General features: G+C 60.7%; 50 protein-coding genes and 1 riboswitch. Of the genes, 40 read left to right on the forward strand and 10 right to left on the reverse strand.

The window, feature by feature from the left end; genetic code table 11:
• Positions 1–368: 368 nt before the first annotated feature.
• Positions 369–1,025 carry a helix-turn-helix transcriptional regulator gene (locus I2E45_RS06700; RefSeq protein WP_271742268.1) on the reverse strand — a complete coding sequence of 219 codons (657 nt, stop codon included), beginning with the start codon at positions 1,023–1,025 and terminating at the stop codon, positions 369–371.
• A 351-nt stretch (positions 1,026–1,376) separates the two neighbouring features.
• Between I2E45_RS06700 and I2E45_RS06705 the strand changes: the two genes are divergently transcribed.
• The 5 genes from I2E45_RS06705 (at position 1,377) to xdh (ending at position 10,751) form a co-directional block, all read left to right on the forward strand.
• Positions 1,377–2,771 carry a uracil-xanthine permease family protein gene (locus I2E45_RS06705; protein WP_035137475.1) on the forward strand — a complete coding sequence of 465 codons (1,395 nt, stop codon included), beginning with the start codon at positions 1,377–1,379 and terminating at the stop codon, positions 2,769–2,771.
• Between the two features lie 195 nt (positions 2,772–2,966).
• Entirely contained in the window at positions 2,967–4,322 is a 1,356-nt protein-coding gene (gene ssnA / locus I2E45_RS06710) for a putative aminohydrolase SsnA (RefSeq protein WP_195445178.1), read from the forward strand.
• Positions 4,323–4,470: 148 nt separating this feature from the next.
• Positions 4,471–7,470, forward strand: coding sequence for a putative selenate reductase subunit YgfK (gene ygfK, locus I2E45_RS06715; RefSeq protein WP_195445180.1), 3,000 nt, complete (start codon positions 4,471–4,473; stop codon positions 7,468–7,470).
• Positions 7,471–7,481: 11 nt separating this feature from the next.
• Positions 7,482–7,961 (forward strand): 4Fe-4S binding protein, encoded by a 480-nt coding sequence (locus tag I2E45_RS06720; RefSeq protein WP_195247110.1) that lies wholly within the window; start codon positions 7,482–7,484, stop codon positions 7,959–7,961.
• Positions 7,962–7,973: 12 nt separating this feature from the next.
• A complete protein-coding gene (gene xdh / locus I2E45_RS06725) occupies positions 7,974–10,751 on the forward strand; it encodes a selenium-dependent xanthine dehydrogenase (RefSeq protein ID WP_195445183.1) in 2,778 nt (925 codons plus the stop codon).
• 488 nt (positions 10,752–11,239) lie between these two features.
• Here the strand turns inward: xdh and I2E45_RS06730 are convergent, their stop codons facing one another.
• Positions 11,240–12,238, reverse strand: coding sequence for a hypothetical protein (locus tag I2E45_RS06730; protein ID WP_195445185.1), 999 nt, complete (start codon positions 12,236–12,238; stop codon positions 11,240–11,242).
• Positions 12,239–12,891: 653 nt separating this feature from the next.
• Between I2E45_RS06730 and I2E45_RS06735 the strand changes: the two genes are divergently transcribed.
• The 4 genes from I2E45_RS06735 to I2E45_RS06750 all read left to right on the forward strand — a co-directional run bounded on the left by I2E45_RS06735 (position 12,892) and on the right by I2E45_RS06750 (position 15,891).
• Positions 12,892–14,283 (forward strand): ATP-binding protein, encoded by a 1,392-nt coding sequence (locus tag I2E45_RS06735; protein ID WP_195445186.1) that lies wholly within the window; start codon positions 12,892–12,894, stop codon positions 14,281–14,283.
• Positions 14,284–14,466: 183 nt separating this feature from the next.
• The gene (locus I2E45_RS06740) at positions 14,467–14,628 is read left to right on the forward strand and encodes a hypothetical protein (protein WP_161144910.1); all 162 of its coding nucleotides are present in this window, start codon (positions 14,467–14,469) and stop codon (positions 14,626–14,628) included.
• Entirely contained in the window at positions 14,604–14,810 is a 207-nt protein-coding gene (locus tag I2E45_RS06745; protein ID WP_117734342.1) for a hypothetical protein, read from the forward strand. The genes I2E45_RS06740 and I2E45_RS06745 overlap by 25 nt, the downstream gene beginning before the upstream one ends.
• A 439-nt stretch (positions 14,811–15,249) precedes the next feature.
• Positions 15,250–15,891, forward strand: coding sequence for an SIMPL domain-containing protein (locus I2E45_RS06750; RefSeq protein ID WP_117747059.1), 642 nt, complete (start codon positions 15,250–15,252; stop codon positions 15,889–15,891).
• Positions 15,892–16,041: 150 nt separating this feature from the next.
• Here the strand turns inward: I2E45_RS06750 and I2E45_RS10500 are convergent, their stop codons facing one another.
• Entirely contained in the window at positions 16,042–16,167 is a 126-nt protein-coding gene (locus tag I2E45_RS10500) for a hypothetical protein (RefSeq protein WP_255412934.1), read from the reverse strand.
• A gap of 461 nt (positions 16,168–16,628) precedes the next feature.
• Here I2E45_RS10500 and I2E45_RS06755 point away from each other — a divergent pair, with 461 nt between their 5' ends.
• The gene (locus I2E45_RS06755; RefSeq protein WP_158554645.1) at positions 16,629–17,363 is read left to right on the forward strand and encodes a 3'-5' exonuclease; all 735 of its coding nucleotides are present in this window, start codon (positions 16,629–16,631) and stop codon (positions 17,361–17,363) included.
• 41 nt (positions 17,364–17,404) lie between these two features.
• On the opposite strand, the gene I2E45_RS06760 is transcribed toward I2E45_RS06755, so the two are convergent.
• The 5 genes from I2E45_RS06760 to I2E45_RS06780 form a co-directional block, all read right to left on the reverse strand.
• Positions 17,405–18,640 carry a hypothetical protein gene (locus I2E45_RS06760; RefSeq protein ID WP_195445187.1) on the reverse strand — a complete coding sequence of 412 codons (1,236 nt, stop codon included), beginning with the start codon at positions 18,638–18,640 and terminating at the stop codon, positions 17,405–17,407.
• A 182-nt stretch (positions 18,641–18,822) separates the two neighbouring features.
• Positions 18,823–20,637 carry a hypothetical protein gene (locus I2E45_RS06765; RefSeq protein ID WP_195445188.1) on the reverse strand — a complete coding sequence of 605 codons (1,815 nt, stop codon included), beginning with the start codon at positions 20,635–20,637 and terminating at the stop codon, positions 18,823–18,825.
• A 307-nt stretch (positions 20,638–20,944) separates the two neighbouring features.
• A complete protein-coding gene (locus I2E45_RS06770; protein WP_195445189.1) occupies positions 20,945–21,385 on the reverse strand; it encodes a hypothetical protein in 441 nt (146 codons plus the stop codon).
• Between the two features lie 8 nt (positions 21,386–21,393).
• A riboswitch (SAM riboswitch) is annotated at positions 21,394–21,484 on the reverse strand.
• 281 nt (positions 21,485–21,765) lie between these two features.
• A complete protein-coding gene (locus I2E45_RS10505; protein WP_195445191.1) occupies positions 21,766–22,755 on the reverse strand; it encodes a hypothetical protein in 990 nt (329 codons plus the stop codon).
• A 123-nt stretch (positions 22,756–22,878) separates the two neighbouring features.
• Positions 22,879–23,532, reverse strand: coding sequence for a helix-turn-helix transcriptional regulator (locus tag I2E45_RS06780; protein ID WP_089573552.1), 654 nt, complete (start codon positions 23,530–23,532; stop codon positions 22,879–22,881).
• Between the two features lie 277 nt (positions 23,533–23,809).
• Between I2E45_RS06780 and dpaL the strand changes: the two genes are divergently transcribed.
• The 5 genes from dpaL (at position 23,810) to hydA (ending at position 30,029) form a co-directional block, all read left to right on the forward strand.
• Complete coding sequence (dpaL, locus tag I2E45_RS06785; protein WP_118065760.1) at positions 23,810–25,024, forward strand: diaminopropionate ammonia-lyase; 1,215 nt, start codon at positions 23,810–23,812, stop codon at positions 25,022–25,024.
• A gap of 74 nt (positions 25,025–25,098) precedes the next feature.
• Positions 25,099–26,484 carry a YgeY family selenium metabolism-linked hydrolase gene (locus I2E45_RS06790; RefSeq protein ID WP_055252228.1) on the forward strand — a complete coding sequence of 462 codons (1,386 nt, stop codon included), beginning with the start codon at positions 25,099–25,101 and terminating at the stop codon, positions 26,482–26,484.
• A gap of 201 nt (positions 26,485–26,685) precedes the next feature.
• Complete coding sequence (gene ygeW / locus I2E45_RS06795) at positions 26,686–27,888, forward strand: knotted carbamoyltransferase YgeW (RefSeq protein WP_055287465.1); 1,203 nt, start codon at positions 26,686–26,688, stop codon at positions 27,886–27,888.
• Between the two features lie 150 nt (positions 27,889–28,038).
• Entirely contained in the window at positions 28,039–28,653 is a 615-nt protein-coding gene (locus I2E45_RS06800) for a nucleotidyltransferase family protein (RefSeq protein WP_195445193.1), read from the forward strand.
• Between the two features lie 8 nt (positions 28,654–28,661).
• Entirely contained in the window at positions 28,662–30,029 is a 1,368-nt protein-coding gene (gene hydA, locus I2E45_RS06805; protein ID WP_195445195.1) for a dihydropyrimidinase, read from the forward strand.
• A 109-nt stretch (positions 30,030–30,138) separates the two neighbouring features.
• Here hydA and yqeC read toward each other — a convergent pair whose 3' ends face one another.
• Positions 30,139–30,873, reverse strand: coding sequence for a selenium cofactor biosynthesis protein YqeC (yqeC, locus tag I2E45_RS06810; protein WP_195445197.1), 735 nt, complete (start codon positions 30,871–30,873; stop codon positions 30,139–30,141).
• Positions 30,874–30,975: 102 nt separating this feature from the next.
• Here yqeC and yqeB point away from each other — a divergent pair, with 102 nt between their 5' ends.
• The 23 genes from yqeB (at position 30,976) to I2E45_RS06925 (ending at position 45,548) form a co-directional block, all read left to right on the forward strand.
• The gene (gene yqeB, locus I2E45_RS06815) at positions 30,976–31,770 is read left to right on the forward strand and encodes a selenium-dependent molybdenum cofactor biosynthesis protein YqeB (RefSeq protein ID WP_195445199.1); all 795 of its coding nucleotides are present in this window, start codon (positions 30,976–30,978) and stop codon (positions 31,768–31,770) included.
• Between the two features lie 9 nt (positions 31,771–31,779).
• On the forward strand, positions 31,780–32,823 hold the full coding sequence (locus tag I2E45_RS06820) for an XdhC family protein (RefSeq protein WP_195445201.1): 1,044 nt from the start codon (positions 31,780–31,782) through the stop codon (positions 32,821–32,823).
• A gap of 311 nt (positions 32,824–33,134) precedes the next feature.
• Positions 33,135–33,692, forward strand: a complete 558-nt coding sequence (gene rplE / locus I2E45_RS06825; protein ID WP_006235260.1) for a 50S ribosomal protein L5 — start codon at positions 33,135–33,137, stop codon at positions 33,690–33,692.
• A 79-nt stretch (positions 33,693–33,771) separates the two neighbouring features.
• Positions 33,772–33,957: a type Z 30S ribosomal protein S14 gene (locus I2E45_RS06830; protein ID WP_022094280.1), complete on the forward strand. Its 186-nt coding sequence runs from the start codon at positions 33,772–33,774 to the stop codon at positions 33,955–33,957.
• A gap of 119 nt (positions 33,958–34,076) precedes the next feature.
• Positions 34,077–34,475 (forward strand): 30S ribosomal protein S8, encoded by a 399-nt coding sequence (rpsH, locus tag I2E45_RS06835; protein WP_006235262.1) that lies wholly within the window; start codon positions 34,077–34,079, stop codon positions 34,473–34,475.
• Positions 34,476–34,508: 33 nt separating this feature from the next.
• Positions 34,509–35,045, forward strand: coding sequence for a 50S ribosomal protein L6 (gene rplF, locus I2E45_RS06840; RefSeq protein WP_006235263.1), 537 nt, complete (start codon positions 34,509–34,511; stop codon positions 35,043–35,045).
• A 75-nt stretch (positions 35,046–35,120) separates the two neighbouring features.
• Entirely contained in the window at positions 35,121–35,489 is a 369-nt protein-coding gene (rplR, locus tag I2E45_RS06845) for a 50S ribosomal protein L18 (RefSeq protein ID WP_006235264.1), read from the forward strand.
• 14 nt (positions 35,490–35,503) lie between these two features.
• Positions 35,504–36,028 carry a 30S ribosomal protein S5 gene (gene rpsE, locus I2E45_RS06850; protein ID WP_006235265.1) on the forward strand — a complete coding sequence of 175 codons (525 nt, stop codon included), beginning with the start codon at positions 35,504–35,506 and terminating at the stop codon, positions 36,026–36,028.
• 2 nt (positions 36,029–36,030) lie between these two features.
• Positions 36,031–36,213, forward strand: a complete 183-nt coding sequence (rpmD, locus tag I2E45_RS06855; RefSeq protein ID WP_006235266.1) for a 50S ribosomal protein L30 — start codon at positions 36,031–36,033, stop codon at positions 36,211–36,213.
• Between the two features lie 3 nt (positions 36,214–36,216).
• Positions 36,217–36,666, forward strand: coding sequence for a 50S ribosomal protein L15 (gene rplO, locus I2E45_RS06860; protein ID WP_195445203.1), 450 nt, complete (start codon positions 36,217–36,219; stop codon positions 36,664–36,666).
• Positions 36,660–37,946, forward strand: coding sequence for a preprotein translocase subunit SecY (secY, locus tag I2E45_RS06865; RefSeq protein WP_035137447.1), 1,287 nt, complete (start codon positions 36,660–36,662; stop codon positions 37,944–37,946). Before rplO ends, secY begins: the two co-directional genes overlap by 7 nt.
• An 18-nt stretch (positions 37,947–37,964) precedes the next feature.
• Positions 37,965–38,591, forward strand: coding sequence for an adenylate kinase (locus I2E45_RS06870; RefSeq protein WP_055252238.1), 627 nt, complete (start codon positions 37,965–37,967; stop codon positions 38,589–38,591).
• On the forward strand, positions 38,588–39,376 hold the full coding sequence (gene map / locus I2E45_RS06875; protein WP_195445205.1) for a type I methionyl aminopeptidase: 789 nt from the start codon (positions 38,588–38,590) through the stop codon (positions 39,374–39,376). Before I2E45_RS06870 ends, map begins: the two co-directional genes overlap by 4 nt.
• Positions 39,377–39,480: 104 nt before the next feature.
• Complete coding sequence (gene infA, locus I2E45_RS06880) at positions 39,481–39,699, forward strand: translation initiation factor IF-1 (protein WP_035137443.1); 219 nt, start codon at positions 39,481–39,483, stop codon at positions 39,697–39,699.
• Positions 39,700–39,849: 150 nt separating this feature from the next.
• Positions 39,850–39,963, forward strand: a complete 114-nt coding sequence (gene rpmJ / locus I2E45_RS06885) for a 50S ribosomal protein L36 (protein WP_006363204.1) — start codon at positions 39,850–39,852, stop codon at positions 39,961–39,963.
• Positions 39,964–39,977: 14 nt separating this feature from the next.
• Complete coding sequence (rpsM, locus tag I2E45_RS06890) at positions 39,978–40,352, forward strand: 30S ribosomal protein S13 (protein WP_022094275.1); 375 nt, start codon at positions 39,978–39,980, stop codon at positions 40,350–40,352.
• Between the two features lie 14 nt (positions 40,353–40,366).
• On the forward strand, positions 40,367–40,771 hold the full coding sequence (gene rpsK, locus I2E45_RS06895) for a 30S ribosomal protein S11 (protein WP_006235274.1): 405 nt from the start codon (positions 40,367–40,369) through the stop codon (positions 40,769–40,771).
• Between the two features lie 19 nt (positions 40,772–40,790).
• Positions 40,791–41,387, forward strand: coding sequence for a 30S ribosomal protein S4 (gene rpsD / locus I2E45_RS06900; RefSeq protein WP_006235275.1), 597 nt, complete (start codon positions 40,791–40,793; stop codon positions 41,385–41,387).
• 32 nt (positions 41,388–41,419) lie between these two features.
• Positions 41,420–42,361: a DNA-directed RNA polymerase subunit alpha gene (locus I2E45_RS06905; protein WP_006235276.1), complete on the forward strand. Its 942-nt coding sequence runs from the start codon at positions 41,420–41,422 to the stop codon at positions 42,359–42,361.
• Between the two features lie 30 nt (positions 42,362–42,391).
• Entirely contained in the window at positions 42,392–42,859 is a 468-nt protein-coding gene (gene rplQ, locus I2E45_RS06910) for a 50S ribosomal protein L17 (protein ID WP_055252240.1), read from the forward strand.
• Between the two features lie 92 nt (positions 42,860–42,951).
• Positions 42,952–43,776, forward strand: a complete 825-nt coding sequence (gene truA / locus I2E45_RS06915) for a tRNA pseudouridine(38-40) synthase TruA (protein WP_195445207.1) — start codon at positions 42,952–42,954, stop codon at positions 43,774–43,776.
• A gap of 161 nt (positions 43,777–43,937) precedes the next feature.
• Positions 43,938–44,978: a glycosyltransferase family 2 protein gene (locus tag I2E45_RS06920; protein ID WP_195445209.1), complete on the forward strand. Its 1,041-nt coding sequence runs from the start codon at positions 43,938–43,940 to the stop codon at positions 44,976–44,978.
• A gap of 132 nt (positions 44,979–45,110) precedes the next feature.
• Positions 45,111–45,548, forward strand: coding sequence for an arginine repressor (locus I2E45_RS06925; protein ID WP_195445211.1), 438 nt, complete (start codon positions 45,111–45,113; stop codon positions 45,546–45,548).
• 188 nt (positions 45,549–45,736) lie between these two features.
• On the opposite strand, the gene I2E45_RS06930 is transcribed toward I2E45_RS06925, so the two are convergent.
• Positions 45,737–47,938, reverse strand: coding sequence for a transglycosylase domain-containing protein (locus I2E45_RS06930; RefSeq protein WP_195445213.1), 2,202 nt, complete (start codon positions 47,936–47,938; stop codon positions 45,737–45,739).
• A gap of 162 nt (positions 47,939–48,100) precedes the next feature.
• Between I2E45_RS06930 and I2E45_RS06935 the strand changes: the two genes are divergently transcribed.
• Both I2E45_RS06935 and tyrS read left to right on the forward strand, forming a co-directional pair.
• Positions 48,101–50,059 carry a U32 family peptidase gene (locus I2E45_RS06935; RefSeq protein WP_195445216.1) on the forward strand — a complete coding sequence of 653 codons (1,959 nt, stop codon included), beginning with the start codon at positions 48,101–48,103 and terminating at the stop codon, positions 50,057–50,059.
• Positions 50,060–50,155: 96 nt separating this feature from the next.
• On the forward strand, positions 50,156–51,367 hold the full coding sequence (gene tyrS / locus I2E45_RS06940) for a tyrosine--tRNA ligase (RefSeq protein ID WP_195445218.1): 1,212 nt from the start codon (positions 50,156–50,158) through the stop codon (positions 51,365–51,367).
• The last annotated feature ends 149 nt before the right edge of the window (positions 51,368–51,516 follow it).

Below are 51,516 nucleotides of genomic sequence, written 5' to 3' on the forward strand. Positions count from 1 at the left end.
GCCGGCCGTAAGCCGCGGAAGCGACACCCACATTACCCGGCCGTGGCCCGGTCCGGGCCCGGCACATCTCTATCAGTCGTTCCCCGCGGCCCCTCCCGCCCCGGCGGCAACACGTCCCGGGCCCTCTACGGGGCAGGGGCTGACGGCCGTCCGGGGCGGTCGGCCAGCGACCACCGGTACGGCTCAATCGTATAACCATGCAACGGAAAAGAGCCGCCCTTTCGGACGACTCAAACTGTAATGGGGCTATTTTAGCTACCCCAATATGCAGGATTGATTTTACTTGCGGCTCATCGAAGTCGCGGGCAGGGGGAGGGTGGCTAAAATAGCCTCGTCCCAAAAAGACTGCCTGCGCTTCATTTTGCTCGTTAGCCTTCCTTCCGAACTTTTTGCAGGTAGCGGTAGACGCTGGGCTCCGAGATGCCCAGCGCGGTGGCGGCGCAGGCCACGGCGCCCTTGAGCATAAACACCCCGTTGCCGTTGAGGTGGCGAATGACGTCCACGCGGTCGCTCTGACCAAGCGAAGCTACATCCAGCCCGCGCGCGCTCAGCAGCTCGGCAATACTGCGGTCGATGAGCTCCTGCGTAGACTCCGAAAGACTTTCGACCTCGATAGACGCGGGCTCCGACTGCCTTGGCACAGCGTCGAAGCAGGCCATGAGCTGCTGAGCCATGGCGTTGATGGAGCGTATCGTGGAAAGGTCGGTGTTGACGCAAAGCATGCCGACGATCTTGTTGTCCTCACGGATAAAGAACGTCGCCGACTCCAACGTCTTGCCACCGGCACCGCGCCCCTCGTAGCCCGTAATAAACGGCAGGTCGCGATACTTGGCGTCGTGCATGATCTTGAGCGCCAGATCGGTGGCGGGACCGCCGACCTTGCGGCCGCTCACGATGCCGTTGCGAATATCGACGATGGCGTGGTCGGGATCCGAGAAATCGTGCAGCACGATTTCGCTGTTTTTGCCGAGTATCTGCTCCAGGAAATCGACCATCGGCAAAAAACGACGTACGGTCTCGTTCACGGGCAACTCCTTTGGGTTCTATCGAAGTGTTCATAACAATTTTTTATCATGGTAACACGCTGCTCATCATCTCGTATATCCGCAGGTACATTGCGTAATACAGACGAACGGTAGGAATTTGGCGGTAAACGGTTGACCAAAAGAAAAGTTAGATGTTATTTTGACCAGACACTTTCCTGACCTGCGGAAATGCGTTATCTCAGCTGAAGAATAGTCTGATAACAAAAAATTATTATTGAGAATGAGAATCATCTTTAATACGATAAGCAACGAAGGCACAACCTCAACCCCGCACTGCGTCACAATAGAGCGTTAGATGCGAAAACAACTACTTCGAGGATTGGTGGTCAAATGACCCAGGAGACGGTTACGAACGGCACTGAAGCCCTGTTCACTCGCGAAGGCATGCCGCCCGTTAAGGAAATGATCCCGTGTGCCCTTCAGCACGTACTGGCATCGTTTGCCGGCATCATTACACCGGCGGTCATCATGGCCGGCGTCTACGGCTTTAATAGCCAGCAGAGCACCGACATCATTCAGGTTGCGCTCATTCTTTCGGCAATCGACACGGCCCTTCAGGCCTTCGCTCCCTTCCGTCGTATCGGCGGCGGCCTGCCCATCGTCATGGGCGTTTCGTTCGCGTTTCTGCCGGCCCTGCAGGCCATGGGCGCCTCGGGCTTTAGTTTTGGCGCGCTGCTGGGCGGCGAGATTGTCGGCGGTGCCGTCGCGGTCCTCTTTGGTCTGGCCTACAGCAAGATCAAGTGGCTGTTCCCGCCCGTCGTGACCGGTACGGTCATCTTCTCCATTGGCGTCTCTCTCTATCCCACGGCCGTTAAGTACATGGCCGGCGGTATGGGTACGCCGCTGTGGGGCACCCCTCAGGCATGGTGCGTCGCTCTTATCACCTTCGCCGTCGTCTTTGCGCTCGCCAACTTTGGCAAGGGCACGCTCAAGCTGGGCTCCGTATTCTTTGGCATGATCGTTGGCATGATCGTCTCCATCCCCTTTGGCATGATCGACTTCTCCAGCGTCGCCACCGCCCAGGTCTTCGCCCTTCCCAAGCTCATGCCCTACGCGCTCGAGTTTGATCCCGAGGTCTGCATTACCCTCGCCGTCGTGTTCCCCATGGTCGCCATCCAGGTTATCGGCGACGTCTCCGCTGCCTGCCTTGGTTCCATCGACCGTATGCCCACCGAGCGCGAGCTCTCCGGCGCTATCGTGTCTCAGGGCCTCACCTCTATGGTCGGCGGCCTGCTGGGCGGTCTTCCCACCAGCGCCCTTGGCCAGAACGTGGGCATCATCTGCTCCAACAAGGTCGTCAACAAGTGGGTCTTTGTGATCATCGCGGCCGTCTTTGCCATCGCCGGTCTGTTCCCGCAGCTCTCTGCCGTCCTTTCCGCTATCCCGCAGCCCGTCATCGGCGGCGCGACCGTCGGCGTCTTTGGCACCATCACCATGAACGGTGTGCGCATGTTCACCCGCGAGGGCCTCACGCAGCGCACCACCACCATCGTCGGCACCTCTGTTGTCTTTGGCCTGGGTATCTGGATGGCCAGCGGTTGCCTTGCCGGCGAGGGCATGCCCACCTGGGTGTCCACCGTCATCGGCTCCAACGCCGTGACCCCCACCGCCATCATGGCCATTGTCCTTAACCTGATCCTTCCGCAGACGCCGGTCGTGGCTCAGCACATCGATGCTGCCAAGGACGCTGCCGTGGATCTGGTCTTGCCCGAGAGCAAGAAGTAACCAATTCGGTGCTATTCGTCGGCGGGCGCATCGCCTCGTCCGCCGACGTCATGCGGTGCCAAGCCGCACTTCAAAGGGTTTGTCCCTTTGGTGAAGCGTTGACGGGAGAGGGCCCGTTTCCGGTGTAGGCCGGCGCTTCGCACTCCGCCATGTCAGAGGTGTCAAACCCCGCCCCTGATGTTGAAGGGAGCATTTATGCTTCTGGTCGCTAACGGTTCCGTCTTTACCCGCAATGCTCAGGCCCCGTTCATTCCAAACGGTGCGGTCGCCATTGACGGAGATACGATCGTCGAAGTAGGTCCCGAGTGCGAGCTCAAGGCCAAGTACCCGGATGCCGAGTACGTCGATGCCCGGGGCAACCTCATCATGCCCGGACTCATCAACTGCCACACCCACATCTACTCGGGTCTGGCCCGCGGCCTCGCCATTAAGGGCTGCAACCCCACCAACTTCCTGGAGAATCTTGAGCAGCAGTGGTGGAAGATCGACGACAACCTGACGCTCGACGGCACCAAGGCCAGCGCCTATGCCACGATTCTGGATTCCATCCGCGATGGCGTTACCACGATCTTCGATCACCACGCGAGCTTCTGCGAGATTCCGGGCAGCCTCTTTACCATTAAGGACGCCGCTCAGGAGCTTGGCATGCGTTCGTGCCTGTGCTACGAGGTCTCCGACCGCCGCGGTCAGGAAAAATGTGACCAGGCCATTGCCGAGAACGCCGAGTTTGCCCAGTGGGCCGCCAAGGAGCGTCGCGATAACGACAACCACATGATCGCCGCAATGTTTGGCGGTCACGCCACCTTTACGCTGTCGGACGAGACCATGGATAAGATGGCCGAGGCCAACAACGGCCTGACCGGTTTCCACATCCACGTGTGCGAGGGCATGAATGACGTGTGGGACTCCCGCCTCAACCGCGGCGGCATCAGCCCCGTCGAGCGCCTGCTGCAGCACAACCTGCTCGGTCCCGACACCATGCTGGGTCACTGCATCCACGTGACGCCTGCCGAGATGGATATCGTCAAGGAGTCCGGCACCTGGCTGGTTAACAACCCCGAATCCAATATGGGCAACGCCGTGGGCTGCGCCCCCGTGCTCGAGTTCTTCCGCCGCGGCATCCCCGTGTGCATGGGCACCGACGCCTACACCCACGATATGCTCGAGAGCCTTAAGGTCTTCCTGATCATTCAGCGCCACAACGCCGCCATGCCCAACGTGGGCTGGTGCGAGGCCATGACGATGCTGTTTGAGAACAACGCCAAGATGGCGAGCAAGTACTTCGATCGCAAGCTCGGTGTGCTTGAGCCCGGCGCTGCCGCCGACGTCATCGTCATGGACTACAAGCCCTTTACGCCGCTGAGCGAGGAGAACATCGACGGCCACATGCTCTTTGGCATGATGGGCAAAAACTGCCGTACCACCATCATCAACGGCCGCGTCTTGTACAAGGATCGCGAGTTTGTCGGTATCGATGAGGACAAGATCAACGCGTGGACCATGGCCGAGTCCAAGAAGCTCTGGAGCACGCTCAACGATCGCGCCTACTAATTACAAGTAGATTCGCGCGCGTCGGATGTTTCGCCGCATCCGACGCGCGTATAGGCGACCTCCGCGGGGTCGCCGGCGCTGTGCTAGCGCTACACCGTATTTGCGCCCGCCGCGCGGTCTCGCCGGGCGTTACAGAGAGGAGCTCATTATGAGCGACATCATGAGGCCGATCCCGTTTTCGCAGCTGATGAACTGGATCATCGAGGAGCACAAGACCCAGGGCGCCGTCTTTGGCGTGCGCAAGATGGTCACGACCAACCAGGAGGGCGCGCTTCCCATTTTTGACGAGCGCATCGAGACTCCGTTTGGCCCGGCCGCCGGCCCCAACACGCAGCTGGCCCAGAACATCGTGGCATCCTACGTGGCCGGTTCCCGCTTCTTTGAGCTCAAGACCGTTCAGGTTATGGACGGCGAGGAGCTCTCCAAGTGTGTGAACAAGCCCTGCATCGTGGCGCAGGACGAGTGCTACAACTGCGAGTGGTCGACCGAGCTCGAGGTTCCGCAGGCCTTTGCCGAGTACGTGAAGGCATGGTTTGCCTGCCACCTGATCGCTCGCGAGTACGGCCTGGGCAGCCCGGATGGTTTTGTCTTCAACATGTCCGTGGGTTATGACCTCGAGGGCATCAAGAGCCCCAAGGTCGATGCGTACATTGAGGGCATGAAGGACGCTAGCGGCTCCGAGGTTTGGAACGAGTGCCGCACGTGGGCGCTCGCTAACCTGGACAAGTTTGAGCATGTCGACGCCGCGTTTGTCGAGTCCATCCCGGCACGCGTTTCCAACTCCATCACCGAGTCCACCCTGCATGGCTGCCCGCCGGCGGAGATCGAGCGCATCGCGACCTATCTGATTACCGAGAAGGGTCTCAACACCTACATCAAGTGCAACCCCACGCTGCTGGGCTATGAGTTTGCCCGCCAGCGCCTCAACGAGCTGGGCTTTGACTACATCGTCTTCGATGACACGCACTTCCGCGAGGACCTGCAGTGGGCCGATGCCGTGCCTATGTTCGAGCGCCTGATTGCCCTGTGCGCCGAGCGCGGCCTGGAGTTTGGCGTCAAGCTGACCAACACGTTCCCCGTCGACGTGACGAGGAACGAGCTGCCCTCCACCGAGATGTACATGTCCGGCCGTTCGCTGTTCTCGCTGACCATCGAGGCTGCCCGCCGCATTACCGAGCAGTTTGACGGCAAGCTGCGCATAAGCTACTCCGGCGGTGCCACGGTCTACAACATCCGCGCCCTGTACGATGCCGGCATTTGGCCCGTCACCCTGGCGACCGACGTGCTCAAGCCCGGTGGCTACGAGCGCTTTAGCCAGATGGCCGGCGAGTTTACCGACCTGGATGGCAAGCCGTTCGCGGGCGTCTCGCTCGAGGCTGTGACCGCGATCCAGACCGACTCGCTCACCAACCCGCTCTACAAGAAGCCGCTGCGCCCGCTACCCGACCGCAAGGTTGCCGGCAAGAGCCCGCTTTCCGACTGCTTTACCACGCCGTGCCGCACGAGCTGCCCCATCCAGCAGGATATTCCCGCCTACTTGGCGGCTGTTGACGAGGGCCGCTACGAGGACGCGCTCAACATCATCATCGAGCGCAACGCCCTGCCGTTCATTACCGGCACTATCTGCCCGCATCCCTGCGGCCGTGCCTGCGAGCGTGCGTTCTACGAGCCCGAGGGCGCCCAGATCCGCGCCAGCAAGCTCAAGGCCGCCCGCGAGGCCATGACCGCCGTGCTGCCCAAGCTGCGCGCCCAGGCCATCGCCAACGACGGCGAGCGCAACGTTGCCGTTATCGGCGGCGGCCCGGCCGGCCTGGCGACGGCGTTCTTCCTGACGCGCGCTGGCGTGCCCGTCACCATCTTCGAGGCCCGCGATTCGCTCGGCGGCGTGGTCCGTCACGTCATCCCCGAGTTCCGCATTGCGAGCGATGACATCTCCCACGATGCCGAGCTCTGCCTGGCCTTTGGTGCCAAGGTGCAGCTCAATGCCCGCGTGGAGTCCATTGACGAGCTCAAGGCCCAGGGCTTTACCGACGTGGTCGTGGCCACCGGCGCCTGGATGCCCGGCTCTGCGGGCCTGGGCGAGGATGCCGAGCTCGACGTGCTGGAGTTCCTCGAGGCCGCCAAGAGGGGCGAGAAGCTCGAGCTGGGCGAGGACGTCGTGGTCATTGGCGCCGGCAACACCGCCATGGATGCGGCTCGCGTGGCCAAGCGCCTGGCTGGCGTGAAGAACGTGCACCTGGTGTATCGCCGCACCAAGAAGCAGATGCCCGCCGACGAGGAAGAGCTTGATCTTGCTCTTGCCGATGGTGTTGAGTTCTGCGAGCTGCTGACCCCCAAGGCGCTTAACGGCGCCGTGCTGACCTGCGACGTCATGGAGCTTGGCGAGCCGGATGCAAGCGGCCGTCGCAGCCCCGTCGCCACGGGCGAGACCGTCGAGCTTTCCGCCACCACGGTGATCTGCGCCGTGGGCGAGGGCATCGATGCCAGCCTGTACGATGCCGCGGGCGTTGAGCACGACCGTCGCGGCCGCCTTGCCGCCACCTCCACTGGCGTCGAGGGCGTCTGGGCTGCCGGCGACTGCCGTCGCGGTCCTGCCACCGTGGTCGAGGCTATCGCCGATGCTGCCGAGGTCGCCCGTGCCATCGCCGGTGTGGACTTTAACAAGTACGCCGACCAGAATGCTCAGGCCGGTCGCGAGGACACCTGCTACGAGCGCAAGGGGTCGCTGTGCCGCGACAAGCGCAACTGCACCAAAACCCGCTGCCTGGGCTGCGGCTCGGTGTGCGAGGTCTGCTGCGATGTGTGCCCCAACCGCGCCAACGTTGCCATTAAGGTGCCGGGTCTCGCCAAGCATCAGGTCGTCCACGTCGACGGCATGTGCAACGAGTGCGGCAACTGCGCTGTGTTCTGCCCCTACCAGGAGGGCCGTCCCTACAAGGACAAGCTCACCCTGTTCTGGAGCGAGCAGGACATGGAGAACTCCGAGAACGAGGGCTTCCTGGCTGTGGACGAGGACCACTTTAAGGTCCGCGTCGCCGGCACGGTCCGCACCGTCTCGGTCGATGCCGTCAACACCGGCCTTCCCGAGGCCGTCCGCCTGACCATCAGGGCTGTGCGCGACAACTATCCGTATCTCCTTAAGAAATAGGCGAGTCTCTTATGGCCAAATCCATTCAACATAACGTGGCCTACGTTGCCTGCGGAAGCGGTTGCGCCTCCGCAGGCGGCGACGCCCGCTGCAGCGAAGGCTGCATTGGCTGTGGCGCCTGCGTCACGGCCTGCCCCCACGGCGCCATTGCGCTGGTCGATGGCATCGCCCGCGTGGACCGCTCCAAGTGCACGGGCTGTGGCCTGTGCGGCGTGGCGTGCCCGCAGCGCGTGATTGCCTTCGTCCCCGGCTACCAGAACATTCTGGTGCGCTGCAACAACACCGATAAGGGTGCCATTGCGCGCAAGGTCTGCGACACGAGCTGTATCGGTTGCGGTATGTGCGCCAAAAAGTGCCCTGCCGGCGCTATCCGCATCGAGGACAACTGCGCCCATATCGACGGCGTGGACTGCCTGTCGTGCGGCATGTGCGCCGTCGTCTGCCCGCATGGCGCCATCCACGACCGCACCGGCATCGCCGCCGGCGTGTAGAAGGGAATCACCATGGCACAGGAATTCACTTTTACCGTTAACGGTGTCGAGCACACGACGACGGAGAATAAACCACTGCTGCGCTATCTGCGCGACGACCTGCACATTCACTCCGCCAAGGACGGCTGCTCCGAGGGCGCCTGCGGCACCTGCACCATCCATGTGGACGGTGCGGCCGTCAAGGCGTGCGTACTGACCACTGCTCTTGCCGCCGGCCGTAACATCGTGACCGTCGAGGGCCTGCCCGAGGACGTGCGCGAGGCCTTTGTGTACGCCTTTGGCGCCGTGGGCGCCGTGCAGTGCGGTTTTTGCATCCCCGGCATGGTCATGGCGGGTGCAGCGCTGATCGCCGAGGACCCCGAGCCCACCGAGGAGCAGATCAAGTACGCCATCCGTGGCAATGTCTGCCGCTGCACCGGCTACAAAAAGATTATCGAGGGCATTTCGCTGGCGGCTGCGGTGCTCCGTGGCGAAAAGCAGATCGACGAGGATTTGGAGTGCGGCGACGACTACGGCGTGGGCAAGCGCGCCTTCCGCATCGACGTGCGCAAGAAGGTGCTCGGCGAGGGCAAGTATCCCGACGACATCGACGAGCTCGATCAGCCGGGTCTGACCTATGCCAGCGCCGTGCGCTCCAAGTACCCGCGCGCCCGTGTGCTCTCCATCGATACTTCCAAGGCCGAGGCCCTGCCCGGCGTGGTGGGCATCCTGCGCGCCGAGGACGTGCCGGTCAACCAGGTCGGCCACCTTATCCAGGACTGGGACGTCATGATCGCCCAGGGCGATATCACCCGCTGCGTGGGTGACGCTATCGTGCTGGTGGTTGCCGAGGACGAAGCGACGCTCGAAAAGGCCAAGAAGCTCGTAAAGATCGATTACGAGCCGCTGGAGCCCGTGCGCAACATTGTCGAGGCCAGGGCTGCCGACGCCCCACGCCTGCACGACAGCTTCTTTGCCTTTGGCAACACGGTGGAGCTCAAGGACAATGTGTGTCAGAGCCGTCACGTGACGCGCGGCGACGCCGCCAAGGCGCTGGCGGAGAGCGCATTCACCGTGACGCAGCGCTTTACCACGCCCTTTACCGAGCATGCCTTCTTGGAGCCCGAGTGCGCCGTGGCGTTCCCGTATAAGAACGGCGTCAAGGTGCAGTCGACCGACCAGGGCGCCTACGACACGCGCAAAGAGTGCGCTCACATGTTTGGCTGGGATAGCGAGCCCGAGCGCGTGGTCGTCGAGACCATGCTCGTGGGTGGCGGCTTTGGCGGCAAGGAGGACGTGTCCATCCAGCACTTGGCCGCGCTCGCCGCATATAAGTTCCAGCGTCCTGTGAAGTGTAAGCTCACGCGTGCCGAGTCGCTCGCTTTCCATCCCAAGCGTCACGCCATGGACGGCACCTTTACACTGGGCTGCGACGCCGAGGGCAACTTTACCGGCCTGGATTGCGAGATCAACTTTGATACCGGCGCCTACGCGTCGCTGTGCGGCCCGGTGCTCGAGCGCGCCTGTACGCATGCCGTCGGCCCCTACAAGTACCAGAACACCGACATTCGCGGCTTTGGCTACTACACCAACAACCCGCCCGCCGGTGCGTACCGCGGCTTTGGCGTTTGCCAGTCCGAGTTTGCGCTCGAGAGCCTGATCGACCTGCTGGCCGAGAAGGTCGGCCTGGATCCGTGGGAGATCCGCTACCGTAACGCCATCGAGCCGGGCGAGGTTTTGCCCAACGGCCAGATTGCCGATTGCTCCACGGCACTGAAGGAGACGCTGCTCGAGGTCAAGGATGCCTACTACGCGCATCCCGGACACGCCGGTATCGCCTGCGCCATGAAGAACGCCGGCGTGGGCGTTGGCCTGCCCGATGCCGGCCGCTGCAAGATTCGCATCGAGGACGGCGTGGCTGTGGTCTATGCCGCTACGTCCGACATCGGCCAGGGCTGCAACACGGTCTTTTTGCAGGACGTTGCCGAGGCCTGCGGTCTGCCGCTGAGCTGCATTGCCAATGGCGAGTGCTCCACCGAGAACGCTCCCGACTCCGGCACCACGTCTGGCTCGCGTCAGACGGTCGTGACCGGCGAGGCCGTGCGCGGTGCCGCCTTCCTGCTGCGCGATGCCATGCTTGGCATCGAGGCCGGCAAGCCTGCGCCCACCGCTCCCGTGAGTGCGCATGGCGACGGCGTCAAGATCGAGTACGACGACGGCCGCGCCTACCAGCTTCGAACGCAGGAGCTCGTCGCCGGCCAAGGTATGCATCCTCAGGATCCCACGGCCGCCATCAAGGCGCTCGAGGGATGCGAGTTTGGCTACGTGTACCTGGAGCCGACCGACAAGCTGGGCGCCGACGTTCCCAACCCCAAGAGCCACATCTGCTACGGCTTTGCCACGCATGTGGTCATTTTGGATGATGACGGCCGCGTGAGCGAGGTCTATGCCGCGCACGATTCCGGCAAGGTGGTCAACCCCATCTCCATTCAGGGTCAGATCGAAGGCGGAGTGCTCATGGGTATGGGCTATGCGCTTACCGAGGACTGGCCGCTCAAGGACTGTGTGCCCCAGGCAAGGTACGGTACGCTCGGGTTGTTCCGTGCGCCCGAGATTCCGGATATCCATGCCATCTACGTGGAGAAGGACGAGCTGCTGCCCGTGGCATACGGCGGCAAGGGCATTGGCGAGATCGCAACGATCCCCACGGCGCCCGCCGTGCAGAACGCCTATCGCGCATTCGACGGCAAGCTGCGTCCCGATCTGCCCATGGTGGATACGCCATACAGCCGCGTCCGTCGCCGCGGGTAGGGTAGGGTGCGGACAGCCATTGCTGACGAGCTGTTCGCGCTCAACATCAACTGTATATGCTGCGCCTTTGGCCCCAGCTCCATCGCGAGCCGGGGCCTTTTGTTTGGAGCGCCTCCGCATACGGAAACTGTGTCCCGGAATCCAGCTTCGGAACGGGATGAACTTTCCCAACGGGGCCGCATGCGGAAACTGCGTCCCGGAATCGTGCCTCAGAATGGGATGTGTTTTCCGCTGGCCGGCCGTTTGGAAACCGCATCCCAGTTTGAGCGTTTATTCCGGGATGCGGTTTCCGCTGAAGGACTCAACCGGAAAGCCTGTCCCGTTCCGAGGCTGGATTCCGGGACACGCTTTCCGCCAGGCCCGCCATCCGGAAAGCGCATCCCGTTTTGAGTGTCCAGGCTGGGACGCGCTTTCCGTTGGCGTGGCCGTTGGGAAAACGCGGCCCAGATAGGGGGGATGCGATTCGGCGATGCGTGGCCTAGCAGCTCCTACAGGTCCACCTCGTTGAGCCATGTCGGCAGCGCGGTCTGCCGGATGCCTGCCGTCTGTAGCTTTTTGGCGAGCACTCCTGCCGAGCGGACCTCGCTGATGGTAAAGCGCAGCAGAGGGTGACCGTAGAGCGATAGATGCGCCTCGCGCTGTCGTTCGGCAACGAGCGCCTCGGCGGTGGTGCGTCCGGCCAGCATAGTCTGGTCGGTATATTTGATGAGCCCGTCGAGCTCGCCCAGCGTGAGTTCCCGCGCCTGGCGCTCCCAGGCAAAGTCCGTTCGTATGGGCTTGGCCGAATCGAAGGGGTCCGTCAGCTCGTATTGAAGCCAGTCGGGCGCAAAGCCCGTCTCGATCATGATGGCTCGGGCGACCGATTCCCCGCCGCTCTCGGCGCGGGCGTCGGCATATCGAAGCGTTGTGAGGGCGGTGCGAATCGCGCGACCATTGCGGGCAGTCGCTCGTTGCTCAACGGCCTCCATCAGCTGTTCCGGCGCAAGGCCGAGCTTTGAGATCGCCGAATCGGCAATGGGCATGCCGTCGGCAAAACCAGTTTGCAGCAGGCAATCTGTGGCCGTTTGGATGGGCGGCGTTACCGATATGCCGGCTCTGCGTATTGCTCCGGCCGGCTCAATCTGGTGTCGCTGAATATGTGCGCCCGGACGAGCCGACGGCTTTGTCGAGCTGCAAACATGCACGACGTTCAGGTGTCGCCACGAGACCTCGAGCCCCAGCAGACAGGCGGCCGAAAACGAGCAGAACGTCCAATCGGGATGGATGATCGCAAGGGCGCGGATAATCTCGCAATGGCGTTGCGCTCGGTTGAGTTCATCCCAGCGCGTTTTTCGCGCAAACAACCCCGGCATGGGCGAGACAACCGTGCCGCCGGCGCGCCGAAGGAGCGCTTTTCGGATCGCCGTGCTCGGGGGAATCAGGCAGCGCCCCTCTTGTTCGGCTTGAGTGAGCAGTTGGTCGATGAGCTGGTCATTGCAATGGGTCATGAGCTACCGCCTCCTTTTGGGTAGCAAAAACGTATCAGCTGGAACTTGCCGCTCAGCTGACCAAAAGCTGACCAAAATCTAACCATGCAGGTAGATGACCTGCTTTTGGCGACATATTTCTTGTTTGAATCGGTGGGCGGTAATCGGCGACCGTGAACGGTAACTGGATATGAAGTCTTGGTAAGTTTCGGGACGTGTACTTTTTGAAAAAGAGCATTCTATCTGCTGTTTTGTGTTTCTGGATCGCATATTTGAAGGCATGTGATAAGGGCGGCGGACTGTCGCCTTGTATCTGCGGAAACTGTGACCCGGAATTGCCGCTCGGAACGGGACAAGCTTTCCGGAACAGCCCTCAACCGGAAACTGCGTCCCGGATTCGACGCTCAGAATGGGATTCGCTTTCCGGTAGAAGTTTCAGCGGAAACCGCATCCCAGAATTCAGGCTCAGAACGGGACACGCTTTCCGGATGGCATGCTTGGCGGAAACTACGGCCCAGTTTTTGGCTCCAGAACGGGATACATTTTTCGGAACGGTCCACGTGCGGGGGTGTACCGCCCCTTTTGCGTGCGCCGCTTGTCGAATTGCGTTATAGCTAGCTATATTATAGGAAGGTATAATATAGCTAGCTATAACGCAAAGGAAGGATGGCCCTATGTTTATCGGAAGAACAGTGGAAATGTCCGAGCTCAATCGACTGTATGGCACGGGCTCCTTTGAAATGCCTGTGATTTACGGCCGCCGTCGCGTGGGTAAAACGCGTCTTATCACAGAGTTTATCCAAGGCAAGAAGGCTATTTACTTTCAAGCTCGTCGTACCAATGCAGTGGCAAACCTGCACGGCTTTAGCCAGGCGATACTTGCGGGTTCGGTTGGTGCTGCAGGTGTGTCGTTTCGTAGTTTTGACGAGGCGTTCGATGCGTTGGCCACCATGGCTCGCACGGAACGTTTGATTGTCGTGATTGACGAGTATCCCTATCTCGCCCAATCGAATCCCGAGATCAGCTCGTTGCTGCAAGACAAGATCGATCACTTGTACAAAGAGACCAAGCTCATGCTTATCCTGTGCGGGTCGTCGCTTTCGTTCATGGAAGAGCAGGTGCTGGGCTACGAGAGTCCGCTATACGGTAGGCGTACGGCCCAGTTTAAGATCATGCCGCTGGATTTTACGACGACCCTCGGCTTGTGGCAGAGCATGGGTCGCGAAGACGCTGCGGTTTGCTATGGCATGACGGGCGGCATTCCTGCATATATCGAGAAAGTCGATCCTACCGTATCGCTCGAGGACAACATCAAACGTCTTTTTCTTACTCCTACGGGCTATCTCTTTGAGGAGCCGAGTAACCTGCTATTGCAAGAGTGCCGCAATCCCGAGCAATATGATGCGATCGTGCAAGCAATTGCCCAGGGGCGCTCGAAGATCTCAGAGATTGCGAGCTCTATGGGAATCCCTGCGAGCAACGTAAAGAGCTATGTGGATAAGCTGGCGTCGCTTGGGATTGTCGAGCGCGAGCTGCCCCTAAACGAGACGAGCAATAAGCGAGCCGTGTATCTGCTGAGCGACCAGATGTTTAGGTTCTGGTACAAGTTTGTGCCGCAGAACATTGGGCTGATTCAAAACGATATGGCCGAGATGGCGTATAGGCGCATTGAGCCGCACGTATCGGATTACATGGGTACGGTCTTTGAGCTTATATGCAGACAATACGTGTACGAACTCGCACGCGCGGGCGAACTTGGTGTGGTGCCGGCAACAGTTGGCCGTTGGTGGGGAACGGACAATCGGATGCGTACGCAGGAAGAGATCGATTTGATTGTCGACGACGGAGAGGGCGCGGCGCTCTTTGCGGAGTGCAAATGGCGTAACGAACCGGCAGGCGAGGATGTTCTGGAAAAGCTCGTGTACCGAAGCGAGCTCTTTAGGCGTCAGCATAAAAGCTACGTGATCTTCTCGAAGCGTGGCTTTACGCAAGGATGTCAGGAAGCTGCGGCGAGCAGGGGAGATACCAAGCTGATTTCGTTTGCCGAGATGTGCGAGCGGAGATAACCAAGCGCGCTCTGATGTGATTGCTCGGAATGGGTCGCGCTAAGGATGCCAAGCGTAAAACCTACAATGAAAATGGCGTAAAAACTACATTGAGAACGGCGTAAAAACAGCATTGAGAATGGCGTAATTTCGTATATCGCATGATCGCCCGAGCTTGCACACGGCCTTTTGCGAGCTCTTGCCATGAACGAGAGCCAGGCTGTCACGTACAAGACGCTCATAAAGGACGCCTCGTACGGTGAGACGGGCCCCGACGAGAGGACCATCGCTGCGCACCTGGATCTCTTCAACAGGCTCAAGCTGACCGAGGACCTGTGCGGATGGGAGCCATCGAGGTCAAGCTGAGTGATGCGAAAGCAGACGATGGAGCGAGAAATCTCAAGGCGCTGGAGAGGAAAGTGCTCTCCAATCCTGCCGCCCAGAATGCCGCGCCGGCGTTTTTGGCGGTCGTGGTTGGAAAGGGGAGCATTGCCTACACACGCGACGACGGCGTGGCGGTGATCCCCATGGCGGCACTTGGGGCGTAGTGGTTTTGCGGGCGTGCCGTGCTTCCTTTACCGAAAATCCATTTGGTAAACCAGATGCTCGCGGATAGAATAAAGTTGACGGCAGCCCAAGTTCTGGAGAGCTGGGAAACGCCGTTGCTTGGTCAAGAGGTCGGTGCCTTAATGGCAGCGACTTGTTATGCTTCGAATGCTGCTTGAGTGCCTCGGAAAGTTCGATAAGCGCCGTGAAGAGCGAGACCAAAGCAACCAAGAGCTCTACGAGCTCTGATGGGCCCGGGATGACCTCTGATTCAAGTCACCGGGCCTCAATCTTTTTCATCCATTTGAATAGAGCGGGCGACTCTCTTGGGGCCATCTGCATGGCGCGTGCCTGGCGCGCGTGGCACAGCATCCCATTTTTGTGTCCGCACGGGTGGCTACGCTTACCGCAACGTAGCCATTCGTGGAAAGGACGGATGTCATGGCAACGGATAAGACCGGTTATGTGAGCGTTGGCGCCGAGATAGAGGACGAGGTTATGCCCGACCGCGTGATCTTTAGCATTGGCTTTGGTGGTCGCCGCACCACCAAGGAATCGTGCCTGGAGGATTACAACACCGATCGCGCCCGCGTAGCCGCCGCGCTGGCGCCCTTTGGTTTGGATAGCGAATTAACATGCTGTCGGTACACTTGTTATGCGCAGATGACGCGCAAGAAGGCGACGATTGTGGGCTACAACTACTATGCGTACGGTACGGTTGCCGCGCCTGTCGATTCGACTGACTTTGCTGCTGTGTGGACCGCACTCAATACCTGCGAGTCACATGCCGACATGAGCATTCGATTTGAGTTGGCGGATCAGCGCGCGGCGGAAGACGCCCTGATTGCCCGTGCGGTTGAACGTGCTCGCGGCAACGCGCAGGCACTTGCCGTTGCGGCGGGGTCTATGCTGGGCGGCGTCAAGCATATCTCGTATAACAGTCGGGCGGCGGGCTATGGTCGAACATACTGTGTTGCCGCGTGTGCTCCCGATGGGGCGTCCGGAGGCTCCGAGGAGACGGTGCTGGAGCCAGAGCCTATCGAGGTCGAGTGCTCCGTGGATATGGAATGGTGGCTGGAGTAGGAAGCAGGTGCTGAGCGGCTGAGGGACCGAGGCTTCGCTACCGAAAAAACCATTTGTTAAACTCAATGTCCGTGGGTAGAATAAGGTCGACGGCAGCCCAAGTTGTGGATAGCTGGGCAGCGCCGTTACTTCGATTAAGGGGTCAATGCCTTAACGGCGTCGACCCCTCTTCTTTTGCTTCGTACGCTGCTTAAGTGCCTCGGAAAGTCCGATAAGCGCCGTGAGGAGCGAGACCAAAGCGGTCAGGAGCTTCACGAAATCAATCAGATCGGTCATGGGCATCACCTCCCGTCGCATGGAGGGCGCTGCCCGGCACATGGAACTGCCGTCAACAACTGCCATTCAATCAAAGCGCGGTCATAAATACGAATATATGTTCGATAATAACAGCAACGTGATTCCCTCGAATAGCAGCCTTTCGTAAGGGCGGCAGAAGACGGCGCTGGGCGATTGGGGCTAGACGCGCAGGTCTTCGTCACCGAAAGCCCGTTTGATTAACCAGCCCTCTGTAGGTACACTGCATATTGATGGGCCCGGGATGACCGCTGATTCAAGTCACCGGGCCTAAATCTTTTCATCCATTTGAATAGAGCGGGCGACTCTCTTGGGGCCGTCTGCATGGCGTGTGATTAGCGCGTGGTATTGCGCCCAGCTTTCATGTCCGCGCGGCCACCTATCCTTACGGCAATGTAGCCGCTTATGTAACAAGCGGCAAGCAACGGAGAAAGGCCCTAACCGTGTCAGCTGAAAAGACGCCGTGTATCTCGGCTATCGATACGACGAACTTTGCGCGCCAGATTGTGCTGGACTTTGAGTTTGCGCCGGTGCCAAAGCAGCGCCAGCGCCGTGGGCTGCGCAATGAGATTATCGAGGTCGGCGCCGTTAAGCTCGATTACCACGGCAACGTTATGGGCGAGTTCTCGCAGTTTGTGCAGACGGAATTTACCGAAGGCGTTGCGTATCCCGTCCGCGAGCTCACGGGGATATCGGCCGTGGACACCGCGATGGCCGATCTGCTCTACATGGTGATAAAAAGGCTCAGCGATTGGATCGGTCGCTACTCCGCCCAGGTGGTCTGTTGGAGCGGTGCGGACCGTCGGCAGCTTTTGACCGAGTGCCAGGCAAAGCACATCGACCTTTCCACATTTCCTACGGACTGGGCCGACCTGCAGGCGTTTTACACCTCGATCATGGACGTTGGCAGCCACGGGCGCGTCTCGTTGGGCGACGCGGCAACGTGGTTCGGCATCGAGTTTGACGAGTCGACGGGCCATGCCCACAGCGCCCTAGCCGATGCGCGCGTGACCGCCAAGCTGCTCAAGCAGGTGATGGACGGGGACTATCACGTGAGTCCGCGCGCCCAAGAAGTCCGCCAACGTTGGGGGATGGGCGAGCGGGCCCAGACACGCCTCTCTAGCAAGTGCCCCGAGCTGGGCGACCTGCTGCTGAAGCTGAAGGCGGCGGGAAGGTAGGGGCGTTAGCTGTCTGCATGGCGCGTGCCTGTCGCGTATCGTTACTCTTCCTGCTGCTTGGCAGGCAAGATGTAGACGTTCTCGGCGTCCACGGCGATCTGCGCGGGGCGGTTGTAGAGGGTGTCGATCTCCTTTACGCTCTGCTTGAACGGCGTGACGTCGGGCGTCTTTGCCTGATGGAGCTTTTCGAGGAGTTTCTCGGATTGCTTGTCGTTGAACTTTCCGATGCTCTCTCCTGCGCCTTCGAGCGCCTCGTCGATGAGTGTATGGTCGCCCACGGGGGTCTTTGCGATGGCGTGACCGAGCAATTTGCCCGCGGACGCGATACCGCCCAGCAGTGCCGCATCGACGGTGTCGACAGCCCCCGCTTCGAGTGCGTTGTAGCAGTCGGTGTAGAGCTCGCGGTACGCGATCGAATCAGCCTCGATCTTCGCAGTGGCGTCCGCGAGCTTTGCGGGCTCGAAGTTCTGGGCGAGCATGGGTTCGAGGAACAGCGAGAACGCGTGGATGTAGGTGGCGAGCTGGCAGTCTTTGAGGTAGTCGAGCACCTTGTCGAGGCGTCTACCCAAGCCGTCTCGCACCTCGATGAACCCTTTCTTTTTCAGATCCGCCTGTGCCTGCGAGCGGAAGAGTTCCATGTCCTGCGCGGACGACTGCTTGATGTCGAGCACCTTCATATGGGCGTTTGCCATGTAGGTGGCGTTGCCGTAGTTGAGGCCGTAACCGTTGAGGATGTCTGCGAGCGTCTTGAGGTTGCCACGCATGTTGGCCTTGTCGCGCTGACGCATGTACTCGAACATTTCGTCGACGGACTCCTGGATGGAGTCGAGCTTTTGGTTTATCTGCGCGATTGCGGCTGCCATGAATAGCGATGTTGGATCGTAAGGCACCTGCGTGACGCTCGTGGCGATGTCGCCCTCGACTACGTGGAAGCGCGCCTGCCCAAGGCCCTTGGCGGCGTCGCGGTAGCCCCCTGTGAGACCGCTGCCGTCCTTGAACGTGTTGAGTTTCGACGGATCGAGCGGGTTACCATATTTGTCAGTCGCCTGGAGCAGCGTGGGCACGCTCACCGTGTTGGTGACGGTGCGAAACATCGAGGGGAGCGAGGCGAACGCCACGCCGAGTTGGGGAATTCGCTCGAGCGGTAGCTTGATGGCGCCGGAGACGTCCACCCGCTTCTGAGTGAGCGCGAGGTGGATTTTGGTCGATGCGAGCTGTTTTGCCACGAGCTCCTCTCGGCCGTCGTTCGCCGAGGGTTTGGTCTCGTTGTCTGCCATAGCGCGCTCCTTGCTTACGTTGATAGTCGTGGGCATTATCTCATCGCCTGGTGGCTTGCTAGAGCGGGGTAGAGGCCGAGCGTCTGGCGAAACTCGTTAACTGATTGCATTTCAGCGGATTGGGTTGATTATAAGAGAAGGACGGCTATCCATCTGCCCTTCCCAGTTGAGTTCGCTTTGAGCTACTGTTCGTGCCTATGCTGCTTGGGCTCAAGCCTTCTCGCTGCCGTGAAGCAGGCCGTGGCCGCCATGGCCAATGCGATGCTGGCCATCCAAGTGGAGTCGCCGGTTGCAGCGAGCTTTGGTTCATCGGCTGTCGTGCGTCCCGACTTTTTTGTAGCCGCCTCGTCGGCGTCCTTTTCAGGAGTGGCAGGATCACTTTTGTTGTCGCCGGGTGAATCTACGTCGGTCTTTCCGCCCGCCTGCTCCCCTTGGGCCTTCCCCTCCACGGTGAAGGACGCATCGGTCGCCGTCCCGTCCTTCCAGACGGCCGTGACGGTGTGTCCGCCGCCGGCGAGCGTGTCCAGGTAGGACGGCCTGAGCTCGATAATCGTGCTGCCCCTGGTTGCGGTGTAGTTCTCGGCGGAGACCTCAGTTCCGTCCACGAGGAGACGCGTGAACTCATCGAGAGGACCGCTGAAGCGGAAGGTCAGACCGGCCTCGCCGTCCTTTGCATACGCCTGCCCGTCGCCCTTGGTGGCGGCATACAGCGGAGCGGTCACGTCGAAGGTGACGTCCCCCGCGTCGTCGACATCAAAGGTCTGAACGCCGGTCTTGCCGTTACGCTCGGCGTAGGCGGAGCTGTAGACGAAGGTCTCGTGGCCCGTCTTGTCGAGGACCGCGAGGGCTTGGATTTCAAACGAGCCCATCGAGAGCGACGTGGGGAACTCGATTTCGATATAGCCCCTTGCCGCATCGTAGCTGCAGCTCAACGTTTTGCGGGTCTTTAAAGAGTTCGGGTCCTCGACATAGCCGGGGTCGCCGAGGATCGGGGAGACAGACTTTACGCCGTCCGCGTCGCCTACATTGCAATAGATACGGAGGATCCCGCCGACGGGGACCCTCTTCGCGGAGATGGAAACGTTCGAGACCGTGGGCGGGTTCCGGTCGATCGCGCTGCCGGTCACCTCGAAGCACAGCTCGCTCGGGTCGCCAACCGAGAAAGTCGCGCCCGAAATGCCGTTGGCCCTGGCGTAGGAACTCTCGTACACATCGGTCTCGAACCCTAGGCCATCGGTGACCGAAAGGCCGATCAGCCTGTGCCTTCCGATCCTATTGCTGTCGAATGTGAGGTCAAACCCGTCGATAGACGAGCCTCCGTGATAATAGGCTGACGAAACAGAGCAGCCGTCGTCCGAATTCTCCCAGCCCTGCCGCAGTATGGGGGAAACGGAGCGAACGCCGTCGGCATCGGAGACGGTCCAAGAGATGTGGAGGTCGGCACCGGTTGCGACCTCCCTGCTCGAGAGCGACACGGAGGACACGGTCGGCGGGTTTTGGTCTTCGGGTCCCTCGGTCACCTCATACTCGAGGGGGTCGGTGGTGAAGGTCGGACAGTCGAGCCCCTTCTCCTCGGCATACGTCGTGTCGTAGACATCGGTAACCCATCCAAGACTATCGGTCACGCCGAGGCCGATGATCCGGTACCTGCAGGGCCGGTCGCTCGGGGAGGTGGAGATATCGAAGCCCGCGGTCGTGTTGCCGGTCGACGAGAAGGCGAGACGGGAACTGATTCCATGGTCTCCGGTATCGTTTTCGACAAGGACTTCGACTATGGGCGTGACGGACCGTACCCCGTCAGGATCATCGACGCTATAGCCGACATGCAGCGTGGAGCCGGCCGTGACTGTCGTCGCGGATATCGTCACGTTGGAGATGCTGGGCGGGTTCGGGTCCGACGCGGCTAGGGCGGTTGAGGGCAAAGCAAGCGCTACGGTGGCGGACAGCGAGGCGAGCAGGCTAAGCGCGAAGCGCCTGGAGAATTTCAAGGAGGTCATTGGTGGTGCCGATCTTCCATAATTGTTGCAGCGATACCAGTATATCTTTGGCCCATGCTAGCCAGATGTTCTTTCCGCGAACGGCTCGTTAGTTTAGAGACGGCATATGGACGCCTGTCTCGTCCACGTTTCTCGTAAGGGCGATTATAAGGACATGAAGAGACTTTCTCGGAACAATCAATTGGGGATATCAAAGAAATGCTGGACGCCTCCTGATCGCTCAATGCCTTTGAGGTGAAATGCGGCGCATCGGCTACGTTGTTGAGATCATTTATCGAGCGATACGTCATTCCAGCTGAGGCCACCGTCATGAGGCTTCTGTTCCTACACCCCCCGCAATCCCGCGCGCGGCACCCAACAGCTCGTACTCCCTCTCGCTCCACTGGCACAGCTCGGCAGTCTCGACGGCGTCGCGACACAGGTCCAGAAACACCTCAGCTCCCTCGCAGAAGCACTCGCGGGCAAAGTCACCCGAACCGCTTGCGACGCACGTGCCGTCGGCAAACAGCTTCCAGCTAGACAGCTCGCGCGAGTCGTCTCCAAGCAGCTTGATCTGCAGTACGTGCGGGTCGTCGGCGGCGCAGAGCTCTTCCTCGAACACCTGCACGGTAAAGCGCATCTGGTGGGAGAGGCTGCTCTTGACCATGGCCGAGGCGTAGCCGTTCTGCTTGTCCAGAAGATGCATTCGTTTTGGCTTGGCTGCCAGGTTGTGGAAGTTGCGCTCGCTGCGCACAGAGAAATTGTCCATACGGACTCCTTTCATCGATGTTGGCAGGGCCACCGTGCCTTTTGGCCGGTTGGCGTCGGGATCGTGGAGCCAACTCTCTACCCCGACTCTGGATAAAACGTGCCCGCTCCTTGCGGGCAAGAGGAAGTCTATCAACGTGTACGGACTCAACGTGTACGGACAGAAATCAAGCGCCATCCGCGAAATGACGCGCGGATGGCGTTGGTTTCCCAAGTGATTATTCGGCTTTCATCCGGAAAAGTGTCGAAATCAGCCGTGTAAAAGTACGGAAAAGTGTCGAAATAGGCACCTTAAAACTTCGGAAAAGTGTGGCTGGATGACAAAACAGCACTTAGAAGCCGGCGCTGGATGCGGGATCCTGCGGCCGCCTTCAGCTCCCGCTACTCATCGTCTCCGTCGTTGGGGTCGCCCTTGAGGGTGTTGATGTCCAGGTACTGGTTATCGTCCTCTTTTTGCTGGGTCTCCGACTCCGCTTGGGTGGGGCCGCGGAACAGCTGGAATCCCTCAAACGCAATGACGCCGAACAGGGCAATGACAATGGCGAGAAAGGCAATCTTGACTGCCTGCGGAAATTCCGAGAAACGCAGTGCCTTTTCCTCGGCGTAATAATCGGCGAAGCGTTCTTCGCCCGTGCTTTTGGTGTACGCCGGTGCGGACGCGGCCTCCGGGTCATATTCCGGTGCACGCGTGGCAGCGTACGGATCGTTGAGATAATCGCTCGGTGCGGTGCCATAATCCTCGGTCTCGATGCGACTGGTGCCAGCATAGCCATCGGAATAATCGGAATATGCCGCACCGCCCTCATAGTCCGCGGCGCTCGTGTTGGCGGCAAAAAGCGGATTAACTGGAACGTCGAGCGCCGGCATGCCGGTAGAGGTCTCATCCAGATCGGCTGCAGCCCAGGAATCGTAGGCAACCTGATGGGCAACGGGCTCATCGAGCCTTGCGACCGGAGGCTTGCGTGCCGCAGGAACAGGCAACTGCTGGGCGCTGTACATAACGGTGCTGTCGGCCGATTTGCCCTGCGTCGCTGCTGCGAGAAATGCCGCCGTCTCGGACGGGTCGCTTGCGGGGCGGGGAGCGGGCGTGGGCGCCGAAGTGGGTGCGGGCGTAGGCGCGGGCGTCGAAACAGGCGACTGCGCAGGAGTCGGCGCAGATACGGGCTCAGGCGCAAGTGCGGGATTGGGGCTTGACGGGCGAGCCCCGCCGCCGCCCATGAGTTCGTCGGCGGTCCACGGGCGATCATCCATCACGTCGTCAAGGCTCAGCGAAAACAGGTCGTCTTCACCCTCATCGAACATGCGGTGCACATGTCCACCAATTGCCGGAATCAATCCGCGACCGGTGCATGATGCCTTGCTCAACGCCATTCTGTCCCATCCTTTCGAAATACTAATGACATCGATTATATGGAACTTCCCAAGCGGCTCGGTCTCGGATTCGTGCTTTCCAGAACTCGCGCCCAAAAAGGGAGGGGCAATCCAGGCGAGTGCCTACTTGTCGCCGGCCGCCGCCTTGGCCTCATTGAGGTAGCTATAGAAGCTGTACTTGGAGATGCCAAAGAACTCGCAGGCGCGCTCACTCGACTTGGAAATGAGGAAGGCACCGCGACGGTCGAGGTAGCCAATGGCACGAATGCGCTCGTCTTTGGTCATGAGCGCCGCGGGCTTGCCCACAAACTGCTCGCACTCGTGCAGCAGGTCCTCGAGCAGGTCGCCGATGTTCTTGGTAATGGGCTCGGGCTCGGTATAGCCCGTGCCGCCGGTGCCGGTAAAAGCGTCGAGCGAGCGCTCAAATGCCTTCATAAGCGTAATGTCAAAGTTGATGCCCAAAATGCCGACGGGCTTGCCCTCGTCGTTGCGGATAAAGATCGTCGACGATTTGAGCAGCTTACCGTCGGTGGTTTTAGTGAGGTACGGCTCGCGGTCGTGTACGTCGGTGGCGCCCTCGTGCATGGACTCAAACACGATATGGCTGGGGCCGTCACCCAGTTTGCGCCCGCTGACGTGGCCGTTTTCGATCACTACGATGGAGTGGTCCACGTCCTCGGTCTCCAGGTCGTGGACGACGACTTCACAGTTGGGGCCAAATTGGAGTGCCAGGCCGTGTGCAAGGCGCTTATAGAACTCAATCTGTGCGGGGGTCATAGGTACCTTCCTAAAAATTAGTTTGGGCACACTTTGCCATAAACCACAACTGTTCGCAAATAGCGAAAGTGTCACTGCGTTATGTGACCGTTCGTCGGCGAAAAGGTACCGATTACGGCAACAAACAATTTGTTAGGTTTGCCAATCAAAAAGTGTGATAGAACAGTGCTAACAAACTTTTTGTTTGGCATCCACATAAAAGTTCAGTCGCATGAATGGGAATGGGCTGAAACGCGTATGCGGGGGCCGGCAAGAGAGGACTTAAGGAGTTCACCGTATGGCCGATAAGATCCAGTGGGCGGGCAACACGATGCCCAAGAGCGATGACAAGCACTTGGGAATCATGAGTCTCGACCACGTGAAGAAGGCCCGCGCCTTCCACCAGTCGTTCCCTCAATATACCGTCACTCCGCTTGCCCGTCTGGACGGTCAGGCTGCGCGCCTGGGCCTGTCCAACCTGTGCGTTAAGGACGAGAGCTATCGCTTTGGCCTCAACGCCTTTAAGGTCCTGGGCGGCTCGTTTGCCATGGCCAACTACATTGCCGACGAGACCGGCAAGGACGTTGCCGAGTGCACCTTCGATTACCTGACTTCCGATCAGCTTGCCAAGGACTTTGGCCAGGCTACCTTCTTTACCGCCACCGACGGCAACCATGGCCGCGGCGTGGCATGGGCTGCCAACAAGCTGGGCCAGAAGGCTGTCGTGCACATGCCCAAGGGTTCCACCAAGCCCCGCTTCGATAACATCGCCGCCGAGGGCGCCACGGTGACCATCGAAGAGGTCAACTACGACGAGTGCGTGCGCATGGCGGCCGCCGAGGCCGACGCCTGCGAGCGCGGCGTTATCGTTCAGGACACCGCCTGGGAGGGCTACGAGAAGATCCCGTCTTGGATCATGGAGGGCTACGGCACCATGGCTTCCGAGGCTGCCGAGCAGCTGCGCGAGATGGCCATCAACCGCCCGACGCACGTCTTTGTCCAGGCTGGCGTGGGCTCGCTGGCCGGCGCCGTGGTGGGCTACTTCACCAACCTGTATCCCGATAACCCGCCGACCTTTGTTGTGGTCGAGTGCGCGCCTGCCGCCTGCCTGTACAAGGGTGCTGCCGCCGGCGATGGCGATCCGCGTATCGTGGACGGCGACATGCCTTCCATCATGGCCGGCCTGTGCTGCGGCGAGCCCAACATCCTGGGCTGGGATATCCTGCGCAACCACACCACCGCCTTCGTGTCTTGCCCCGACTGGGTCACCGCTCGCGGCATGCGTACCCTGGGCGCCCCCGAGAAGGGCGACCCGCGCGTCATCTCCGGCGAGTCCGGCGCAGTGACCACCGGCCTGGTCGAGACCATCATGCTCGATCCCGAGTACGCCGAGCTCAAGGAGCTCATCGGCCTGGACAAGACGAGCTCCGTGCTCTGCTTCTCCACCGAGGGCGATACGGATCCCGACCAGTATCGCCGTATTGTTTGGGAAGGCGAATATCCCACTTGCTAATCGTTGGGGCGGAGTAAATAGGTATCGCTCCGCCACCTCACAGGTAGATTCCTTCGTTTGAAAGGTTATGAACAATGGCTAAAGAACTCGATTTCGACGCTATCAAGGCTGCTGCTGAGTCCCATCGTGCTGATATGACTCGCTTCCTGCGCGCTATGATCTCTCACCCCTCTGAGTCTTGTGAGGAGGGCGAGGTTGTCGCTTGCATTAAGGCCGAGATGGAGAGCCTTGGCTATGACGAGGTCAAGGTCGACGGCCTGGGCAACGTCATGGGCTTTATGGGCGAGGGCGACAAGATCATCGCCATCGACTCCCACATCGACACCGTCGGCATCGGCAACATCGAGAACTGGGATGCCGATCCCTATGAGGGCTACGAGACCGACGAGATCATCTACGGCCGCGGCGGCTCCGACCAGGAGGGCGGCATGGCTTCTGCTACCTACGCTGCCAAGATGATGAAGGACATGGGCCTCATCCCCGAGGGCTACAAGATCATGGTCGTCGGCACCGTCCAGGAAGAGGACTGCGACGGCATGTGCTGGCAGTACATCTACAACAAGGACGGCATTAAGCCCGAGTTCGTCATTTCCACCGAGCCCACCGACGGCGGCATCTATCGCGGTCACCGCGGCCGCATGGAGATCCGTGTCGACGTTCACGGCACCTCCTGCCACGGTTCCGCTCCCGACCGCGGCGACAACGCCATCTACAAGATGGCCGACATCATCGCCGACGTCCGCGCCCTCAACAACAACGGCTGCGACGAGTCGACCGACATCAAGGGTCTCGTCAAGATGCTCGACCCCAAGTACAACCCCGAGCACTTCGAGGACGCCCGCTTCCTGGGTCGCGGCACCTGCACCGTCAGCCAGATCTTCTACACCAGCCCCAGCCGCTGCGCCGTGGCTGACTCCTGCGCCATCTCCATCGACCGTCGCATGACCGCCGGTGAGACCTGGGAGTCCTGCCTGGACGAGATCCGCAACCTGCCGGCCGCCAAGAAGTACGGCGACGACGTGAAGGTCTCCATGTACATGTACGACCGTCCGTCCTGGACCGGCGAGGTCTACGAGACCGAGGCATACTTCCCCACGTGGATCAACAAGGAGACCGCTCCGCACGTCAAGGCCCTCGTCGACGCCCACAAGGCCATGTTTGGTGACGAGCGCATCGGCTGCGAGCCCAGCATGGACAAGCGCACCGGTCGCCCGCTGTGCGACAAGTGGACCTTCTCCACGAACTGCGTTTCCATCCAGGGCCGCTACGGCATCCCCTGCGTGGGCTTTGGCCCGGGTGCCGAGTCTCAGGCTCACGCTCCCAACGAGGTCACCTACAAGGACGACCTGGTCACCGCTGCCGCCATGTACGTGGCTGCCCTGAACCTCTACGATCCGAGCCAGGCCGATGGCGATGCCACCGTGTTCCGCGCCGGTCTGACCAACAACAAGATCGATTAGTCCCATTCCTCGATTTTGTTGAGCCGGGGGCCGCTCGTGTCCCCGGCACCCCCTGTTGACTTGGGGCCCGCGGTCGTTATCTCCCATGCTTCCTCAACGGTGGCGGGTCCTCGTCATGGTGCTCTGCATGTTCTAGCCACACGCGCATGCCGGAGCACATCTACTCATTGCGATCGTTTCATCTTTAGAAAGGACATTTCCATGGACGCTAAGTTTACCGAGCTCGTCGAGCAGCTGAACGGCCTCGATTTTAAGGGTATGTACGGCAGCGATTTCCTGCACACTTGGGACAAGACCACCGATGAGCTCAAGGCTCTCTACATCGTCGCCGACGCCCTGCGCGAGCTGCGCGAGAACAACGTCTCGTCCAAGATCTTCGACTCGGGCCTGGCTGTCTCCCTGTTCCGCGACAACTCCACCCGTACGCGCTTCTCCTTCTCTAAGGCTGCCAACCTGCTCGGTCTTGAGCTGCAGGACCTGGACGAGAAGAAGTCCCAGATCGCTCACGGCGAGACCGTCCGCGAGACCGCTACCATGATCTCCTTTATGGCCGACGTCATCGGCATCCGCGACGACATGTACATCGGCAAGGGCGACGCCTACATGGCCGAGGTCTCTGAGTCTGTCCAGCAGGCCTACGAGGACGGCGTTCTGGATCACCGTCCCACGCTCATCTCCCTGCAGTCCGACTCCGATCATCCCACGCAGTCCTCTGCCGACATGCTCTACCTCATCAACGAGTTTGGCGGCCTCGAGAACCTCAAGGGCAAGAAGGTTGCCGTCACCTGGGCCTATTCGCCCTCTTACGGCAAGCCGCTGTCCTGCCCGCAGTCGCTGATCAGCCTGCTGCCCCGCTTTGGTATGGACGTCACCCTGGCTCACCCCGAGGGCTACGACCTCATGCCCGAGGTCGTCGAGCGCGCTAAGGGCTACGCCGCCGAGTCCGGCACCACCTTTAAGCAGGTCAACACCATGGCCGAGGCCTTCGAGGGCGCCGACATCGTGATCCCCAAGAGCTGGGCTCCGTTTGCCGCCATGGAGAAGCGTACCAACCTGTACGCCGAGGGCGACGACGCCGGCATCGCAGCGCTCGAGAAGGAGCTGCTCGCCCAGAACGCTACCCATCAGGACTGGTGCTCCACGACCGAGCTCATGGAGAAGACCGCCAACGGCCAGGACACCATCTTTATGCACCCGCTGCCCGCCGACATCTCCGGTGTCTCCTGCGAGCACGGCGAGGTTAACGCCGACGTCTTCGATATGCACCGCGTGGGCATGTACAAGGAGGCTAGCTACAAGCCGTACGCCATCGCTGCCATGATGTTCCTGCAGAAGGTTGCCGATCCCGCCGCTACCCTCAAGGCCCTCGACGAGCGCAACACCGCCCGTTGGCTCCAGGCCTAAAGCCGGGTTGAGGTAAGCCATGTAAAGGGGGCGCTCTGCCAACCGGCGGGGTGCCCCTTTTTTGCATCGCGGGCGTGCGGGATAAGCGCTCTCGATGTGGATGCCCGCGGCGCGAGTTATGGGTACGATGGTTTCAGGGGAGGTATCACCATGAAACTTGGATGCGTCATTATGGCTTCGGGCGAGGGCAAGCGGTTTGGCTCTAACAAGATGCTTGCCGATATCTATGGCGAGCCGCTGATTGCCCGGACCATCGATTCGGTTCCCCGGGGCTTTGACGTCGTGGTTTCGACGCGTTGGCCCGAGGTCGCCCAGATTTGCGAGGACAAGCATTGCCCGTGCGTGCTGCACGATGGCGGGCTGCGCAGCGAAAGCGTCCGTGCGGGCCTTTCATGGGGAGTCGAACGCAACTGGAAAGGTTGCCTCTTTTTGCCGGGCGACCAGCCGCTCGTGAGTTCGGATTCTTTTGAGGCCATGGTTCGCGCGTTTGATGAGCGTGGCCGCAAGCATCCGGTGCGTCTTGTGTGCAACGGTGAGCCTTCGAGCCCGGTGCTCTTTCCGGCGGAACTGTTCGATGTACTTATGTGTCTTGAGGGCAAGGACGGCGGGGGCTCGATTCTCAAAGGTCGCACCGACGTGGTGCTGGTCGAGGCGCGTGCCTACGAGCTGTGGGACGTCGATACCGTCAAGGGACAGCGACGCATAACGGAGCATATTGCCGCCTGCTCGTATTTTGATCGCGTGGCCAACTGTATTAATCAATAAGGAGCAACATGATCATCATCAAAAACGGCGCGCTCGTGACGCCCCAGGGGCTTCGCCGCGCCGATCTTGCCATGGAGGGCGACAAGATTGTGCGGATTGCCGCGGCGATTGAGCCGGCCGGGGGCGATACCGTCGAGGATGCCGTGGGCTGTTGGGTGTTCCCCGGCTTTATCGACGGCCACACGCACATGCAGTGCTGGACCGGCATGGATTGGACAGCCGATAGCTTTGAGACCGGCACGCGCGCGGCTGCCTGCGGTGGTACGACGACCATAGTGGACTACGCGACGGCCGATCGCGGCGTGACCATGCCCGATGCCTTGGCCGAGTGGCATCGCCGCGCCGACGGAACCTGCACGGCCAACTACGCTTTTCATATGGCACTCGCCGAGTGGAGCGAGCGCAACCGCGCCGATCTCGTGGCTATGCGCGAGGCAGGCGTGTCGTCCTTTAAGACCTACTTTGCCTACGATCACCTGCGCTTGAACGATGCCGAGACACTCGAGGTGCTGGAGGAACTCAAGCGCCTGGGCGGTATCCTGTGCGTGCATTGCGAGAACGGTACGCTGGTGAATGAGCTGCAGAAGCGCGTGTACGAGCAGGGGATTCATGGGCCCGAGGGGCATGCGCTCAGCCGTCCGGACGTGTGCGAGGGTGAGGCCGTGAGCCGCCTGCTGTATCTGGCGCACCTGGCCGGGGACGCTCCGGTCAACGTGGTGCACCTTTCGACCAAGCTGGGGCTCGAGGCCATCCGTGCTGCCAAAGCGCGCGGGCAGAAGAATATCTATGTCGAGACCTGCCCCCAGTATCTGATGCTCGACGATACGTGCTACTTGGAGCAGGGAGAGGACGGCTTTGCGGGTGCCAAGTATGTGATGAGCCCGCCGCTGCGCCATGCGGGCGACCGTGCGGCACTGCGCGAGGCGCTTGTGGCCGGCGAGATCGATACGATCGCGACCGACCACTGCAGCTTTAACCTGCACGGGCAAAAGGACCGCGGGCGCGACGATTTTCGCGCGATTCCCAACGGCGGGCCCGGCGTGGAGCATCGTCCCGTCGCGATTGCCACGAGCTTTGAGGGACAGCTGGGTCCCGAGGATTTGTGCCGCTTGATGAGCGAGAACCCGGCACGCGTCTTTGGCATGTATCCACGCAAGGGATGTCTTGCCGAGGGCGCCGATGCCGACGTGTGCGTGTGGGATCCCCAGGCGCGCTGGACGATTAGTGCCGCGACGCAGCATCAGGCCGTGGACTACACGCCGCTCGAGGGTTTTGAGGCACATGGCCGCGCCAAGGCCGTGTTTGTGAACGGCGTGCTGGCGGCACGCGACGGCGAGCCCACCGGAGCCCAGCCCGGCCGCTACGTGCCCCGCTAGCAGGGGGAGTGCCGGACCCCCTCCGCAGTTGCGGTGAAATACGGACTGTTTGCGGCCATTAGGTGGCCAAACAGTCCGTATTTCACCGCAACTGACGAGATGGGGCCGGCTACTTGAGGCTGGTGGCGACGACGGGGCGGCCGAGGGCTGCCTGGAAGCGGTCGGCTATCGTTGAGTCGGCAAGTGTGTCGGCTTGGTTGAGCATGATGCGGGCATTGTTGAGGTTCAGCATCTGCATCTCGGCATTGAGCACCTGGGCGACGCGCTCGGGCGTGGCGATGTCGGTGAGCTCGCAGCCGCAACGCTCGCAAAAGAGCTCGGGGCGGTGGACGGCTTCGTTGATGGACTTGCCGAGCCCCGAGGCGCCGACGAGCCAGATGACGTTGGCCGTGCCGGCGGGAACGACCGGCTCCCATGGGGCATGCGCCTTGAGCGGGAGCCGCTTGCTGCCGTCCGCCTCGGCCAGGACGTAGTCAAAGCGCTGCGCCAGCTGGTCGAGCGGCTCGGCAGGGGAGGAGAACTTGCCCGTCTGGGGGTCCAAGACGCCTGCCTGGCAGATGCCTCCGCGTGCAAGGCCCGCGCAGGCCTCGCAGGTGCAACCGGGGACATGCGAGGCACCCGGCTTCCAAGGCGCGGCGTCCAGGCGACGATTCGACCCGTCCCATGGCACGCCGGCAACGGGAAGCATATGCGTGGTGGTGCAGAGGAGCACGCGGCCGCCAGCGCGCATGAGCTCAAGACCCAGCGTTTTGAGCAACGTCGACTTGCCGCCGCTGCCGATAATCGCGGTAATGCCCGGCTCGATCCTGAGCGCCGAGGCAAGATTGCCGCTAACCGTTTCCATCTGTTCACCGCCGTATAATACTGTGATAATAAATAATCATCAGAGTAGCGGTCGAACCGCTTTTGCTCTGCTCAAACCGTAGCACAGGGAGGTGCCCCGGGAATGCTCGTTTATGTTCGCGGCGCCGGCGATATCGCCACGGGTGTCGCCGCTCGCTTGGTGCGCGCCGGCGTGTCGGTCGTTATGGCCGATATCGCGGTTCCCACGTGCATCCGCCGCACAATCAGTTTTTGCGAGGCTATTCGCCTGGGCGAGGCCCAGGTCGAGGGCATTCGCGCTCGCTTGGCGCAGACGCCGGCAGAGGCGCTCGAGATTACCCAAGCGGGGGATGTTGCCGTCGTGGTGGACCCTCAGGCCAAGATGCTCGATGAGCTTAAACCCGCGGCTGTGGTCGACGCGATTTTGGCCAAGCGCAACCTGGGTACCACGCGCGACATGGCGCCTGCCGTCATCGCCGTGGGGCCGGGCTTTACCGCGCCGGTTGACTGCGACGCCGTGGTCGAAACCATGCGCGGGCATTTCCTGGGCCGTGTCATTACCCAGGGTTCGCCCCAACCCAACACGGGCGTGCCGGGCATTATCGCTGGCTATGGCAGAGAGCGCGTTATCCACAGCCCCGCCGCCGGCGTGTTTCGGTCCGACCGCGCGATCGGCGACATCGTGAGCGCCGGAGACGTGATTGGCTACGCGGGCGATTCGCCCATGTGCACGCAGATCGATGGCTGTCTGCGCGGGCTTTTGGCGAACGGCGTGCAGGTGACTGAGGGCTTTAAATGCGCCGATGTCGATCCGCGCGGCGATGCCAGCTATATCAACTACATTTCGGACAAGGCGACGTCGGTCGGCGGCGGCGTGCTCGAGGCACTCGCTATGCTCACCGATATCTTTAGAGGATAGAAGGCGGCAATGGAAAAGCTCGATGTTGTGAATGCGGCGCTTGTCGCCCTGCGTGCTGGCGAGACGTGCGAGCTCGTGGTCGTGGCCGGCACGGCGGGGTCGTCGCCGCGCGGCGTGGGCGCCTGGATGGCCGTCTTTGCCGACGGTAGCCAGGCGGGCACCATCGGCGGCGGCAAGATCGAGCTTTTTGCGCTGGACGAGGCGCGAGAGCTCCTGAGCGCGGGACAGTCGCGTCTGGTCCGCTACACCATGGGCGGCGAGAACTCCGATACCGGTATGATCTGCGGCGGAGCCATCTGCCTGTGCTATCTGCATCTGGATGCGATCCAGGCACCGTTGTTCCAGGAAATTGCCGACGTCTTGACGTATCGACGTATCGGCGACTTCGTCATCGACTTTGAGCCGTTTATCGCGAGCGCGCTCGAGGGCGATGTGGCCGAGTACCATGGCGAGGCATCGCGCCATACCATTGCCGGCTGCCCCGGGCTTTCGCTGGTGGAGGAGGGGAGTAAGGTCACCTACACCAACGCGGCCTCTGAGATTCCCGCGGCGCACATCGAGACGCTCTGCCCCGAGGGCCTGACCTACATCTTTGGCTGCGGCCACGTGGGCGCCGCGACGGCGCGGGTGCTCACGGCGGCGGGCTTTGCCGTCGTGGCGTGCGACGACCGCCCCGGCACGCTGACGCCCGAATGGGTGCCCAGTGTCTACGACCGTCGTCTGGTCGACTACAAGAACCTGAGCAAGCAGTGCCCCATCGGCCCGCGCGACCTGGTGGTCGTCGCCACGGCGGGTCACAAGTCCGATATCGACGTGGTGATTCAGGCCATGCGTGCCAAGCCTGCCTACCTGGGCTGTCTGGGTTCGCGCCGCAAGACGGCCTTTGTGCGCGCCCGCCTGGAGCAGGAAGGCTTTACGCAGGACCAGATCGACGAGCTGCACCTTCCGATCGGCGTTGCCATCGAGGCCGAGGACCCCGAGGAGATCGCCATCTCCATCGCCGCCGAGATGATCCACCTGCGCCGCACCAAACTCGTCCCCCGCAAGCGCTAATCGGATCCCCACCAATAAGTTGCGGTGAAATACGGATTGTTTAAGCCTGTTAGGCCGCCCAACAGTCCCTATTTCACCGCAACAGCTTTTTGGGACCCATTTGTGCGGGGGAGTTGTGGAGTTGTGCAGGCAGACGAGGTTTTTCTGGAAATACGCTCCCGATGCGCGTATAGTACCGATTGTTTTGTCGGCTCCTGCTGCGTCGAGTCCAAACCGCAAAATGCCATGAGCGGCGCGGATGCAGCCAGGAGGCACGAGGACAACCCATCGTGGCCACGCCCCGTGCTTAAAACCCCAAGAAGGAGTGAACAATGGCAGAAGAGAAGTATGTGCCGCGTCTGAAGACCAAGTACAACAACGAGGTCAAGCAGCAGCTTCAGGACAAGTTCCAGTACGAGAACGTCATGATGATCCCCAAGTTTGAGAAGATCGTCGTGAACATGGGTGTCGGCGAGGCCGCTACCGATTCCAAGGCCATCGACGGTGCCGTGCGCGACCTGCGCGCCATCACCGGCCAGCAGCCGATGATCACCCGTGCCCGCAAGTCCATCGCTACCTTCCGCCTGCGCGCCGGTATGCCGATCGGCTGCAAGGTTACCCTGCGTGGCGACCGTATGTGGGAGTTCTTCGATCGTCTGACCTCCGTCGCGATCCCCCGTATCCGCGACTTCCGCGGCATCTCCGCCAAGAGCTTCGACGGCCGTGGTAACTTCTCCATGGGCGTCACCGAGCAGCTCATCTTCCCCGAGATCGACTTCGACTCCGTCGATCACCAGCGTGGTATGGACATCACTTTCGTGACCACCGCCAACACCGATGAGGAGGCCAAGGCCCTTCTGGACGCCTTCGGTTTCCCGTTCAAGAAATAGGTTCACCTGCCCTATAAGCGCCGTTCCCACAAGGGGGCGGCGCTTGGGGCGAACAATACTCTATGTGAGGAGGATATAAGTGGCTAAGACATCGATGATCGTCAAGTGCAATCGCAAGCAGAAGTTCTCTACTCGTGAGTACACGCGCTGCCAGCGCTGCGGCCGTCCGCACTCTGTGTACCGCAAGTTCGGCCTGTGCCGTGTCTGCTTCCGCGAGCTTGCACTCAAGGGCGAGCTTCCCGGCGTTAAGAAGGCCAGCTGGTAAGTCACTACCAGCGTTTCAAGCATCAGTTTGGAACAGGGAAAACGCGCTAAAAAGGCTTTGCCGTTAAGGGCGGCGAAGAACCAAGAGCACGTGTTCATCAAGAACGAAGGAGAATCTGTATGAACCTTACAGACCCGATCGCAGATATGCTTACGCGCATCCGTAACGCTAACTCTGTGAACAAGGCCACGGTCTCCATGCCGAGCAGCAAGAAGCTCGTCGAGATCGCTCGTGTTCTGCACGAGGAGGGCTACATCGAGGGCTACGATGTCGAGGACACCGTTCCCCAGAAGACTCTGCACATCACGCTTAAGTATGGTCCCAAGAAGGCTAAGGTCATCAACGGCATCCGCCGCATTTCCAAGCCGGGCCTGCGTAAGTACACCGGCGTTGCCGACATGCCCCGCGTCCGCGGTGGCCTTGGTACCGCCATTATTTCCACCAGCCATGGCGTCATGACCGACCGCGATGCTCGCAAGCACAACGTCGGCGGCGAGATCATCGCTTACGTCTGGTAATTCGCTCGGTAGGTAGAAGGAAAGGAGATCACCGTGTCTCGTATCGGTAATAAGCCTGTCCAGATTCCCGCCGGAGTCGAAGTGGCAGTCAACGGTAACAACGTTGTCGTCAAGGGCCCCAAGGGCCAGCTCGAGCTCGATGTCTTTGAGAAGCTCGCTATCAACGTCGAGGACAACGTCCTCACCGTTTCCCGTCCCGACGACGAGCGTGAGACCCGTGCCCGCCACGGCCTCACCCGCGCCCTCATCCACAACATGGTTGTTGGCGTTTCCGAGGGCTTCGAGAAGAAGCTCGAGCTCGCCGGCGTCGGTTACCGCGTCCAGCAGAAGGGCAAGAACCTCGAGTTCTCCCTGGGCTTCTCGCACCCCGTGATCGTCGAGGCTCCCGAGGGCATCACCTTCGAGGTTCCCGACAACACCCACGTGAACGTCAAGGGTATCAACAAGCAGCAGGTCGGTCAGATCGCCGCTGAGATCCGCGGCCATCGTCCTCCCGAGCCTTACAAGGGCAAGGGTATCCACTACGTTGGCGAGCACATCCGCCGCAAGCTGGGTAAGGCCGCCAAGTAGTCGTAACCGACTCACTCGCATAAGACCAGCACCCCGTCAGGTGCTGGCAAGATCAACCTTTTTAGGAGTTTACGTATGAACAAGCATAAGGCGAAGCTGGAAGGCCTCAAGCGTCGTCAGCGTCGTGTTCGCGGCAAGGTCTCGGGTACCTCCGAGCGTCCGCGTCTTCGCGTGACCCGTACTAACGCCAACATCTATGCCCAGATCATCGACGACAGCAAGGGCTCCAGCCTGACGCTCGTCTCCGCCTCGACCCTCGAGGCCGAGTTCAAGGGCACCCACACCTCGAACAAGGAGGCTGCGGAGAAGGTCGGTCAGCTCGTTGGCAAGCGTGCCATCGAGGCCGGCATCACCAAGGTCGCCTTCGATCGCGGTGGCCGTATCTACCATGGCCGCGTCAAGGCCCTCGCCGACGGTGCTCGTGCCGCCGGTCTCGAGTTCTAGGAGGTATGTAGCACATGGCTCGTAATCAGAAGCAGCAGCGCGAGGCCTCCGAGTTCGAGGAGCGCGTCGTTTACATCAACCGCGTGTCGAAGACCGTCAAGGGTGGTCGTCGCATGAGCCTCGTCGCTCTCGTCGTCGTTGGCGACGGCAAGGGCAACGTCGGCGTTGGCATGGGCAAGTCCGCTGAGGTGCCCATGGCCATCTCCAAGGCATCTCTCGATGCCAAGAAGAACATGTTCCACGTGCCGGTGACCGAGCAGGGCACCATCCCGCACGAGGTTCTCGGCCACTTTGGTGCCGGCCGCATCATCATCAAGCCCGCTGTCGAGGGTACCGGCGTTATCGCCGGCGGCGCTGTGCGTCCCCTCTTTGAGCTTGCTGGCATCAAGAACGTCCTGTCCAAGTCCCTCGGTACCGACAACGGCCTCAACATCATCAAGGCTGCCGTCGAGGGCCTCAAGGAGCTCTCCAGCCCTGAGGACGTCGCGGCTCGCCGTGGCCTGACGGTCTCCGAGATGTTCGTCGGTAAGGAGAACTAAGCATGGCTGACACCATCAAGATCAAGCAGGTCCGCAGCACCAACGGTTGCAAGCAGGACCAGGTCCGTACTGTCCGTGCCCTCGGTCTCCACAGGATCCGCGAGGTTCGCGAGATTGCTGACAACGAGTCCGTCCGCGGCATGATCTTCAAGGTCAAGCACCTTGTCGAGATTGTAGAGGAGTAGCAAATGCAGCTTCACGATCTTACTCCCGTGCCCGGTTCCACCAAGAACCGCAAGCGCGTCGGCCGTGGCAATTCTTCGGGTCACGGCACCACTTCTGGCCGCGGTCAGAAGGGCCAGGGTTCCCGCTCTGGCGGCACCAAGGGTGCCGGCTTCGAGGGTGGCCAGACTCCGCTGGCTATGCGCCTGCCCAAGCTTCCGGGCTTCCGCAACCCCCGTCGTATCGAGTACACCGCTGTTAACGTTGAGCGTCTCGAGCGTAAGTTCGAGGACGGCGCTGTGATCGACGGTGCCGCTCTTAAGGCCGCTCGCATCACCAAGAGCGAGTTCGAGCCCGTCAAGGTGCTCGGCAATGGTGAGCTCACCAAGAAGTTCACGGTCAAGGTCGACAAGGTCAGCGCTTCTGCGCAGGCCAAGATCGAGGCCGCCGGCGGAAAGGTCGAGCTGCCGTGCTAAATGGTCTTAAGAATGCTTTCCGCATCAAAGAATTGCGCGAAAAGATTCTTTTTACCATAGCTATGCTCGTCGTGTACCGCATTGGTGCGCACGTTCCTGTGCCCGGCATTCCCTTCCAGGGGATGCTGGGCCTTTTCTCGACCGATAACAATTCGGTCGCCGCAGGTGCTATGGCCCTCCTGAATCTTTTCTCTGGCGGCGCGTTGAGCTATGTGTCGGTGTTTTCGCTGGGCATCATGCCTTACATCACCAGCTCGATCATCCTCCAGATGCTCCAGGCCGTCGTGCCTTCCCTGCATGAGCTTGCCCGCGAGGGCGAGGTCGGTCAGACCAAGATTACGCAGTATTCGCGTTACCTCACCCTGGCTCTGGCAATCCTCAACTCCGTGGGTTACCTCTTCCTCTTTAAGAGCTTCGGCATCAGCTTCAATGGCGCCGGCGCTCCCGAGATCATCTTCGACCTCATGATCGTCGGTACGCTCACCGCGGGCGCCATGCTGATCATGTGGATTGGTGAGCTCATCACCCAGCGCGGTATCGGCAATGGCATGTCGCTGATCATCTTCGCGAACATCATGGCCGGTCTGCCGCAGGCTATCTTCTCCAGCACCGAGGGCAATGCCGGTGGCATCATCACCATGGTGATCATCTGCGCCATCATCCTGCTGGTTATCCCGCTGATTGTTTTCCTTGAGCGCGGCCAGCGCCGCATCCCGGTCTCCTACGCTAAGCGCGTCGTGGGCCGCCGCATGATGGGTGGCCAGACCACCTACCTGCCCATCAAGGTCAACACCGCGGGTGTCGTGCCGATCATCTTCGCTTCGGCGCTGCTGTACTTCCCGGCTCAGATTGCCGTGTTCTTCCCCGGCATCGGCTGGATTCAGGCAGTTGCCTCCGCACTTTCGACCGGTTGGCTCAACTGGGTGCTTAACGTTGTCCTCATCGTGTTCTTCGCGTACTTCTACACCTCCATGGTGTTCAACCCCGATGACACGGCCGATAACCTTAAGAAGCAGGGCGGCTTTATTCCGGGCGTCCGTCCGGGTAGGGCTACCGCGGCCTACATCAAGAACGCGCTCAACAAGATCACGCTTCCCAGCGCTGTCTTTTTGGCGCTCATCGCCATCGTGCCTTCGATCATCTTCTCCTTCACGGGAAACCATTTGATCCAGGCTTTTGGCGGCACGTCCATCCTCATCATGGTCGGCGTCGTGCTCGACACGGTCGATAAGCTCGAAGGCCAGATCAAGATGTATGATTACGATGGATTCTTTAAATAGGCTAGAGGAGGATTGCTCATGAACCTCGTATTGCTCGGAGCTCCGGGTGCCGGTAAGGGCACCGTCGCACAGGAGCTCGTCGCCGAGTTTGGCGTCGCTCACATTTCCACGGGCGACCTGCTGCGTGCTGCCGTCAAGGGTGGCACCGAGCTTGGTATTCAGGCTAAGAAGTACATGGACGCTGGCGAGCTCGTTCCCGACCAGCTCGTGATCGACCTTGTCAAGGAGCGCCTTGCCGCCGATGACGCCCAGCAGGGCTTCATCCTCGACGGCTTCCCGCGCAACACCGCCCAGGCTGTGACGCTCGATTCCGAGCTCTCCGCCATGGGTCGCGAGATCGACTGTGCCCTTCTGGTCGATGTGGCCCCCGAGGTCATTATCGATCGTCTGTCTTCGCGTCGCACCTGCCGCGCCTGCGGTTACACCGGCACCGCTGCCGATGCCACCTGCCCCAAGTGCGCAGGCGAGATGTATCAGCGCGACGACGACAAGCCCGAGACCATCAAGAACCGTCTCGACGTCTACGAGAAGTCCACGAGCCCGCTCGTCGACTACTATCGTGGCCAGGGTCTGCTCAAGTCGGTCAACGGTGACCAGGCTCGCGAGACCGTGTACGGGGATGTCAAAGAGGCTCTCGGTCTATGATCAAGATTAAGTCTGCAACGCAAATCGAGCAGATGAAGAAGGCAGGAGCGCTATCTAAGATGGCGCTCCGCCACGTTGGAGCCATGGTGCGCCCCGGCGTTTCCACCTTTGAGCTCGATCAGCTCGCGGAGCAGATTATCCGCATGCATGGCGGCACCCCGGCCTTTAAGGGTTACGGCGGGTTCCCGGGGACCATTTGCGCATCGATCAACGATGCCGTGGTCCACGGTATTCCCAACCCCGACATGATCCTGCGCGATGGCGATATCATCTCCATCGATACGGGAGCCGTTGTCGACGGTTGGGTCGGCGATAACGCTTGGACGTTTTTCGTCGGCACCCCCACGCCCGAAGCCAAGGCTTTGTGCGAGGTCACGCGCGATTGCCTTAAGGCTGCCATCGAGCAGGCTGTTCCCGGTAACCATATCGGGGACGTCGGTTATGCCGTTCAGTCCCTCGCCGAGTCTCACGGTTACGGTGTGCTTCGTGATTATGTGGGCCATGGCATTGGCCGCGTGATGCACGAGGACCCCAACGTTCCTAACTATGGAAAGAAGGGGAGGGGCGTTCGCCTCCAAGCCGGCATGGTCATTGCCATCGAGCCGATGGTTACGATGGGTTCCAACCATGTGAGCACGGGCTCCGACGGTTGGATTGTTACGACCAACGACCACCTGCCCGCCGCGCACTACGAGAGCACCGTCGCCATTACCAATGACGGTCCGGTGATTCTCACCACGGATGCCCAAGGTGCTTGGTGTTCGCTCCAAGGCGGAGAAATGTAACAAGTTCCACTTAGTTGTGGAGCCATTACGAAGTTATTACGATGCGTGCATACGTGTTGTAGAATACTCAATCGCTGTCGTTTTCTAGAGAAAGATGATTGCTTGTGAAGAAGGAAGACGCAATTGAGCTCGAGGGTACGGTAAAGGAACCGCTGCCCAATGCCATGTTTAAGGTCGAGCTCGAGAACGGTCATTCGGTTCTGTGCAACATTTCTGGCAAGATCCGAATGAATTACATCCGTATTCTCCCCGGTGACAGGGTTGTCGTGGAGCTTTCCCCGTACGACCTGACCCGCGGCCGCATCACCTATCGCTACAAATAGCGGCACGCATACACGCACTCCATTTCCGACTGCAGGCTTAGCTCAACCTACGGTCGGATTGTGTGTGAAGACCAGCCATAGTTTTAAACGCCTGCGGCTGGGCGAGTAGATAGTCGGGAAGTAGTTTGAGCGCTACCGAAAGGAAGAACGATGAAGGTACGTCCTTCGGTCAAGAAGATGTGCGATAAGTGCAAAATCATTAGGCGCCATGGCAAGGTCCTCGTCATTTGCGAGAACCCCCGTCATAAGCAGCGTCAGGGTTAAGAGAGGAGACTACGTTGGCCCGTATTAATGGTGTCGACCTCCCGCGTGAGAAGCGCGTTGAGATCGGTCTGACCTACATTTACGGCATCGGCCGCACCACTGCGACGAAGATTTGCGTCGAGTGCAACGTTAACGTGGATACGCGCGTTAAGGACCTCACCGAGGATGAGGTTAACGCCATCCGCGATTATATCGATAAGAACCAGATCATGGTTGAGGGCGACCTCCGCCGTGAGCGCAACCAGAACGTCAAGCGCCTTATGGACATCGGCTGCAACCGCGGCCTTCGTCACCGCAAGGGCCTCCCGGTCCGCGGCCAGCGCACCCACACTAACGCTCGTACCCGCAAGGGCCCGAAGCGTCAGATCGGTGCTAAGAAGAAGAAATAAGGAGCGCTAGATAGATGGCTACTGCTAAGAAGAACGTTCGCGCTGCCCGTCTGAAGCGCGCGGACCGTAAGAACATTTCCGTGGGCCAGGCTCACATTCGTTCTACGTTCAACAACACGATCGTTTCGATCACCGATCCCCAGGGCAACGTCATTTCCTGGAAGTCGGCTGGCCAGGTGGGCTTCAAGGGCTCCCGTAAGTCCACGCCGTTCGCTGCCCAGATGGCTGCCGAGGCTGCTGCCAAGCAGGCCATGGAGCACGGTATGAAGAAGGTTTCCGTCTTCGTCAAGGGCCCCGGCTCCGGTCGTGAGACCGCCATCCGCTCCCTCCAGGCTGCTGGCCTCGAGGTCTCGAGCATCCAGGACAAGACCCCCATTCCGCACAACGGCTGCCGCCCCAAGAAGCGTCGCCGCGTGTAACTGAAAGGATCGTATCAATATGGCAATCGACAGGACTCCTGTTCTTAAGCGCTGCCGTCAGCTCGGGATCGATCCCGCTGAGCTCGGTTACAGCAGCAAGAAGGAATCTATCCGTCAGCCCAAGCGCCGTCGCAAGGAATCTGAGTACGGCATGCAGCTGCGCGAGAAGCAGAAGGTCAAGTTCATCTATGGTGTTCTGGAGAAGCAGTTCCACGGCTACTTCAACAAGGCCCGTAAGATGAACGGCGTCACCGGTGAGAACCTCATGATCATTCTTGAGTCTCGCCTCGACAACGTCGTCTTCCGTCTTGGCTTCGCCCGCACCCGCAAAGAGGCTCGTCAGTCCGTCCGTCACGGTCACTTCACCGTGAACGGCAAGCGCGTGGACATCCCGTCCTACCGCGTCAAGGCCGGCGACGTCGTCGCTGTCGGCGAGAAGTTCCGTGACCTCCTCCCCATCAAGGAGGCCCTGATTTCCTCCGAGCGCTTTGAGGTCCCTGGCTGGCTCGAGGTCGATATCGAGAAGCTGTCTGGTAACGTGCTCGCTCTGCCGACGCGTGAGCAGATCAGCGGTGATATCAACGAGCAGCTCATCGTCGAGCTCTACTCTAAGTAGTCCATCCGGGCTGCTGAGGCTGGAGGTAATACATGTCAGAATTCATTAGGCCTCAGGTTCAGGTCGAAGAGATCAACGAGACGTCTGCTCGTGTCTCCGTCGAGCCGCTCGAGCGTGGTTACGGCGATACGCTGGGTAACTCCCTTCGTCGCGTTCTTCTGTCCTCGCTCGAGGGTGCCGCCGTCGAGGCTATTCAGATCGATGGTGCGCAGCACGAGTTCATGACCATCCCTAACATGGTCGAGGATGTCACCGACATCGTCCTGAATGTCAAGGGTCTTGTCTTCAGGGCTCTCGGCACGACCGACGAGGCGACCGCCACCATCTCGGTTGACGGCCCCTGCGAGGTCACCGGTGCGGACTTCTTTATTCCGTCCGAGTTTGAGCTGGTCAACCCCGAGCAGCACATTGCTACGCTCACCGAGGGTGGCCATCTCACCATGAGCATGCGCATCGGCTATGGCCGCGGCTATGTTTCTGGCGAGGCCAACAAGCGCGACAACGATCCCATCGGTGTGATCCACGTCGACTCGCTGTACTCGCCGGTTTCCCGTTGCGCCAAGCTCGTTGAGGCTTGCCGTGTCGGTCAGCACACCGACTACGACCGCCTTGTCCTCGAGATCGAGACCAACGGCTCCATCGCCCCGCGCGACGCCGTGGTCCAGGCTGCCAATATCATCAACCAGCATATGGCCGCCTTTATGAACCTTGCCGAGACCCCCGAGGTCGAGGAGGAGGCTTCGATCTTCGCTCCCGAGGTCACCAACGACAACGCCGAGCTGGACAAGCAGATCGAGGATCTGGACCTTTCCGTCCGTTCCTACAACTGCCTTAAGCGCGCCAGCATTCACTCGGTCCGTCAGCTCGTTGAGTTCTCGGAGAACGATCTGCTCAACATCCGTAACTTCGGTGTTAAGTCGATCGAGGAAGTGAAGGACAAGCTTGAGTCCATGGGCCTGAGCCTGAAGGCTTAATGCTTCGCATATTTGAGGAGAAACTAGACCATGCGTCACAACGTTAAGAAGGGCCTGAAGCTCGGCACCGATGCGAGCCACACCAAGGCCATGAAGAAGAGCCTTGCTAAGGCCCTCTTCGAGAACGACCGCATCAAGACCACCGAGACCCGCGCTAAGGCGCTGCGTTCGGTCGTCGATCCGATCATCACCTGGGCCAAGAAAGGCGACCTGCACTCTCGTCGTCTGGCTATCGCCAAGCTCGGTGATAAGCAGCTCGTTGCCGAGATCTTCGACAAGGCTGCTCAGGGTATGTGGCAGGACCGCAACGGCGGTTACACCCGCATCATGAAGCTCGGCAACCGCAAGGGCGACAACGCTCCCATCGTTATCATGGAGCTCGTCACCGAGCCTTGCACGCCTAAGGCCAAGAAGGCTGCTCCGGCCCCCAAGAAGGCCGCTGCTCCCAAGAAGGTCGAGGCTGTCGAGGAGACTGCTGCCGAGGAGACCGCTGAGTAGACATTCCGTCTGCATAGGCTATATTCGAGGGGTACGTTCGCGTACCCCTCTTTTTTTGTCGCGATACCGTTGCTTGTTTGTTGGGAGCGCCCATGACCGCGCCGTCTGATTTCAATTCGATTCCAGAGCTCGATGCCACGCTCGTTTTCCGCGTGGCATACGATGGCTCGTTCTATAGCGGCTTTGCCGAGCAGCCGGGACAGACGACGGTTGCGGGTGAGCTGCGTCGAGCCATCGAGACGCTGCTTCGCCGTCCGATCGATCTGACGTGCGCGGGTCGCACCGATGCCGGCGTGCATGCCGTGGCTCAGTACATCAGCGTGCCCGTAACGGACGCTGAGCTCGCCCTAACGCGCCGTAGGTGGCTGCGGGCTATGGATGCCCTGCTGCCCAAAGATATCGCCATCAACGAGGTCTACAAGGCCCGTAAAGGCTTTTCTGCACGTTTTGACGCGCGTTCCCGTACGTATACGTACCGTATTGCCGATCGAGATGCGCGCCCCGTGCTGTCCCGCGGTGCGGTGTGGTGGCATCGCTATCCCTTGGATGTTGAGGCTATGTCTGCTGCCTGCCCCGCGCTGCTGGGCGAGCAGGACTTTAAAAGCTTTTGCAAGGTTGCTTCTGCCGTGGGCAAACCTACGCACCGCTGCGTAATGCGCGCCGAGTTTGGCCATGAGGTGGCCTTTGGCGAGGATATCCTGACGTTTACCATTGAGGGCAACGCATTTTTGCATTCGATGGTCCGAACGATCGTGGGCACGCTTGTCGAGATTGGCATGCATCGCCGCGAACCCGAGTGGATGCGCGAGGTCATCGACGCTTGCGACCGTTCCGCTGCGGGCCCCACGGCTCCTGCCTGCGGCCTTACGTTTATGGGCGTGGATTACGATCCCGCCGAGCTTGTCGTGCTCGACTAGGGGAGGGCTCGACGCGTCGTGCGTCGACGCCTGTCATCTGTGGGCTGCACGTGTGCAACATCTGTTCTTGGCGTGCAATACAACCGGTGTCTCATTGCTTTTATTGCCGGGGTGTACCATGAACCACGATTTGATTCATTGCTGTCGAGAGGACGGATAACTTGGTTCGACGTGGCTCGCATCCGCGACTTTCGGTGATCCTTGTGGTAGAAGGTTCGCCCAGCTATGCGATGCGTGCGCTCGAGAGTATCCAGAACCAAGACCTCTACGATTTGCAGATTGTCGTTGTCTGCCGCGATGCTGCGCCCGGTGTGCGCCATTCGCTTCAAGTTGCTGCCGACAGGGACATCCATATTGATTTGATTGACGTCGAGGACGCGAAGCGCGGTGCTTGTCTTCGTGCCGGTTTTGCTGCCTCGCGCGGCTCTCAAATCATCGCTATGAACGCCGATGAGTGGCTTGCTCCGCAGTCCCTTTCCAAGATGGTCGATATCGCGTGCGATACAGCGGCAGACATGGTGTTCCCCACGGTGTCGCTCGACCGCTATGATGCACATCGAGAGCGCCATTCGCGCGTCTTGGATGCTACTCATATTTCCATTGATAGCAAATCTTCGATGGTGGCTGGGCTGCCTCAGTTGATTTTAGGCGGCCTAGTCGCTCAGACCTCTGGCGTGATGTACAGCCGCTCGCTGTTTGAGGCATGCCTGTCGCGCGGCAAGGCGTACCGTACGGTTGAGTTTATGGCTTATGCGCTCTCGCAGGCACGATTCGTGTCCGGCTGCGGCGACGCTTGTTTCCACGCGGTGGCACCTAAGCTTACAGATGCCTTTGATCCCACCATGTATGCCAGGATATCCGATGACACTCGAGCGCTCGACGAGCTTGCGGACTCACTCTCGGAAGCAGATAGCGGTGGTCGGCTCAAGCTGGCAAGCCAAAAGTTCTACTTTGCCGGACTGGTCGCCTGCATCGAGAATTTGTGTCTGAGCCCGCATGGGGTGTCGTCAATTGAGCGTTCCGCCCGCATGCGTGATATGCTCGAGGCGCCTCGAACCCGTCAGATGGTCGCCGCGCTCAAGGACAACCATCGGGGACTCGGTCTGTTGTTTGGGCCGATCGCCAGCGCCAAGCCCACGCGCTGCGTGATGTGTACGCATCTGGCAGCTTTTCTTAACCGGACGGGTGCAAAAACCGCCTAAACGGCTCATTTCGAAACAAATTTGCATAGAATTGTTTCGAAATGCGTTCTTATACACAAAAGCCTTCAAATAGCGTTAAACTATTCAATCACTGATTGATTGTCTCCGCCATCTTTTGGAGAGAGGGTTTGTATGGCTAAAAAACGCAATGGGCGCCAGGATGCCATTAGAGATATTGTGCGCAATAAGGACGTCCGTACGCAGCGCGTGCTGGTCGATGAGCTCCGTGCTATGGGCTTTGATTGCACGCAGGCGACTGTCTCTCGCGATATTGCCGATATGGGGCTGCGTAAGCTCCCCGAGGGTATCTATGTTCTGGCAGAGGACCTGCACCTGCAGCGTATGGTTTCCGAGCTCGTAACGGGCGTTTTGCGTACCGATAATCTGGTTATGATCAAGGCTCAGCCTGGCACGGCTTCCGGCATCGCCGCCGCCGTTGATGCGGCAGAGTTGCCCGATGTGCTTGGCTCGCTTGCCGGCAACGATACGATTTTGGTTATTGCCCAGACGGCCGAGGACGGCGAGCGTCTCGAGGCGCTGATCAATAAGCTGGGCAATTCTCGCAAGTAGGCGTGCGGGTCGTGCGCTCGGCCCTGCGCGCGCTGACATAGTTGCCTGTAAGGGGGTATCGACGAGGGTCGGTACCCCCTTTTTGTTTGCCGGTATAAAGACCGCCTGCCAGGTCGCTTTAAACTAAAAGGCCCCCGAGCAGTTGAATAAGCTGTTCGGGGGCCTTGTTGCTTATGGCCGGATGATTTCTAGCCGACCGTATCGTCAGGCGTGGGCGAGGGGTCGGGAGTGGGCGTGGGCGTAGGCGTGCCGCCATCGCCGCCGGTCGAACCACCGGTGGAGCCGCCCGTCGAGCCACCGGTCGTACCGGTGCCGCCGGTGGTGTCGCCGCCCGTGGTCTCGGTGGTCGTGGTCGTCGTGGTAGTCGTTGTAGTGGTGGTTTCCTCTTCGTCCTCGTTCTCGTCCTTGTCCTTGTCGTCGTTCTCCGTCTTCTTGGTGTTGTTGGTGCCGTAGAACTTCCAGACGCTGTTGTTCTTATAGGTGGGCGCCGTTCCGGTCGCAAACTCCTCGCGCTCGGTACCGGTCAGAACGGTGTTCATAAACCGCTTGAAGACAGGCAGGTTGGTGCTGTCGCCCAGCAGGTCCGTGCCGTATTTTTGGATGGGGATCTCGCCCGCGGAATAGCCGGTCCACAGGGCGCACGCCAGCTGCGGGGTATAGCCGCAGAACCACAGGTTGGTGGTGTTGTCGGTGGTGCCCGTTTTGCCGGCATAGGGCTGGTTGACGCTCAGAGCGCCAGCAGCACCCGTACCGCCGCCCTGCATGACGCCGGTCAGAACATCGGTGACCGCGGCGGCCTCGCCCTCGGTAAGCACCTGTGAGGGATTGTCGGTGTGCTGGTACAGCACCGAACCGGTACGAGAGTCAATCTCGGTGATGGCGATCGGCTGGCGATAGTAGCCGCCGTTGGCAAACGTCGCGTAGGCAGCGGCCATCTCGAGCGGCGAAATCGAGCCGGTGCCGAGCGTCATGACGGGAACGTCCTCGATGTTGTCCTTGGCGGGATCGATGCCGAGCTTTTTGACGAGCGAGATGATCTTGCTGTTGCCGACGGCTTCCGCCACCTGGATGTAGCCGGTGTTGGAGGAGTATGCCGTCGCCTGCTTAAGCGTGATGTTGCCATAGCTATGGTTGGCGTAGTTTTGGACCTCGGTCGTGGTGCCCTTGGCCTTGAGCGGCGAGTTGCAGTTGAGGGTGACGTTGGGGTTCATGCCGTTTTGGATGGCAGTTGCCAGCGTAAAGGCCTTAAAGGTGGAGCCGACGGGACGCTTGGCCGTGGCATGGTTTACGTGGTTCTCGTCGGCGTTGTAGTCATAGCCGCCCACCATGCACTTGATGTAGCCGGTCTTGGGGTCGACGACGACCATGCCCATGTCCAGGCCGTCGAGTGAGAGCGTGTCGAGCTGCTCGCGGACGGCATTCTCTGCCACCTGCTGCATCGTGGGGTCGATGGTGGTCTTGACGGTCAGGCCGCCCTTAAAGAGCACGTCGGTCGAGAACTCCTGCTCCAGCAGCTGCTTAACATAGGCGACAAAGTAGGGCTGCGAGTATACGTCGACGCCGCTGCCCGAAATCTCGGTCACGTTGAGGGTGATGGGCTCGGCCTGTGCGGCATCGTGCTCCTCCTGGGTGATGTGGCCCAGGCGCAGCATGTTGTCGAGGACCTTGTTGCGGCGAGACAGTGCCAGGTCGGGATTGACCGTGGGGTCGTACTGCGAAGGCGAGTTGGGAAGGCCGATGAGCAGCGCGGCTTCGCTCAGGGTGAGGTCGGCGGCGCTCTTGGACAGGTAGGTCTCGGCTGCGGCCTCGATGCCGTAGGCGCCGTGGCCGTAATAGATGGTGTTGAGGTACATCATGAGGATCTCGTCTTTGGAGTACATGTCCTCCATCTTGATGGCGATGTAGGCCTCGCGCACCTTACGCTCGATGGTCGAGTCGAACTGCTCCTCCTGCAGGATGGTGTTGCGCACCAGCTGCTGGGTGATAGTCGAGGCGCCTTCGTGCCCGCCGCCGAGGGTTGCCACCGCAGCACGCGCGATACCCCACAGGTCGATACCGCCGTGCTCGTAGAAGCGCTCGTCCTCGACGTCAACGGTGCCCTGCAGCACGTAGGGGGAGACCTCGTCCTTGGTGATGGACTTGCGGTTTTGCGTGTAGAAGCTCGCGATCTTGTTGCCGTTGCAGTCGACGATCTCGGTGGGCTCGCTCACCAGATACGCGTTGGCGTCGGTGTAGTCGGGCAGATCGGACAGCCAGCGGTTGACGTTGCCGACCATGCCGATGCCAAACGCCACGCCCGCAATCAGCAGAAAGCCCAAAAACGAGAGCAGGATTATGGGCAGGGCATGCGTCTTTGAACGGCTGCGTCCCTGTCGTTGGCGAGGACCCATATATTGACCTCCAGGTATGTCGTGCCGGACGGTGGATGTGCCGTCGAGGCAGGATGGACATAAGTTATTACACGATAAACCAAACGGGGCGCGCGAGGCCTCGTGTATGCTGGAAGACGGCATTTTTCAGAGTGAATGCATACCTTGGTAAGGAGTTTGCCGATGGCGATTCGGGCGATGGGGCCGAGCGGACAATACGAGACTGGATTGGATGCTGCCGGTGCGGCGCTGCCCGAGCTGCTGGCGCCGGCGGGCGGGCTCGACCAGATGCTTGCGGCCATCGCCGCGGGTGCCGATGCCATCTATGCGGGGTTGGGCGGCTTTAACGCCCGCGTGAGCGCGCATGGTTTTACGGATGACGAGTTTGCGCGCGGTTGTGCCGTGGCGCATACTCATGGCGTGCGTGTGTACGTAACGCTCAACGTGTTCGTGTTTGACGATGAGCTGTCCGACGCGGTGGCGCTGGGAGCTCATGCACTGGAGCTGGGCGCCGATGCTCTGATTGTGGCCGATGCCGGGTTGGCCTGCGCGCTGCGCGCGGCGATTCCCGGGGTCGAGATTCACCTGTCCACGCAGGCGGGCGCTCATAGCGAGGGTGCCGTGCGGCTTGCCGCCGACGAGCTGGGGGTCGAGCGCGTGACGACGGCACGCGAGCTGACGGTCGACGAGATTGCGGCGCTATGTGCCACGGGCGTGCCCATCGAGGTATTCTGCCACGGTGCGATTTGCATCGGCTATTCGGGGGCGTGCGAGTTCTCGGCCCTGCGGCGTGGGCGCTCGGCGATGCGCGGCGACTGCACACAGCCGTGCCGTCTGGCGTACGACCTAGTGGACGAGGCGGGGCAGAGTGTTGCCGCCGTCGAGGGAGATCGCCTGCTGTGTCCGCGCGACTATCTGGGTATTGCGCATCTGCCCGAGCTTGTAGATGCCGGCGTGGCGTCGCTCAAGATCGAGGGGCGCATGAAGAACCCCGATTACGTATTCAACGTGGTGCGGGTGTGGCGCCGGGCACTCGATATGCTGTGCGACGGCGCGTGGGACCCCGATGCCGTGGAAGAGCTTGAGCGCGAGCTGGGAAGGTCGTTTAACCGCGGGTTTACCGACGCGTATTTGCGAGGCCGCTCGGGTGCGGAGCTTATGAGTTTTGAACGCGCAATTAACCAGGGCGTGCGCGTGGGGCGTTTGGTCGCTGTGGGCCACGAAGAGGTGACCGTTGAGCTCGACGCCGCCGTGGCGGCGGGTGACACGCTCGAGATTCGGTTCTATCCGGGTGTCGACGCGCGTCCCGATGCGCCCAAGCGCTGGCCGCAGGTGCCCTGCCCGGTGGATGCAGCAGCGGGGAAGCGCATCGTCGTGCATTGCAAGCGTAAGGTGGACGCGGGCTGCGAGGTGTACCTGATTCGCAGCGCCGGCGTGTTGGATCAGACGGCGGCGGTGTTGGAGCGCATGCGGGCCGAGGCGGATGCGATTGCGCCCGTTGAGCGTGCCGTTGAAGTGCTGCCCTTTGAGGGCGTTGCGGTGGATGGCGGTGCATCGACGGAGTTGGTGGAGTGCGCGGTTCCCACTCGCATGGTTTTTGCTTGGCAGCTGATGGATGCCGACCCGCGCGGAGAACTCGATTTGTCCGACGCCGTTGTGGTGCTTGACGAGGTGTGCCGCGCGAGTGACGCTGACCGGACCCGCTCACTGATGCAGCGTGCCGGGCGCATCGTCTGCCGCAACCTGGGGCAGGTGGCGATCGCTCGCGAGCTGGGCGTGACGTTTGACGTGGCGGCGCCGGTGTTCTGCGCGAATCGGGCCACGCTTACCTGGCTGCGCGGATTCGGTGCGGGGCGGGTGTACTTGCCGGCCGAGTTGCTCGGCAATGATGCGGAGCGTATTGCCGAACTGGCTGCTGAACCCGGCGTCTTGGGTCCGGTCGACGCCGACCGTCCCGAGCTTATGGTGTGCGAGCACTGCCTGCTGACCGCCGAGGGCGTCTGCGCCACCGATGCGACGGGACAGGTCCGTTGCCGCGACTGCTTGCGTCGTCGGCAGGTACGCTATCTGGTCGAGCGTGACGGTACGCGTCTGCCAGTTGCCATTGACGCATGCGGCAGGACGAGGATTTTCCTGTCGTAGGTGCCGCGTCGCGTCAGTTTGTTATCATAAGAGAGTTTATGGACTTCCAGCACCGCCGTTTTCGGCGAGGGTGCTATAGCAAAAGGAGGATACCCAATGCTGTCTGTTGACGAGCAAATGCGTATCATCACCTCGGGCGCCGCGCAGATCGTTCCCGAGGCCGACCTTCGCAAGAAGCTTGAGAAGGGCGAGCCCCTCAACATCAAGCTCGGCGTCGACCCCACCAGTCCCGACCTGCACCTGGGCCACGCCGTGCCGCTGCGCAAGATGCGTCAGTTCCAGGACCTGGGCCACAACGTTACCCTCATCATCGGTAACGGCACCGCGCTGATCGGCGATCCCTCGGGCAAGAACTCCACGCGTCCGCAGCTTTCGCAGGAGCAGATCGAGGCCAACGCCGAGACCTACGTGAGCCAGGCCATGAAGATCCTGGACCCCGAGAAGACCACCATCGTGCACAACGGCGATTGGATCCTTTCGATGGATCTGGCCGGCCTGCTGCAGGTGTGCTCCAAGTTCACCGTCGCCCGCATCCTCGAGCGCGACGACTTTACCAAGCGCTACCAGTCTCAGACGCCGATCGCCCTGCACGAGTTCCTGTACCCCGTGATGCAGGCCTTCGACTCCGTTCAGATCAAGGCCGACGTGGAGATGGGCGGCACCGACCAGCTCTTCAACCTGCTCGCTGGTCGCGAGCTCATGGAGAAGATGGGCATGGAGCCGCAGATCGCGCTCACCATGCCGCTGCTCGAGGGCACCGACGGCGTGCGCAAGATGTCTAAGTCCTATGGCAACTACATCGGCCTGACCGATGCTCCCAAGGATATGTTTGGCAAGACCATGTCCATCCCCGACGAGATGATCGGCAAGTACTACCGCCTGGCGAGCTCGCTCACCCCGGCCGAGGTCGACAAGATCGACGCCGCCCTGGCCGACGGCTCTGCCGATCCCTATGAGCTCAAGCGCGCTCTGGGTCGCGACCTGTGCGACACCTACCACGGCGCCGGCGCCGGCGACGAGGCTCAGGCCGAGTTCGACCGCGTATTCAAGGAGGGCCAGCTCGCCGACTTCCCCGAGAAGCACGTTGAGCTGACTGTTAACGACGAGGGCCAGATCTACCTCGCCGGCCTGCTCAAGGACCTGGGTCTTTCGGCCAGCGCCGGCCAGGCCCGCCGCGATATCGACGGCGGCGGCGTCAAAATCAACGGCAAGGCCGTGGCTCCCAAGAGCTACAACATCGATCCCAGCGCCCTCAAGCTGGGCAACACCCTTTCCGTAGGCAAGCGCAAGGGCTTCAAGTTGATTTAGTTCCGCCGTTCTACCGAACGGCGGACCGGCCGACGCTGCGCGGGCCGCATTTGGACAATCTGACGTTCAACTTCAAGGGCGCGACCAGAAGGTCAGCGCCCTTTCGTTTCACGTCACCTTGTCTCAAATGCGACCCGCTCGCTGTCCGT

The organism is Collinsella aerofaciens (assembly GCF_015555045.1).
Classification (GTDB): Bacteria; Actinomycetota; Coriobacteriia; order Coriobacteriales; family Coriobacteriaceae; genus Collinsella; species Collinsella aerofaciens_W.

What these genes read in the sequence shown, in the direction of transcription:
- I2E45_RS06705 (WP_035137475.1), top strand. Translation starts at nt 1,377, where the DNA reads ATGACCCAGGAGACGGTTACGAACGGCACTGAAGCCCTGTTCACTCGC.
- ssnA (WP_195445178.1), top strand. Translation starts at nt 2,967, where the DNA reads ATGCTTCTGGTCGCTAACGGTTCCGTCTTTACCCGCAATGCTCAGGCC.
- ygfK (WP_195445180.1), top strand. Translation starts at nt 4,471, where the DNA reads ATGAGCGACATCATGAGGCCGATCCCGTTTTCGCAGCTGATGAACTGG.
- I2E45_RS06720 (WP_195247110.1), top strand. Translation starts at nt 7,482, where the DNA reads ATGGCCAAATCCATTCAACATAACGTGGCCTACGTTGCCTGCGGAAGC.
- xdh (WP_195445183.1), top strand. Translation starts at nt 7,974, where the DNA reads ATGGCACAGGAATTCACTTTTACCGTTAACGGTGTCGAGCACACGACG.
- I2E45_RS06730 (WP_195445185.1), bottom strand. Translation starts at nt 12,238, where the DNA reads ATGACCCATTGCAATGACCAGCTCATCGACCAACTGCTCACTCAAGCC.
- I2E45_RS06735 (WP_195445186.1), top strand. Translation starts at nt 12,892, where the DNA reads ATGTTTATCGGAAGAACAGTGGAAATGTCCGAGCTCAATCGACTGTAT.
- I2E45_RS06740 (WP_161144910.1), top strand. Translation starts at nt 14,467, where the DNA reads ATGAACGAGAGCCAGGCTGTCACGTACAAGACGCTCATAAAGGACGCC.
- I2E45_RS06745 (WP_117734342.1), top strand. Translation starts at nt 14,604, where the DNA reads ATGGGAGCCATCGAGGTCAAGCTGAGTGATGCGAAAGCAGACGATGGA.
- I2E45_RS06750 (WP_117747059.1), top strand. Translation starts at nt 15,250, where the DNA reads ATGGCAACGGATAAGACCGGTTATGTGAGCGTTGGCGCCGAGATAGAG.
- I2E45_RS10500 (WP_255412934.1), bottom strand. Translation starts at nt 16,167, where the DNA reads ATGACCGATCTGATTGATTTCGTGAAGCTCCTGACCGCTTTGGTCTCG.
- I2E45_RS06760 (WP_195445187.1), bottom strand. Translation starts at nt 18,640, where the DNA reads ATGGCAGACAACGAGACCAAACCCTCGGCGAACGACGGCCGAGAGGAG.
- I2E45_RS06765 (WP_195445188.1), bottom strand. Translation starts at nt 20,637, where the DNA reads ATGACCTCCTTGAAATTCTCCAGGCGCTTCGCGCTTAGCCTGCTCGCC.
- I2E45_RS06770 (WP_195445189.1), bottom strand. Translation starts at nt 21,385, where the DNA reads ATGGACAATTTCTCTGTGCGCAGCGAGCGCAACTTCCACAACCTGGCA.
- I2E45_RS10505 (WP_195445191.1), bottom strand. Translation starts at nt 22,755, where the DNA reads ATGGCGTTGAGCAAGGCATCATGCACCGGTCGCGGATTGATTCCGGCA.
- I2E45_RS06780 (WP_089573552.1), bottom strand. Translation starts at nt 23,532, where the DNA reads ATGACCCCCGCACAGATTGAGTTCTATAAGCGCCTTGCACACGGCCTG.
- dpaL (WP_118065760.1), top strand. Translation starts at nt 23,810, where the DNA reads ATGGCCGATAAGATCCAGTGGGCGGGCAACACGATGCCCAAGAGCGAT.
- I2E45_RS06790 (WP_055252228.1), top strand. Translation starts at nt 25,099, where the DNA reads ATGGCTAAAGAACTCGATTTCGACGCTATCAAGGCTGCTGCTGAGTCC.
- ygeW (WP_055287465.1), top strand. Translation starts at nt 26,686, where the DNA reads ATGGACGCTAAGTTTACCGAGCTCGTCGAGCAGCTGAACGGCCTCGAT.
- I2E45_RS06800 (WP_195445193.1), top strand. Translation starts at nt 28,039, where the DNA reads ATGAAACTTGGATGCGTCATTATGGCTTCGGGCGAGGGCAAGCGGTTT.
- hydA (WP_195445195.1), top strand. Translation starts at nt 28,662, where the DNA reads ATGATCATCATCAAAAACGGCGCGCTCGTGACGCCCCAGGGGCTTCGC.
- yqeC (WP_195445197.1), bottom strand. Translation starts at nt 30,873, where the DNA reads ATGGAAACGGTTAGCGGCAATCTTGCCTCGGCGCTCAGGATCGAGCCG.
- yqeB (WP_195445199.1), top strand. Translation starts at nt 30,976, where the DNA reads ATGCTCGTTTATGTTCGCGGCGCCGGCGATATCGCCACGGGTGTCGCC.
- I2E45_RS06820 (WP_195445201.1), top strand. Translation starts at nt 31,780, where the DNA reads ATGGAAAAGCTCGATGTTGTGAATGCGGCGCTTGTCGCCCTGCGTGCT.
- rplE (WP_006235260.1), top strand. Translation starts at nt 33,135, where the DNA reads ATGGCAGAAGAGAAGTATGTGCCGCGTCTGAAGACCAAGTACAACAAC.
- rpsH (WP_006235262.1), top strand. Translation starts at nt 34,077, where the DNA reads ATGAACCTTACAGACCCGATCGCAGATATGCTTACGCGCATCCGTAAC.
- rplR (WP_006235264.1), top strand. Translation starts at nt 35,121, where the DNA reads ATGAACAAGCATAAGGCGAAGCTGGAAGGCCTCAAGCGTCGTCAGCGT.
- rpsE (WP_006235265.1), top strand. Translation starts at nt 35,504, where the DNA reads ATGGCTCGTAATCAGAAGCAGCAGCGCGAGGCCTCCGAGTTCGAGGAG.
- rpmD (WP_006235266.1), top strand. Translation starts at nt 36,031, where the DNA reads ATGGCTGACACCATCAAGATCAAGCAGGTCCGCAGCACCAACGGTTGC.
- rplO (WP_195445203.1), top strand. Translation starts at nt 36,217, where the DNA reads ATGCAGCTTCACGATCTTACTCCCGTGCCCGGTTCCACCAAGAACCGC.
- I2E45_RS06870 (WP_055252238.1), top strand. Translation starts at nt 37,965, where the DNA reads ATGAACCTCGTATTGCTCGGAGCTCCGGGTGCCGGTAAGGGCACCGTC.
- map (WP_195445205.1), top strand. Translation starts at nt 38,588, where the DNA reads ATGATCAAGATTAAGTCTGCAACGCAAATCGAGCAGATGAAGAAGGCA.
- rpmJ (WP_006363204.1), top strand. Translation starts at nt 39,850, where the DNA reads ATGAAGGTACGTCCTTCGGTCAAGAAGATGTGCGATAAGTGCAAAATC.
- rpsK (WP_006235274.1), top strand. Translation starts at nt 40,367, where the DNA reads ATGGCTACTGCTAAGAAGAACGTTCGCGCTGCCCGTCTGAAGCGCGCG.
- rpsD (WP_006235275.1), top strand. Translation starts at nt 40,791, where the DNA reads ATGGCAATCGACAGGACTCCTGTTCTTAAGCGCTGCCGTCAGCTCGGG.
- I2E45_RS06905 (WP_006235276.1), top strand. Translation starts at nt 41,420, where the DNA reads ATGTCAGAATTCATTAGGCCTCAGGTTCAGGTCGAAGAGATCAACGAG.
- rplQ (WP_055252240.1), top strand. Translation starts at nt 42,392, where the DNA reads ATGCGTCACAACGTTAAGAAGGGCCTGAAGCTCGGCACCGATGCGAGC.
- truA (WP_195445207.1), top strand. Translation starts at nt 42,952, where the DNA reads ATGACCGCGCCGTCTGATTTCAATTCGATTCCAGAGCTCGATGCCACG.
- I2E45_RS06925 (WP_195445211.1), top strand. Translation starts at nt 45,111, where the DNA reads ATGGCTAAAAAACGCAATGGGCGCCAGGATGCCATTAGAGATATTGTG.
- I2E45_RS06930 (WP_195445213.1), bottom strand. Translation starts at nt 47,938, where the DNA reads ATGGGTCCTCGCCAACGACAGGGACGCAGCCGTTCAAAGACGCATGCC.
- I2E45_RS06935 (WP_195445216.1), top strand. Translation starts at nt 48,101, where the DNA reads ATGGCGATTCGGGCGATGGGGCCGAGCGGACAATACGAGACTGGATTG.
- tyrS (WP_195445218.1), top strand. Translation starts at nt 50,156, where the DNA reads ATGCTGTCTGTTGACGAGCAAATGCGTATCATCACCTCGGGCGCCGCG.